The following is a 53,633-nucleotide window of genomic DNA, read 5'->3' on the forward strand; positions in this document are numbered from 1 at the left end:
CGGCGGCAGACTGCTCTGACGCTGTTCGTTGACCTGTTGCTCGCTGCGCAGCGCGGGTTGATCCGGATTGAACATTTCGGAAGTGGATTCAACCGAGCTGAAATCCACATCAGCCGACACTTCGGCCTTGTAGCGACCGGTACCCAGCACCGGCTGCAGAATATTGTGCACACGCTGGGTGAATAGCGTTTCCATACGGCGGGTGTAGTCGAACTGCTTGCCAGCCATGCTCAGCTCAGACAGCTCCTGCTGATCGGAAAGCAGATTGCCCTTCTGGTCGACCACCGTGACTTGACCCTTGTCCAGCTCAGGCACACTGGTCGCCACCAGATTGACGATCGCCATGACCTGACTGGGCTCCAACCCACGTCCCGGGTAAAGCTCGACAAGCACCGAGGCAGACGGCTTACGCTCGTCACGTACGAAAACGGAAGCCTTGGGCATCGCCAGATGCACGCGCGCTGCTTTGACGTTATTGAGGCTGGCCACCGTGCGCGCCAACTCGCCCTCAAGGCCGCGGCGATAACGGGTTGCCTCCATGAACTGGCTGGTACCCAGACCCTGCTCACGGTCGAGAATTTCAAAACCGACGCTGTTATCGGTCGGCGCCACGCCAGCGGCAGCCAGGCGCATACGCGCACGGCTCAGATCGTCGGCCTTGACCAGCAACGCGCCGGAGTTGGGCTCGACGGTGTAGTTGATACCCGCAGCGCTGAGGGTTTCCACCACCTGAGTGGCGTCCATTCCATTGAGGCTGCCATAGAGCGGGCGATAGTCCGGCTGCTGCGACCAGAGCACCACGGCAAAACCGATAGCCACGCTGGCAGCCAGACCGACCAACAGGCCGAGCTGACGCAGCACCGACATCTCGGCGAGATTTTCCAGGAAGCTAAGGCCCAGCAGGGGCTTCTTCGGCTCGCCTGACTCGGCCTTGGCCGGTACGTTTGCTACTACTGCTTCAGCCATGAATCAATCCTCAGACCGGCATCTGCATGATGTCTTGATAAGCCTGGACCAGCTTGTTACGCACCTGGGTCATGGCCTGGAAGGATACGCTGGCTTTCTGCGAGGCGATCATCACATCGGTGAGATCGACCCCGCTCTGCCCCATCTCGAATGCGGTCGCCAGTTTATTGGAAGCCTGCTGGGTCTCGTTGACCTTATTCACCGCCTGGCCGAGCATTTCCGAGAAACTCGGCGCCCCTTGCACTGGCTCGCTCGCAGCAGGCTTCTGACGCGCCATGGCCTCAGCCTGCATGGAACGCATTTCCAGCATCAAGCGATTGAATTCGACACCTTGGCTCATGACTTCCTCCACTGCCCGCTTTTTGACACTAGCGGCGCTATGCAGGGGTATTTGCAACAAGGGTGCCAACAAAGCAGCTTATGGGAATCAGATCGGGAACACGCAGATAGATGGGGTAGCCACCGTCATCCCAGCGAAGGCGGGGACCCAGCAGCAAGAGAAGAATCGCCAACAATCTCTGACCAAAGATCGAGCCATTGCGGATTTCGCTCTTCGATCAGGCGCAGCTTCCAGGCACGATTCCATTTCTTGATCGCCTTCTCCCTGGCTATCGCGCCACTCATACTTTCATGCTGCTCGTACCACACCAGCAACTTCACTCCATAGCGGAGTGTAAAGCCCTCAACGGCTCCCTCTCTATGCTGCCAGACACGCCGCAGCAGATCCGCTGTAACTCCGGTACAGAGCGTGCCATTACGCTGACTGGCCATAATGTAAACGGCGGGTTGTTTCATGCTGCAGTCCTTTGCAGATTGGGGCCTCCATAGGTATGAAGGGCTATTCAGCGATTGATTTGAGCCCGAACGAAAAATCGCTCTCCTACAAGCCAGGACAACCTTAGCACCGCGGCTGGATCCCCGCCTTCGCGGGGATGACCTCGGTTTTTCTATCATCGTCATCCCCGCGAAGGCGGGGACCCAGGCCACCCTGTCAGCGGTATCTCCTCTCCCCCGCACAACTAGGCAAAACTAACTGGCGTACAGATAAGCCTCGACATCCATCCCCGCATCTCGCATCTGCGCCAGCTTGTATCGCAGGGTGCGCGGGCTGATCCCCAGGCGTTCGGCGGCCTCCTTGCGGCGACCGCGCTCGGCACGCAGGGTATCGATGATCACCTGAAACTCGCGACGGCGAAGATCCTCGCCCAGCGCGCCGGCATCGACCGCACCCGGCGACTCAACCGGTTGCGCCATTGGCGGCGCCACGCTCGGCACCACGGCCAGGCGCGGTGCCGTACCCTGCACCGATTGGCCGATGGGCGCATGCAGGCACAGATCCTGCGCCTGAATCACCCCCCCCTGCTGCAGGATCAATGCGCGTTGAATGGCGTTGTCCAGTTCGCGCACATTGCCCGGCCACTGATGCTGTACCAGGCTCTGCGCAGCGGACTCGGACAAACGCACCGGCGCCTGATTCATTTTTTTGACGTGCTTGGCCAGCAGCCGCTCGGCCAGCGGCAGAATGTCGGCAGGCCGCTCACGCAACGGCCGCCAGGCCAAGGGGAAGACCGACAGTCGATAATAGAGGTCCTCGCGGAAGCGTCCTGCGGCAACCTCGCTAGCCAAGTCACGGTTGCTGGTGGCCAGCACGCGAATATCCAGGTTGATTGGCTTGCGCGCCCCGACCCGTTCCACCTCACGCTCCTGCAGCACACGCAGCAACTTGGCCTGCAGCCCCAGCGGCATTTCGGAAATCTCGTCGAGCAGGATGGTGCCACCGTCGGCCAACTCGAACTTGCCGGGCTGAGCGGTGACCGCACCAGTGAATGCGCCCTTCTCATGCCCGAACAACGTGGCCTCGAGCATGTTGTCGGGAATCGCCGCACAGTTGATGGCGATGAAAGGCCCAGAGGCGCGCGGCGACTGCTGATGGATATAACGCGCCAGCACCTCCTTACCGGTCCCCGACTCACCCGTGATCATCACCGTCGAATCACTCTGCGCCACGCGTGACGCCAACTCCAACAGCTGCACGCTGGCCGGCTCGAGCGCTACCGGACCATCGCAATCCCCCGCCGTCAATTTACCGAGAGCGTGCTTGGCCACCAGCTCCAGCAGCGTGCGCGGCTCGAACGGCTTGACCAGATAATCAGCGGCGCCCTGGCGGATGGCATCCACCGCCCGCTCCACCGCGCCGAAGGCCGTCATCAGCAATACCGGCAGTTGCGGATAACGACTACGAATCTGCGCCAGCAGTTGATGACCATCCATACCCGGCATGTTGACGTCGCTGACCACCAGCCCGAACGGCTCTTCGGTCAACGCGACCAACGCCGCCTCGGCGCAATCGACCGCCCGATAATCATGCCCGCCCAGGCACAGGGTATCGGCCAGGGCTTCGCGCAGGGCGCGATCGTCTTCAACCAGCAGGACTTTGGCAGCCATGGGTTACTCCTGATTCGAGTGAGACGCCGCATCAAGCAGCGGCAGAGAAACGATGGCGCAGGTACCACGACCCGCACGCGATTGCAGCAGCAACTGGCCCTGGTGGGCGCGCGCCACAGCCTTGACCACGGCCAGGCCGAGGCCGGTCCCGGTAGTCTTGGTGGTGAAAAACGGCTCCCCCAGGCGCGCCAGGGTTTCCTGATTCATACCGGGCCCATTGTCACTGACGCACAGGCGCAACTGGTTGTCGCGGCGGTACAGATGGACCTTCAGACGCGCATCGCGCCCAGCCGCTTGTATGGCGTTATCGATCAGATTGAGCACAGTGCCGACCAACGTGTCACGGTTGCACAGCAGTTCGCCGTCACGCACATCGCACTGCCAGCGCACGGCCATATCACCCACATGGGCATCGGCAGCAGCACGCAGCGCGTCGAACAAGACAGGCGGCGACAGACGATCCGGCAACGGCAGCTCGCCACGGGCAAAGATCAGCATGTCGCGCACCTGATTTTCCAGCTCGTGCAAACGCTCCTTCAAACGCCCAGCGAAACGCTGCTGTTGTTCGGCCGGCAGCACCTGTTCATTTAGATGGCTTGCGTAGAGCAACGCTGCGGAAAGTGGTGTACGGATCTGATGGGCCAGGGAGGCGACCATGCGCCCCAGCGCCGATAGCCGTTCATGGCGAGAAAGCTGATCCTGCAGGCGACGGGTTTCCGTCAGGTCGGTCAGTAGCACAAGCTGCCCCGGCTCCCCGTGCAGGGAACGCGTGGCAATGGACAGACGGCGGCCGTCGCGCATGGAAATTTCATGACCATCGTCTTCGCGCGGGGCAAAGTTGCGTGCGATCACCTGACGCCAGAGCATGCCCACCAGGGGCTGGCCGAGCAGCGCACGCGCCACGGGGTTGGCCTCGCGCACGACGCCCTGACCGTCGATGACGATCACACCGCCAGGCAACAGATCCAGCAGGCTTTGCAGACGATGGGCCAGGCGCTCCTTCTCCGCCAGTTCCTGCATGCGCTGTGCACTGACCAGCGCCAGTTGCCCCTTCAGCTCATTGACCCGCGCCTCAAGCAGGCTGTAGGACTCGCTGAGCTGATTGGACATCTGATTGAACAGGGCAAAGGCCTGCTCCAGTCCCGCGCGGCTGGCTTGTTCGAGCGGTGCGGAGCCGCTTGGCTCGGCTGACTCGGTAGGACGAAGGTTGGCTTCCATCTGCTTCTCTCGTACGACGTACCGTCAGAAGACGGTCAGATACAAGAGCTTTAGCAATCCCCGTGCCTACTTTTTTGTTCTTATTTTTCAAATACTTGAAAAAACAAAGCCGGAGCTTGCGTCAAAGCTCCGGCTTTCTTTGCGGCGTTACGGATATTCTGAAAAAGTTACTTACCGTCACTCCCGCGAAGGCGGGAGCCCAGGAGTTTCGCAGGTTCTGGATTCCCGCCTGCGCGGGAATGACGAGTTTTCCAGAGTTTCCTTAGCCTGAGGCTAAGGAATCAATCCTCGTCCTGGCCATCCTCTTCGCGGCGGCTCATGCCGTACTTGCGCATCTTCTCGACCAGCGTGGTACGGCGAATCCGCAGGCGCTCAGCAGCGCGCGCCACCACACCACCAGCATCATCCAGCGCCTGCTGGATAAGACCCTGCTCCAGGTTGCCCAGATAATCCTTCAGATCCAGCCCCTCCGGCGGCAGCATGGCTGGCGTATCGAGGCCCGGCAAACCGGCCATGATCGCAGCGCGCTCTTCCATTTCATCACGCAGACTGGCCGCAAGCTGCTCATCCTCGTCATCGACATGACGGAACTTCTTCGGCAACTCGCCCACCCCGATCACCCCGTAGGGATGCATGATCGCCATGCGCTCGACCAGGTTGGCCAACTCACGTACGTTGCCCGCCCAGTCATGACGGCACAGCGACATAATGGCGGCCGAGTTGAAGCGAATGGAGCCGCGCTTCTCGTGCTCCATGCGCGAGATCAGCTCGTTCATCAGCAGCGGGATATCTTCGATACGCTCGCGCAGCGGCGCCATCTCGATGGGGAAGACGTTGAGGCGGTAATACAGATCCTCGCGGAAACTGCCGTCCTCGATCATCTTCTCCAGGTTCTTGTGCGTGGCAGCGATGATGCGCACATCGGCGGTCTGCGTCTTGTTGCTGCCGACCCGCTCGAAGGTCCGTTCCTGCAGCACGCGCAGCAGCTTGACCTGCATCGGCAGCGGCATGTCACCGATCTCGTCGAGAAATAGCGTACCGCCGTTGGCCAGCTCGAAGCGCCCTGCCCGGCTAGTGATGGCGCCGGTGAAGGCGCCCTTCTCGTGACCGAACAGCTCGCTCTCCAGCAACTCGGCCGGAATGGCGCCGCAGTTGACCGGCACGAAGGGTGCCTCGCGACGCTTGGAGTGATAATGCAGATTGCGCGCTACAACTTCCTTGCCAGTTCCGGACTCACCGAGGATCAGCACGCTGGCCTCGGTATCGGCCACCTGCTGCATCATCTGTCGCACCTGCTGAATGGCGCGACTGGTACCCACCAGGCTACGGAACAGATTGGGCTCACGCTGCCGACCACGATCACGGGCCTGGTCGTACATTTCACGGTAGACCTGGGCGCGATGCAGCGAGTCGAGCAACTTGTTATAACTGAGCGGCGTCTCCAGACTGGCCAGCACGCGCCGACGCAAGTCTTCCGGCCACTCGGCAATACTGACATCACCCACCGTCAGCAAGGGCAGAAACTCATCCCACCCGGCAAGCTGCTTGGTCAGTTCAAGCGCGCCGCCCTTGGCCTCGACATCGCCCAGCAAGACACTCAGCACCTCGCGACTGGACTCAAGCCCAGCCACGGCACTGCGCCAGTCCTGGCTTGTACAGGCCAGATGCTCCTCCCCGAGAAAGCTCAGAATGATCGCCAGTTCGTGGCGGCGCGCAGCATTGTCATCGATCAACAGGATTTTGGTTTCACGCCACATCTTGTGCTTGTCTGACCCGAGGAGTTAGGGAAATTGCACGCCAGTTCTTCGGCGCACACCGGCAACTTGCCACTAGTAAAGTCAAAAAATTGGACTCAGTCAAATTTATGGCGTGATTTCCTGTGGCGTTCCCGTACTCGCTGCGGTTGCACCCGCCCTACCGATGCAGCAGGGCAGCTTTTTCTCCCCTCTCCCCAGCCCTCTCCCGCAAGCGGGAGAGGGGGCAGAAACCTGCGCTAGCCATGACAATCAGCCGAACAACTGATAGACCTTGGCCCCCTGGCGAGCCTGGTTGATCTGCACCAGCTCATCGCCAAGGCGTTTGCGCTCGGCCGTGCACAGCGTAACCAGCTCGCGGTAGAGCAGCAGCAGCTCCTGCATGCTGTCGCGCAGGCGCGCCTCATCGCCCCCCTCGTGCATGGCCGCATCGACCGCCTGGCGGCATTGCAGATCCAACTTGCCGATGGCCACCCAGTCCTGCCTGAGCAGGGCATCGCGCAGTGCGCAGCCGGTTTCTTCCAGACGCTGGACAGACGAACTCATGATTTTCTCCCGGATTGTCCGGCACGGCCCTCAAGCAATGCCATCCCAGCCTTCTTTCAATTCACGCAGCAATTGCGCCACCTGACGCAGGATCGCCTCATCGTTTTTCAGGTTGGCCTGGGCCAACTGCCGAATCATGTATTCATAGAGCCCATCGAGGTGCTGCGCCAACTCGCCCCCCTGGCCCTTGTCCAACCCCTCGCGCAGGCCACCGACGATCCCGATCACCTTGCCGATCAGCAGCCCCTTCTCGGCGACCTGGCCACGGGCAAGCGCGCCCTGGGCCTGCGCCAGGCGATCCAGGGCGCCTTCGAACAACATCTGGATCAAGCGATGGGGGCTGGCCTCGGCAAGCTGGGACTGGGTACTGACCTGCTGATACTGCCTGAGCGCGGACGCTGCATACATGACGACTGCTCCTCGATAACCAAGTCACTGCGTGGACTTGACAGGCTATCGGCCGGCAATCGGGAATCTTTAGGCTGGAAGCCGCACAGCGGCGGCTCTCCCTGACACTCATTTTTTGTTGGAATTGTTCAGCGCCTCGAGCGTGCTCAGAAGGCTCGCGCTGCTTGCATTCAACTGCGCCACCAGGATATCCATGTTGTTGTACTTGGTGTACAGCGAGGTGGTCAGCGAATCGATGCGCCGATCCAGCGCCTGCTGCTGCTCGCTCAATTGCGTCATGGTCTTTTGCAGCGACTCGGTGCGACCGGCCAGCAGCCCTCCGGGTGCCGTGTAAGGCTCGGTGACCGATTTCAGGCGCGGAATCAACCCGTCGTCGCCGACGAAGAACGCCTGAACCTCATCGTAGTGGGTCTCCAGCGCGCTGCTCAGCTTGGCATCGTCGATCGACAGCGTACCGTCCTTGTTGGTGGTCACGCCCAGTTGCGCCAGAACGCTCAGCTCACCGCTGCCGGTCGAGGGCTGTACCAGTTCGTTGCGTATCGAACCGAGCAGCGAGCGAACCAGGGCGTCGCCCACCAGCGCGCCGGCATCGGTACTCGTCTCGTCTTCGCTGGTGGTTACCCGGGTCAAGGCATCGGTGACGGTGATCAGGTTGTTGTAGGCACTGACGAAAGCCTCGATGGAGGTTTTCAAGCCCTCGGTATTGGGCGCCACGGTCAGGGTGGTGGTGCCCTCGGCCGTCAGCTTGATGCTCAGGCCGCTCAGCGCCGTGACGGTGTTGGTGGAGCTGCTCAGCTCCAGGCCGTCGATCTTGTAGGAAGCATTGCTGGCCAGGGTGATGGAGCCAGCCCCGGTGCCCGACTGCTGGGTAAGGTCGTGATTGCCGTCCTCATCGACGTTGATGTTCAGCGCCGCCAGATCCCCCGTGCCCTTCACATACAGGTCGGTGCCCTCCCCGGTGACCTCCGAGGACAGTACCAGGCGCGCGCCACTGGCATCGGTGATGATGTTGGCGCTGATGCCCGCAGTGGCGGAAAGCTGGGAGTTGATCGCATCGCGGATTTCCGTCAGCGAAGCCCCCGGCGCGACCTGAACCTCATAGGAGGCGTTGTCGCCGACGTCGATGGTCAGCGTGCCGCCGGAATCGAAGGTCGTGGAAGCACCGCCCTCCAGGCTGGCACTGGCCACTTTCGACGAACTGGCCAGGCTGATCACCTCCACCTCGTAACTGCCGGGAACCGCGCCCGCGCCAGCAGTGGCGCTGGCCACGCCATCGGCGGAGGACTGCACGCCGAGCCCTTCGAAGCTGCTGGAGGAACTCTCCAGGGCGGTCAGCGAGGCTTCGAACGTCTCGACCGCGCTGGTCAGCGTACCCACGGCCGAGAGGCTGGTTTCCGTCTTGGTCGTCAGCCGGTCGATCTGCGCCTGCTTGGGCGCCTTTTCCGCATCGGCGATGGCGGTCACCATGCCGTCGATATCCAGCCCTGTACCCAGACCGGAAATAGTGGTGCCTGACATGTCGACCTCCTCGCAACGAATTATTGACGCCCTGCCACTGCCCAGCAATTAACGAGCCAGTCACTCAACCTGTGTAGCAGCGAATTTATTCGCGAACCCGTTCACCGCAGGCTCACGCCTGTGAAAATCACGCCTCTTCGCGAAACAGCTGGCTGCGCATGTCCTCCAGGCGCGCCGCCAGACTCAAGGCCACCTCGGAGGGAATCTGCCGAACCACTTCGCCGGAACCGCCATCGACGACCTGCACCACCACCCGGCCGGTGCTGTCGTCGACCTGGAAATTGATGTCGCGGCGAATCGACTGCATGGCGCTCTGCATGCTCGCCACCGCCGACTCCAGTTGCTCGCGCGGTACGTTCGCCACGGCCTCGGCCGCCTGGGGATTCTCGCCCGACTGCCGTGGCCGCTCGACGGCCGCCCCGGCTACCTGGCGCGCCGATGGCGTCAGGCTGCCAATTGGCGTAACGCTTGTAATGGTCATGAGAGCACCTCGCAATGGGCAAAGGGGGAAGGCTTGCGCACTCCCCCCTCCACCGCCTCAGAGATTGGCTTATTGCAGCAGGCTCAGCACCGCGGACGGCAACTGGTTGGCCTGTGCCAGGATCGCGGTGGACGCCTGTTGCAGAGTCTGCTGCTTGGCCAGCTCGGCGGTTTCCGCGGCGAAGTCGGCATCCTGTACGCGGCTACGGGCGGAGGAAGCATTCTCGGCGATATTCTGCAGGTTGGAAACCGTGCTGTCGAAACGGTTCTGCACCGCACCGAGTTTGGCCCGCTCGCTGTCGATCTGCTGCATGGCACCGTCCAGAACCTGAATGGCCTGCTGCGCGCCGTCAGCGGTGGTGATGTCCAGGTTGGCTACGCTGGCTTCCTGAACAACTGCTTCATGCTCAACAGCATCGGCGGCGGCGATGCCCAGGGCATTCAGACCGGTGCCGGCAGAGCCGTCAGCAATGGTGAAGTCATTCTGGGAGAAAAGCCCCAGCTGACCTGCGTTGTTGGTGGCAGTCACACCGGTGCTGGCAGTATTGATCGCACTGACGATCGACTCCATGTCGCTGCCCTTGGCCAGCTTCACTTCGGTGCCGTTCAGGGTGATCGAAGTGTCGGCATCCAGCTTGGCGTTGGTGGTGCCAGCCTTCAGACCCAGCTCACCGAGCAGACCGCTGTTGCCGTTAACATCGGCCAGCTTGATCGGCGCACCATTGGAGGACTCCAGAGTGATACGGCCACCAGAAACAGTGCCGGTCACAGCGCCATCGGTAGCGGTGCTGATGGCTGCGAGAATGTCGTCTACATCGTCAGTGGCAGCAACAGTTACGGTTTCACCATTGACGGTAAAGTCGCCAGCCACGCCCAGCACCGAAGCACCAGTCATCGGGCCAGCCGGCACTGCCGGAGTACCAGCGGTACCAGCGTCGTAGCCAGTCAGGGTAACGTCCGCACCGAAGCCCAGAGCCGTGAGACCAGTGATAGCTGCGTTACCAGTGCTGCTGGTGAACTCGATCTGCCCACCATTCTCAACTGCCTGAACGCCATGGGTAGCGGTACCCGCATTGATCTGCCCTACGATGGTAGCCAAGCCAGCATTCGCAGCTACGGTGATGTCGTTGGCGCCATCGATTCGGATTGTGGTACCGGTGTGAGCACCGTCGAAGGTCCCGGTGGTAGCCCCCGTACCATCGGTCGCCCCAGTCCCGGGAGTACCGGCGACACCGCCTACTTCGACGACATTCCCAACCACCTTGGCGCTCATACCGGCCGGATCGCCTGCCGCAACGGTCGCGCTGCTGAAGGAGCCACGCAGAGCAGAGGCGCTCACATCGCTCAGACCGAAGGAAACGGTTTCGTTGGCGTTGGAGCCGATCTGGAAGCTGGTGTTACCCATGGAGCCGTCCAGCAGCTTCTTGCCACCGAAGGTGGTGGTGCTGGCGATACGGGTCAGTTCGCCGGACAGGGCGTTGAATTCCTGCTGCAGGGAGGCGCGGTCTTCATCGCTGTTCGAGCCGTTGGCCGACTGCAGGGCCAGCTCGCGCATACGCTGCAGGATGTTGGTGGACTCCTGCATGGCGCCTTCGGCGGTCTGGGCGATGGAGATGCCGTCGCTGGCGTTCTTCACCGCCACGTTCAGACCATTGATCTGGCTGGTCAGGCGGTTGGAGATCTGCAGGCCGGCGGCATCGTCCTTGGCGCTGTTGATCTTCAGGCCGCTGGACAGGCGCTGCATGGTGGTGGACAGGGCGTCAGAAGCCTTGTTCAGGTTTTTCTGGGTGTTGAGCGATGCAACGTTGGTATTGACGGTAAGAGCCATGACGTGAACCTCGTGGTGTGGGCTTGTACGACTCCCGGCCTTGGCAACCGCCCGGGATGGCCTGGAGAGCTTTCACTGGGTTTATCGTCGGGCCCTGCCAATTCTTTAGCGTTTTTTCAATATTTTTTCCTGATTGGCAACGAGCTTCAGCCGTACTGACCACGCGCCGGCAGGGCACAGGCGCAACCCTGTAGCCCGGATGAAATCCGGGGCGGTTTGGCATGCCGCCCGACCTTTCCCGGATTTCATCCGGGCTACCCGCTTGGCTGAGCATCGTCGCCCTTCAGTCTTTGAGCCGGTCGGCCAGTCGTGCCATCAGGTTCATGCGCTCATGGAAAATAGCTACGATCAAGGCAGGCGCGCCCTCACGCAGCAGACAGAATATGTAGTGATGTTCGTACCGCCCCATCCGTAGAGCCGGAAAAAGCACACTCATGTCTTTGAACGCACCCCGACCATCGGCGAGGCTGGCTATACCCTGTTCCAGCGTAGCGATGTAGCGGCGTGCCTGCGCATCGCCCCATTGCTTGCGCGTGTAGCGGACGATGCCACGCAGGTCGGATTCTGCCGCCGCAGTGAGAACGTAGCCGGTCAAGCCTGGCCCTCGGCCAGTTCTTCATCAAGAATTTCGCTGATGCTCTTGGTAGACAGATTGCCAGCAAGCCCCTCGTGGATGCGGGTACCGAGCAGCGCTTGCAACTCGTTCCATGCCTGATTGGCGTCAAGATCACCTGGAAACAGCCTTTCCAGCGCGTATTGTTTGATGGTCTTGCCCTGCAAGGCAGCCAGCGCTTTCAGGCTTTGGTGCTGTTGGTCTGTCATGTCGATGGTTAGGCGGCTCATGGGATGACCTCCGAAATTACAGGTTCCCACATTTACACGGATGTGCTGATGAAACAAGCATTGGCTCAGTTCAAGCACTGTGCTCGCCGATACACCCTCGGCTCTGGCTCCTGCTTCGCTCTACCTCCTGCATCCATGCAGTCGTCGGCTCTGGCTCCTGCTTCGCTCTACCTCCTGCATCCATGCAGTCGTCGGCTCTGGCTCCTGCTTCGCTCTACCTCCTGCATCCATGCAGTCGTCTCCCATAAATGGGAGAGGGGAGAAAAAGCTTCACCCGATTGCCCTGCGCCAAATCATCTCGGCTTTCTCCACGAGGCCGTTGTATGCCATCGTTAACGCCAGAGAGATGGAGTAATCGCCATGAACATTCGCCCGATCCGTTCAGACAGCGAGTATAGAGAAGCGCTCAAAGAGGTTTCCGCCCTGTTTGACTGCGAACCGGCACCCGGCACCCCGGAAGGCGACGCCTTTGAGGTCATGCTGACCCTGATCGAAGCCTACGAAGCCAAACACTTCCCGGTCGATCTGCCAACCCCGGTTGAAGCGATCAAGTTCCGTATGGAGCAGTCCGTAGCCTAATGCCGGTCAGTTAAGAAAAACGCCGCGATGCCGGTACGGAATCGCGGCGTTTTCTTTACCTGATTGGCAACGAGCTTCAGCCGTACTGACCGCGCGCCGGTAGGGCACTGGCGCAACCCTGTAGCCCGGATGAAATCCGGGGCGGTCTGGCATGCCGCCCGACCTTTCCCGGATTTCATCCGGGCTACCCGCTTGGCTGAGCATCGTTGCTAATCAGGTTTCTTTATGCCTGAACGAATAGAGCCTCCCTGTAGGAGCGAGCGTCGCGAGCGCAGCTTTTTCGCGAGCAGAGCTCGCTCCTACAATCAGGTCGCCACAGCCGCAATACGGAGGCGGGCATGGATCGGCTGATCAACTGGGCTATCGTCCATAGCATCACCAACCGGCACCTCGATGACTTCGACAACTTCGCCAAAAGTATCGCCAGTCTAACCCTGGATCAGTGAAACAATAGTCCGGGGGGATAATGCCGTGCCCCGGATTACGCCTGCGGTTGACCCAAACACCTGCAGGTCGCCCCCGCCCTTCGCTTCCCACGATACGACCGTACGGACATTCACATCTTGTTGAACAGGCTCAACTGCGAAATCCGCACGAACGATGCCTGCGCCGCCTCCATCTTGGTCATTTGCAGCACCAGTTTGGAGATGGCCTCGGCCATGTCGGTGTCGCGGATCGTGGACTGGCTGCTGGCATTGGCGATCTGCAGGCTTTCGTTCTCGGTGCTGAGGGTGTCGATGACGTTCAGCCGCGCACCGATGGACGCCTGGGTGGCCAGCACCTGGTTCATGCCGTTGTCCAGGTTGCTGATGGCCGAGGCCACGGCCTCGGTCAGCGCCAGTTGCGCGGCAGGGTCGCCGGATACCGGGGTCTTCAGCGCGGCACTGAGGTTGCCGATGGTCTCGAACACGCTCTGGGTTTCCGCCGACTTGCCCTGCACCACGAAGGTATCGCCCGCCGCCGGTGCCGCGCTGATCTGCAGCTCCACGCCGGCGAAGCCGATGGTCTCGGGATAGGTACCCGACAATGAGCCGCTGGCAATCGGCGTGCTGCCCGTCAGCACCGGCTGGGCATAGACCTCGTAATCACTGGCGCTGGTAAAGCGAAGCTGCACGCCGCTGCTGGGAAACTGGGTGGTGTAGGCGGTCGGGTCGACCACGCTGCCGGAAGTCAGTTGCGCGGTGGAGGTGTTGCTGGCGCTGCGCGTGGTGACGATCTCGGTGTCCGCCACGCCAAAGGTGAAGCTGTAGCCGGTCAGCAGGCTGTCCAGGTCACCCTGGCCATCGGCCTCCTGCAGGGCCACATCCAGCTCGAAACTGGCGCCGCGAAAGTTGATTGTGGTGCCGTCAATCGCCGTCGGGTCGAACACCCCGCTGTTGGACGATGCCTCGCTGGTCACATCATTGCCGAGGTTATCGAGGATGCGAAACTGGGTGCTGCTGACCAGTTCCAGGGTATAGGGCTCGCCCGCGCGGAAGGTCTTGTCGTACTGGGTACCATTGTCGACCAGCCCTTGGGACAGGTAGACGCGCTGGCCGTCGGTATTGGGGTCGTTGCTCAAGTCCGACTCGGTGCGGCTGGCGTTGATCACGTTCTCGAACACGCTCCAGCCACTGTCGTTGATCGCCATCGTACCCGAGCTGGACACCTGCAGCTCCTGGCTGGTCTGATCGCCCTGGTAGGTCACCGAGCCATCGGGGTTGAGCACAAACGGCTGCACGTCGGTTTTGGAGCCGGCGAAAATATAGTTGCCGCTGGCATCCTTGCTGTTCATCACCTCCAAAAGCTGCCCGGTGATCTGATCCAGCTCACTGGCAACCGAGCTGCGGTCCTCGTCAGAATACGAACCGCTACCGGAGGAGACCGCTAACTCGCGGGCGCGCTGCAGCAGGTTATTCGCCGTATTGAGCAGGGCCTCCTGCTGGGTCAGCGAGTTGGTGGCCGTGGTCATGTTGGCGCTGTACTGTTCGAGCTGGGCCTGCTGCTGTTCCAGTTGCAACAGGCGCGCGGCGCCGACCGGATCGTCCGCGGGGGTCTGGATGCGCACGCCACTGGAGATCTGCTGCTGGGTCTTGACGATCTCGGCGTAACCTTTCTGATAGCCGGAGATGCTGGTCTGAAACATCTGCGAGGTGGAGATGCGCGTGCTCATGGCGTCATGCCTCATACGGGCCGCATCAAGGATGCGGCGTCAAAAACTGTTGATCAGGGTATCGAACGTGGTGCGCGCAACTTGAATGATTTGCGCCGCCGCCGTGTAGTACTGCTCGAACTTGATCAGGTTGGCCGCCTCTTCGTCCAGGTTGACCCCGGACAGCGACGACTGGCTGCTGGTCGCCTGGGCCAGGATGGCTTCCGTGGCGGCGGCGTCGAGCTGGGCTTGACTGGTCTTGGCGCCAATGGTTTCGATCAGCGAACTGTAGGAGGTGGTCAGGCTCATGCCGTTGTTGCCATTGACCGCGACGGTCTTGGCCGTCTGCAGTTCCAGCACCGCCAGGGCGTTGCGGTTGTCACCGGTGCCGTCGCCGTTGAAGGCGATGGTCAGGCTGTCGCCCGCCGCCGGGGAACCGGCCAGGGTCATCTCGAAGGCGTATTCGCTGGGCACGCTGGGCGGGTTGGCGGGAACGCTGACCGTCACGACGTTGCTCTGCCCCGGCACGATGCTGCCGCTGCCGATGCTGTTGCCAGCAACGTCGTACAGGGTGTAGCCCTGGGCGCCGCCGCTGGGCGCGTCGTAGACCAGTTTGATCGGCATGCCGTTTTCCAGGCTGCTCTGCATGTCGGCAACGGCGGCGGCGTCGTAGATGTCGATCAGGGTGATCAGGCTCGGCTGGCTGACGCTGCCGCTGCCGACGTTGCCGGTGGTCAGGGTCGCCGCCAGGGGGGCGGCGAAGGCCAGTTGGTTGGAGTCGGTCATGCTCACTTTGATGTCGCCCGCCGCATGGCGGGTCGGCAGGATGGTGAACCGGTCTCCGGCCGCCACGCTGCCGCTGTCGAGTGCCAGGGTGAAGCCATCGATCACCGGCGGCGGCGAATCGGTCAGGTCGTAGCTGCCCATGTCCTTGCCGTCGGACAGGCGCCTGACGCTGTAGCCGGTAGCGCTGGTGAAGGTCACTTCGTAGTCGCTGGTACTGAGCGCGCTGGTGTCGTCGATGTACACGCGCAGGTTGGCGGAGGTATCGCTGTTGCCGGCTTGCCCCAGGCTTCTCTGCTGCTGCAGGGTCAGCTCATTGATGTCGCTGAACAGCATGGCGCCCAATTGGCCATTGAGGTCGAGCCCCTGGCCGAGCTGGCTGTTGACCTGGTCGGCGAGCACCAGCGCCAGGCGTCCGAGGTCGTTGAGGGTGGTGTCGAGCACTTCTTCGCGGTAGCGCAGCAGGCCACCGATCTGTCCTCCCGTGATCGACGAGGTGACGTCTATCGTGAAATTGCCGTTCTGCGTCAGGTGCAGGGCATAGCGCGACGGGTCGTCGGCGCTCGGCACCGCGCTGAGTTGCGCCGCGCTGCCGCCCACCACCAGCGGCTGGCCATTGCCGATGAACAGGTTGTAGCTGCCATCCTGCTCGACCACGGTGACCCCGATCAGCTCGGAAAGCTCTCGCACCGCCTCGTCGCGCTGGTCCAGCAGGTCGTTGGGCGAGGCGCCGGAAGCGGAGGCATTGACGATGGCCTGGTTGTACTGGGCGACACTGGCCGCCAGGCTGTTGACCTGCTGAACCATGCTCGACAACTGCTGGTTGATGTAGCCGTTCTGTTCCGCCAACTGGCTGTAGATGGAGTTGAAGCGCTCGCCCAGGGTCGATGCCTGGGTCAGCAGCAATTGCCGCGAGGCGGTATCGGTGGGGCTGGCCGCGGCGGTCTGCAGGGCGGCGAAGAAGTTCTCCATCACCGCGGTGATGCCGGTGGTGCTGTCGGCCAGCAGCGAGTTGACCTGGCTGATCTGGGTCAGGTAGGTCTGCGCATCGCTGTCCAGCGCGGTGGCCGTGCGCACCTGGGTGGTCAGGTAGCCGCTGTAGATACGCCGCACGTCGGTGATCGAGGCGCCACTGCCGAGGTAGGTCGCGCCCAGTTGCTGCGAGTTATTGGAAACCTGCATCGCCTGCTGGCGGGTATAGCCGGGAGTATCGGTATTGGTGATGTTGTTGCCGGTCACGGCCAGCGCGGTCTGGCTCACGCGCAGGCCGGAAACCCCGATTGCGAGAAGATCAGCCATGAGTCACCTCAGAGCGTCCGGGTGGAGGCGCCGTCGGCGCGGGCAATGGTCTGGTAGGTCGCGTCGATCTTGCGGGCGATCTGGCTGATCTTGCGGGCGTACTGCGGATCCGTGGCGTAGCCGGCCGACTGCAGCTTGTTGACGAACCGCTCGGAGTTGCCAGTGGCCGCCAGGGCCTCCTGGTAACGTGGGTTGCTCTGCAGGAAATCGACCAGGTCATGGAAGCTCTGGCGATAGGAGTCGTAGGCGCGGAAACTGGCCGCTTCACGTACCGTCTGCCCGTTGCGATATTCACGGGTGATCGCCCGCGCCGACTCCCCCTGCCACTGACCGTGGGTCTTGATGCCGAACAGGTTGTGGCTGCTGCCGCCATCGCCACGCCGCAGGATGGACTTGCCCCAGCCGGTTTCCAGGGCGGCCTGGGCCACCAGATAGCGTGGTTCGACACCGATCCGCTCGGCCGCCTCCTGGGCCAGGGGCAGCATGGTCTGGACGAACTCCTGCGCCGACGAGAAAGCCGAACTGCCTTTGGCCAGCGGTGGCTGAACCCGCGTGCGCTGCGCCAGCGTGTCGGCAACGTCGGTGGTCTTGCCAGCCGCCTGCTTGGCTGGCAACCAATTGCCGCCGCCATCCTCGCCCTCGCTACTGGGCACGATACCGGCCAGCAGACGATCCTCCAAACGTCCCGGAAGCGACAGGCGGCGCTGATTGAGCAAGGCGGCCTGGGATTGCGGCCTGGCATCGGCCGACTGCCCGGCGGCCTCGGATCGCTCCACTGTCGTGCCGAACGGGCTGCTGCGCGCCGGCGCGCCACGTAGCCCGCTCATCTGCCGCACCAGCACGTCGGCCAGGCCGATGCCACCGCCTTCACGCGACAGGTTGATCGACAACTGCTGGTCATGCATGTCCTGGTAGTGGCGCGAGGTCTCGCTGTCGAACGGGCTGTCCTTGGCGATCGCCTGGTTCGCCGAGCGCATCGACTTGAATATCTGGTTGATGAACAGCGCCTCGAACTCCTGGGCGACGCGGCGAATGTTGCCTTCGCTGTCGCGCCCTTGGCCATTTTTCATTCCGGCCAGACGATTGAGATCGGTATAGGCCCCGGAATCGGTGGTGGCGCGGGTATTGCCCGACAAGGTATTCATGCTCACCTCAGATCACGATCAGGTCGGCCTGCAAGGCGCCGGCTTGCTTGAGCGCCTCGAGGATGGCCATCAGGTCGGAAGGCGCGGCGCCCACCTGGTTCACCGCACGGACGATCTCGTCGAGGCTGGTGCCGGGGCCGAACTTGAACATCGGCTTGGCCTCCTGCTCGGCGCCTACGCGCGAGCGCGGCACCACTGCGGTCTGCCCGCCGGAGAACGCTTCGGGCTGGCTGACGATGGGGTCTTCGGTGATGGTCACGGTCAGGCTGCCATGGGTCACCGCAGCCGGCTGCACCTTGACGTTCTGGCCGATAACGATGGTCCCGGTGCGCGAGTTGATGATGACCTTGGCCACGGCCTGGCCGGGATTGACTTCGATGTTTTCCAGAATCGACAGGTAATCGACCCGCTGGTTGGGATCGAGCGGCGCGCTGACGCGGATCGAGCCGCCGTCGATGGCCTGGGCCACGCCCGGGCCGAGCAGGTCGTTGATCTGGTCGACGATGTTCTTCGCCGTGGTGAAGTCCGGACGATTGAGGTTCAGCGTCAGGTAGTTGCCCTGGTCGAAACCGCTCGGCACCGGACGCTCCACCGTGGCGCCACCGGGGATACGCCCGGCGGACGGCACGTTGACGGTGATCCGCGAGCCATCGGCGCCGCCGGCATCAAAGCCGCCCACCACCAGGTTGCCCTGGGCAACGGCGTAGACGTTGCCATCGATACCCTTGAGCGGCGTCATCAGCAGGCTGCCGCCGCGCAAGCTCTTGGCGTTACCGATGGACGAAATGGTGATGTCGATGGTCTGCCCAGGCTTGGAGAATGGCGGCAGCTCAGCATGCACCGATACAGCGGCAATGTTTTTCAGTTGCACGTTGCCGCCGGCCGGCACCTTGATGCCGAACTGCGCCAACATGTTGTTGAAGGTCTGCACGGTAAAAGGCGTCTGCGTAGTTTGGTCGCCGCTGCCGTTGAGGCCGACCACCAGGCCGTAGCCGATCAACTGGTTGCTGCGCACCCCTTGAATGGACGCCAGATCCTTGAGCCGTTCGGCCTGGGCCTGCTGGCTGATCAGCAGGCAGGCGAGCATGATCGCCAGCAGCAGCCAGTCGTTGGCACCACGGCGGCGCTGGCCGCGATAGGCGCAGGCGAACTGCTGACGGCAGGAGGCCGACTGCGAATGCACAGGTGTCCGTTGTAGGAGCGAGCTCTGCTCGCGAACCCGCAATTCGGTAAAAGCTTCGCGAGCAGAGCTCGCTCCCACAGGCGATCTGGCGGGTTGCACCCGCCCTACGGCGACAGAGGTCATCCAGGTTTTCATGTTCATGTCCTCAGAACGGCCACAGCGGGCTGAGGAAGAATCGGCTCAGCCAACCTGGCTGGCTGGCGTCGGCGAAGGAACCGGTTCCCGAGTAGGTCAACCTGGCGTCGGCGACCCGAGTGGATGAAACGGTGTTGTCGCTGGCGATGTCGTCGGCCCTGATCAGCCCGGCAATCCGCACCATTTCATTGCCGGTATTGAGCGTCAGCCACTTCTCGCCACGCACCACCAGCACGCCGTTGGGCAGCACTTCGGCCACGGTCACGGTGACCGAGCCGGTGAGGCTGTTGCTCTGCGCCGCGCTGGCATCGCCGGCGCTGTCCCGCGAACCGTTGAACTGGGTTCCCAGATCCATCCGGTTTCGCGTCAGCGGGTTGGTGGCCGACACCCCTCCACCGAACAACGAGGTCAGCCCGATATTGGCGGAACTGTCCTTGCTGATGTCGGAGCGGGCCGCCTTGCTCGCCTGGGTGCGCTCCTCCAGGGTGATGGTGATGATGTCGCCGACGCGAAAAGCCTTTCGATCGTCATACAGATTGCTCTCGAAACCGGCCTGGTAGATCGCGCCACTGGTCGCGTTGGCCGGCAGCGGCGTACGCGGCAACACGGGTGCATAATAGGGATCGTCCGCCTTGGGCGCAGGCGCCACGCACCCCCCCAGCAGCAGACAAACCGACGTCAACACAATCAGACCTTTCATCGCACACCTCACATCCAACACTCTGCCCGCCCTAGCGATCCCGATCAGACTCAAAGCGTCTGCGTGATGAACTGCAACATGGAATCGGCCGTGGAAATGACCTTCGAGTTCATTTCGTAGGCGCGCTGTGTCGTGATCATGTTGACCATTTCCTCGACGACACTGACGTTGGAGTTTTCCAGGGTATTTTGCAAAACGGTGCCCAGGCCATTGAGGCCCGGCGTTCCCACTTGCGGAGCGCCACTGGAAGCGGTCTCCAGAAACAGGTTGTTGCCAATCGCCTGCAGGCCGGCCGGATTGATGAAATCGGCGGTCTGCAGGTTGCCGATGATCTGCACCGCGGCGCTGTTGGCGGTGGTCACGGACACCGTGCCATCCTCCCCGACGGTGAAGGTCTGGGTTTCGGCGGGCACGACGATGGCCGGCTCCAGGGCGAAGCCGTTCGACGTGACGATCTGGCCGTCGGAATCGAGGTGATACGTGCCGTCGCGCGAATAGCCGATGGTGCCATCGGGCAGCAGAATCTGGAAAAAACCGCGCCCGTTGATCGCCATGTCCAGTGGCTGGTCGGTGGTCTGCAGGCTGCCCGTGGTGAAGTTCTTCTGGGTACCGACGATCCGTACCCCCGTACCCAGTTGCAGGCCGGACGGCAGCTCGCTGTCCTGGGTCGATTGAGCGCCTGGCTGACGGCGGATCTGGTACAGCAGATCCTGGAACTCGGCCCGGTCGCGCTTGAAGCCGGTGGTCGAAACGTTGGCCAGGTTGTTGGATATCACCGACAGATTCATGTCCTGGGCGGACAAACCGGTCTTGCTGACCCAAAGCGCTGGAAGCATGTCTATCTCCTCGCCCTGCGCGGGCGCTACTCGTTAGCTGATCTGCATGACACGGGCCATGGACTCGGAGCCCTCCTTGGCCGTGTTCATCATCTTGACGTGCAGTTCGAATTGTCTGGACAGGGCGAGAATGGCCGTCATCTCTCCGACGGCGCTCACGTTGCTGCTCTCCAGGAAGCCAGAATGCAGGCGTACGTTGGCATCCGCTTCGAGCAACTGGCCGTCTCTCATATGGATGAGGCCGTCGCGCCCCTTGCGCATCTGCGCGGTATCGGGGTTGACCAGCTTGATGCGGTCGACCTCGGCCAGGACATTCGGCGCTTCGCCCAGGGCGCGAATGCTGATCGTGCCGTCCTGACCGATCTCGACTTTCTCCTCGGGCGGCACGGCGATGGGCCCGGCATTGCCCATGACCGGCAACCCATTGCCGGTGCGCAGCATGCCTAGGGCATCGATCGACAGGCTGGCGGTGCGTACATAAGCCTCGGAGCCATCCGGGGCCTGCACGGCAATCCAGCCATCACCCTCTATCGAAACATCCATATCCCGCCCGGTTTCCTGCAGTACGCCGGGCGTGAAATCCGTAGCGGGCCGCTCGGACATGGCGTAGACCCGCGCCGGATAGCTGTCACCGAAAACCGGCATGGCCCGCGCCTGTTCCAGATCGGCGCGAAACCCGCTGGTGGAAATGTTCGCCAGATTATTGGCATGCGCCTTTTGCGCATAGGTGTTCTGGCTCGCGCCCGACATGGCGACATAAAGCAATTTGTCCACTTCGACCTCCGCCGTGAAAACGACTCTCGGACAGATCAAAGCAAGGCACGTGCCAGGCTAATAATTTTAAGTAAGTTATTGTTTTTAAAAAACAAAAAAGCCCTCCATCACGGAAGGCCCTTTTGACGGCGGCAAGAATATGCCGCCCGCCGCCGTCAGCGGATGTTGATGATCGTCTGGGCGATCGCATTCTCCGTTTCGATGGTCTTGGCATTCGCCTGGTAGTTGCGCTGCGCGATGATCAGGTCGACCAGTTGCGCGGTCAGGTCGACGTTCGAATCCTCCAGCGCACCGGAGACGATCGAGCCCAGCGTACCGGAGCCCGGCGTACCTATCACCGGCTCGCCCGAGGCCAGCGACTGCTTCCAGGCCGTTCCGCCCACCGGCGTCAACCCCTGCATGTTGGCGAAGGTGGCCAGCGCCACCTGGCCAATCAAATTGGCCTGGCCATTGGTATAGGTGGCGAACAGTTGCCCGGTCTCGTCCACCGACAGCCCGGACAACTGACCGGTGGTATAGCCATCCTGCGACAGGCTGTTGACCGCGAAGCGGGTATTGGTCTGGGTCATGTTGCGTAGATCCAGAGTCACCCCCGATGTGCTCGCCGCGGCACCGTTGTCGCCCCAGGTGACCGGATCGGTGGTGGCGTCGGTGATGGTCGCCGGCACCCAGTCGGCCAGCGTGATGGTGCCATCGGCATTGACCGTGAAGTCGCTGGAGGCCGATGCCTGCAGCCTGCCGGAGGTGTCGAACGACAGCGACGCCTGATACGGATCGGTGCTGGCGGGATCACCGGGATTGCGCCCGTCGATCAGCACGTGCATGCTCCACTCGTTGCTCGCCTCCTTGACGAAGTACTGGGTCATGGTGTGCTCATTGCCCTGGGAGTCGTACAGGCTCACCGAGGTCGACCAGTTGAAGGAACCGGAGACCGTGGGGTCGAAGGCGATGGTGGGCACCGTCTCGGACGAGTTGAGCGCCACCCCCTGGGTAACGGTCGAGGTGGCATTCGGCGCCTGGTTGCTGGTGTCGACGGTCAGATTGGTCAGCACGCCATTGACCAGGTTGCCATCGGCGTCCACCCCGTAGCCCATCAGGTTGTTGCCCGAGTTGTCGATGACGTTGCCCTGATTGTCCACCTTGAACGCGCCGGAGCGGGTGTAGAGCTGGGTGCCGCCATCGTTGACGATGAAATAGCCACTGCCATTGACGGCCAGATCCAGGCTGTTGTCGGTGTAGCTGATGTTGCCCTGGGTGTGCTGCTGGGCGATATCCGCCGTAATCACCCCACTGCCGACCGCGTTGCTGCCGGTGCCGAACATGCTGCTGGCATAGAGGTCCGCGAACTCCGCACGCGAATACTTGAAGCCCGTCGTCCCGGTGTTGGCGATGTTGTTGCCCGTTACATCCAGGTGGGTGCTGGCCGCCTTCAACCCACTGAGCGCCGTATTGAACGTCATGTCTTATCTCCCGATGCCTGTTGATTACTGGCCGACGCTGATGACTTTGGATAGCGCGACATTTCCGGCACCCGCCAGGTTCAGCGTCATGTCGCCGCCCCCGATGCCGAGCGTCACGCTGTTGACCGTTGCCGGCAGATAGGTTTCCAGCGCGGTGGACGTGCCACCCAGCGACGCGGAGGCCGAGAATTTGTAGGTGCCCGCGGGCAGCAGTTGGCCGCTCTCATCGGTGCCGTCCCAGGTGAAGTCCACCAGGCCAGCGCTGCTTTGATTATCCAGCGGTATGCTTTTGACCAGGCTGCCCGCCTCGTCGTAAACCCTCACCGAGACGTTGTCGGCCGCCGTTGGAACCACCAGCGTGCCGGTCAGCCCCGAAACACCATCCACCTGGGTGCTGCTGGCGGAAACCATCACGCTGCGCCCCACCAGGGAAGAGGCTTGCAAAGCCTGCGACGATTGATAGCTGCCCAGCAGCGAGTCCATCGAAGCGGAGATATTGGTCAGACTTTCCAGGCTGCTGAACTGCGCAAGCTGAGCCACGAACTCGCTGTTGTCCTGCGGATCCAGCGGGTTCTGGTTGTTCAACTGGGTCACCAGCAGCATCAGAAAGTCATCCTTGCCCAGGCTGGAGTAGCTGGATTCGTTGGTGTTGCTGGTCGAGGTGCCGGAGTATGTCGACAGCACGCTGCTGGAAACAGTCTCTGTGGTGCTCATGGCTATGTCCTTACTGACCCAGGGTCAGAACCTTCTGCAGCATGGTCTTGGCGGTATTCATCATTTCCGCATTGGTTTGAAAGGCTCTACTGGCCGAAATCATGTCCGCCATTTCCTCGACCACATTGACGTTCGGATAGAACACGTACCCATCCGCATTCGCTGCCGGATGACTGGGCTCGTAGCGCATGTCGAGATTGCTCTGATCCTCGACGATGCCGAGCACCTGCACCCCACTCCCCGCCTCGTCCTGCTCGGCGAACAGCGAACCACTACCACTGTTCTGCGACTGCTGGAACACGGTGGCGAACACCGGATGACGGGCACGGTAGGTCTGCTCGATACTCGAAGAGACAGACTCCGTGTTGGCGATATTGCTGGCCACGGTATTGAGGCGAGTGCTCTGCGCGCTCATGCCGGTTCCGGCGATGCTGAAAACACTGGCAAGGGACATGGCCTGACTCCTTATTCGCCGCGCAGGGCTGCAGTCAACCCTTTGAATTTGCTGTTGAGAAAGGTAAAGCTGGCCTGGAACTGCACCGCGTTCTCGGCGTAGTTCGACTGCTCGATCTGCAGGTCGACGGTGTTTTGATCCAGCGAGGCATGGAACGGCGTGCGGTAAGGCAGCTCGGCCTCGCCGGTCTTCACGCCCTCGGCTGGGATGTGGCGGCTATCGGTGCGGCTCAGAGAAACGCCGCCACGCTGCATGCGGCTGCTCTGTTCGGCCAGTACGCTGGCGAAATCCAGATCGCGCGCTTTGTAGTTCGGCGTATCGGCGTTGGCGATGTTGTTGGCCAGCACCTCGGCGCGCTGGGCGCGAAAGCCGAGGGCCTGTTCGTGAATACCGAGTGCTCTGCCGAAGTTGATGCTCATGTTCCGAACCTTTGCCGCTTGGGCCATGTGGTCACTGTTGTGAGCTATTCAGCAAAGGCTGTGCCAATTTATTTAATCCAATTAAATCAATACTTTAATAGCATTCAGGCGGAAAAATAACGGCAAAGCGGCAAGGCTTTACCGCCTACGGACAAGCAAGCGGCAAAGACAACCGGACAGATTGCCGCCCCGCCGAACCCTGGGGCGCGCGATGCGCATCGGTTCTTCTGCACCAGGCCAAACCGCTGGTGCGCACGGCGAAACCTATCCGATCGGGCCCATGGTTTTCAGAGTCCAGAAACGCAAACGGGAGGCCAAAGGCCTCCCGTTGCTGATACCAAACATGCCTTGCGCCTATTTGGCCTTGTAGATGATCCCCGGGCTGCACTGCACCATCTGGTACTTGTCCGGCAGGCCATTGAGCGCTTCGGAGGCGCCAAGGAACAGATAGCCACCCGGCTTGAGGGTGGCATGGATGCGCGTGAGGATGTCCTTCTTCACTTCTGCCGAGAAGTAGATCAGCACGTTGCGGCAGAACACGATGTCGAACTTGCCCAGCGCCGCATAACTGTCGAGCAGGTTCAGTGGCCGAAACTCGACGCGGCTCTTGATCGGCGCCTTGACCTGCCAGCGCCCCGGCCCCCTGGAATCGAAATAACGCTGCAGACGCTCCTGCGACAGACCGCGGCCCATGGCCAGGCTGTCGTACTCGCCGGACTTGCAGTTGCTCAGCATCGACGGAGACAGATCGGTGGCGACGATCTGCACACCCGCCTTGAGCTGGCCGAGGTTGGTACGCTCGAACTCGTCGATGGTCATCGACAGCGAATAGGGCTCCTGCCCGGACGAACAGGCCGCCGACCAGATGCGCAGACGCTGGGCCGGGTAGGCCTTGATCAGCTCCGGCAGCACCCGGCTCTTGAGCACCTCGAACGGATAGGTGTCGCGAAACCACAGGGTCTCGTTGGTGGTCATGGCATCCACCACCTGCTCGCGCAGCCCTCCGCGCGGCTGGCTTTGCATGCGCTGCACCAGTTCGCCCAGGGTCTTGATGCCATTCTGCTCCATCAGTTTGTTCAGACGACTGGAGACCAGATACTGCTTGTTGCTACCCAGCAGAATACCGCAGGCCTTTTCCAGGAAAGTCCGGAACTGCTCGAAATCCAAATTACCTGAAGACACTAGTGCCGCCTCACCAACCATAACGTTCACCAAGGTTTGTCCCTCAGCCCCCATCCGCTACCCGAATGCGCTCGACCACCCGCGCCGCCAGATCATCCGGCTTGAACTTGGCGAGGAAATCGTCGGCGCCGACCTTCTTCACCATCGCCTGGTTGAACACCCCGGACAGTGAAGTATGCAGGAGGATGTGCAGCTTCTGCATGCGCGGATCGCTGCGAATCTCCGTGGTCAGCGTATATCCGTCCATCTCGGGCATCTCGATGTCGGAAATCAGCATCAGCAGTTCCTTGTCGGGATTATGCCCCTCGTCGGCCATTTTCTTGAGGTAATTGAGTGCCTCGCGGCCATCGTTCAGCGCCGTCACCTCGACGCCAACGGTCTGCAGGCAGCGCAAAACCTGTTTGCGCGCCACCGAGGAGTCATCGACGATCAGCACATGCTTGGTCAGCGCCTGACTCTGCACCTGATCATCGATGACGCCAGCGGAGATCACTTCCGAGGTCGGCGCGACTTCGGCAAGAATCTTCTCGACATCGATGATCTCGACCAACTGCTGGTCGAGCCGCGTGACTGCTGTCAGGTAGTGATCGCGTCCGGTGCCCTTGGGTGGCGGATGGATCTCCTCCCAGTTCATGTTGACGATACGTTCGACCGAGCGCACCAGAAAACCCTGAACCTTGGTGTTGTACTCGGTGATGATCACGAAGCTGGTCTTCAGATCTTCCAGCGCGGCACGGCCGGTAGCGATGGAAAGATCGAGAATCGGGATGGTGCCCCCGCGAATGTTGGCCACCCCCCGCACCACCGGACTTGATTTGGGCATGATGGTGAGTTTCGGGCATTGCAGCACCTCTTTCACCTTGAATACGTTGATACCGTAAAGCTGTGGGCCTTCCAGGCGAAACAGCAACAACTCCAAGCGGTTCTGTCCCACCAACTGAGTGCGCTGGTTAACCGAATCCATCAACCCGGCCATGCCCGGACTCCTTCTTATCCAGTAACGCCTACCCCGTTGAGCCTAGCAGGCGGCACGGGGCTTGCTTTGCATTGCTTATGAAGCAGAGAACGTCATCATTCCGTCAGCTACTAGCAAAGTGCCTTGCCCCTTTGCCCGTTTTACTCGCTTTGCCGACACTCGGCTACAGCGCTACGGCGGCTGCCACCTTCACCAGCACTGAACAACTTATCGGCGCCACCGAGGCCTTTCTTGAGCAGGCGACCACTGAATATCTACAGCGTAGCGAAATTCAGGGCCGCCATGAGATTCGCGTCAACCGTCTCGACCCACGGTTACGCCTGCCTCTGTGCGATCAGCCGCTGACCACCACGCTGGAAAGCCCGGCGCAGCCGCTGGGCCGTGTCACTACGCGCGTGCGCTGTGACGGCAGCGCTCCGTGGACAGTATTCGTGCCCGCTGAAGTGCGCTTGTATCGCCCCATTGTCGTACTGACTCGCCCGCTCAAGCGCATGAGCGTAGTCAAAGCTACGGATTTGAGCCTGGTTGAACGCGATGTCGGTCAATTGGGTCAGAACTTTCTCACCGACCTGAATCAGGCGATCGGCAAAAAATTGACGCGCCAGCTCGGTAGTGACCAGATTCTTTTGTCTACCCACCTGCAAGTAGCCGAAGTCATTCGTCGAGGCGATCAGGTGGTGATCAGCGCTCGTGGCTCCACGGTCAACGTACGCATGCCCGGCGAAGCCCTGACCGACGGGGCCCCGGGCGAGCAGATCAACGTGCGTAACCTACGCTCGCAGCGAGTGGTTCGCGCTCGTGTAGTCGGGCCAGGGCAGGTAGAAGTATCAATGTAGGCATGTTTTTTGTGGCGCATAGGTCTGGCGATTCCCTACACTGCTTAATGTCGCGATGAAATTAATCCTAAAGTTTTCCTGGCAGCAGCCGAGAAGCATGGCAAGCGTCCACCATATCGTCTGAGGTTCTGCATCATGGTCATCGACTTCAACCGGCTGAACAATGCCAATACGCCCGCCAATGCGGGACGTACCGGCGCGACTCAGGCTGGCAATCGCAATGAGTCGGCACAGCCGAACAAAGCGCCTGTCACCGGCACTGATGAACAGACCAACACCAAGAGCGGTGAATCGGTGCAACTGAGCCGTGAGGCACAGCAGTTGCAAACAATCGGCGAGAAGCTGCGTGATCAGCCCATCGTCAACAAGGAGCGTGTGACCCAGCTGAAACAGGCCATCGCTGATGGCAGCTATCAGGTCGACAGCAAACGCGTCGCCCAGAAACTGCTCAACTTCGAATCCCAGCGCTAGTCTCAGGGCTGCGCTGGGGGTGTTGGACGCCCGACCCCCAAGAGCCCGCCATGAACGACACAGCCTTGCTTGACCTCTTCACCAACGATATCGGCACCGCCGGGCAATTGCTTGAGCTGATCGATAGCGAATTCCAGGCCCTCACCGAACGTGACCTGCCGCGCCTCGACAGCCTGCTCAGTGAAAAACAACCTCTGCTTGCCCTGCTTCAACAGCACGGCAACGAGCGCAGCCGTCTGCTGCAAAACGCCGGTCTGAGTGCAGATCGCGAAGGGCTCACTGCGCTGGCGAGCAAATCCTCCGTAGGTGATCAGTTGCTGGTACGCAGTGAGGAGCTGTCCGCTCTCCTGCAGCGCTGCCAGGAGGCCAATTTGCGCAATGGGCGTTTGATTCGCGCCAACCAGGCCTCGGTCGGCAGCGTCCTTGGTATTCTGCGCGGCGCAGAGACACCCGGCCTCTATGACAGCCGTGGTAGTGCCGCTAGAATCGCGCAGCAAAGACCGCTCAGCCAGGCCTGAGCCATCCCCCAACAAAAAGCACAGGGACATGCAGGCACTCTGCCAGTATGCTAGTGCCGTTATAGCTCATGAACCGGAGAGTTCCGTCCTGTGTCCAGCGCGTTCAACGACGAGAGCGGTCCTCAGCCGCCCAAGGTGCTCAAGACATCCGTCGAGATCATTGCCATCCTGCGTCAACTGCAACAGAACCATGACCCCCTGATCATTCAGTTCAAGGGGCGCGGCCTGCGCTTCCAAAGCTACCTGGTTGAAATCGATAAAGACCGTGCTCGCGTGGCACTGGACGAAATCATCCCCAACGATGGCGAGCGTTTTCTCAAGCAGGGTGAAACCTTCAACATAGAAGCGCTTCGCGACGGGGTACGCGTCGCCTGGACCTGTGATCATGACGTGCAGCTCGGCGAGCTCGAGGGAGCCCCCTGCTACTGGGCGCCGCTACCCAGTGAGGTAATCTATCACCAGCGCCGCAGTGCCTTTCGCGCACAGTTAAAGTTGAGTGATTTGGTCAAGGTGGTTCTTAATGGCGACAAGCTGCGTGAACCGCTACCCGGCCATTTGCTGGATATCTCGGCCGGCGGCTGCAGACTACGTTTTGCCGGCGACCTCACCCAACAGTTGAGTGGAGGCCAGGTACATGAGCGTCTCACAGCTTATCTGCCCTTCGGCAACCTGACCTGCGCAGTGGAAATACGCCATGTGCAATACGAGGACAAGGTCGACATGACCTTCGTCGGCACTCGTTTTCATCGCATGACCGGCCTGGAGCAACGCCAGGTCGAGCGCTTCGTCTACCAACTGCAGCGAGAGGCACGTCGCACCGAGAGCGACGACCCCCTCTGAATTTGGCAGCCCTTACTGGGCTGCCTGTGTTTTCTGCTGTTCCTCTTGCGCCGCAGCCGCTGCAACTGCTGGTTCCTGCATCTGTTCCTGCACGGCTTGCTCGTCGACCCTCGGGTCTAGCGCTGCAACCAGCGGTGAACTGGTGACATTACCGGGCATGGCCATATGCTGCAGTGGCGCATCATCGACCTGATGCTGATGGGTGACGACCTCTGGGCGAATACGCCAGACCAGGATCAGCGCACAGACACTGACAAACACATAGAGCATGTTGGCGCCATAAAAACGCATCAATACACCCGCCAATAATGGACCGATGCAGGCACCAACACCGAATGTCACCAACAGCATGGCCGTCAGTGATACCCGCCGCTCCGGCTCGACATGGTCATTGGCCAGGGCCACGGCCAGTGGGTAGAGGCTGAATTGCATCATGCTGACCAGAAAGCCGACACCGAACAGCAGGCCGAGAAATACCTGTGGCAGTGCCGCCAACGGCAAGGCAGCCAGCAGCAGCAAGACCGAACAGCCACGAATCAGGCGCACGCGGTCATGTCGATCGGAAAGCCAGCCCAGCGGCCACTGCACCAGGAGCCCCGCCAGGATGCAGCTGCCCATGAACAGCCCCACCTGCTCGGTCGATAGCCCCATCCGAGTGGCGTACAAAGGCGCCAGGCCATAAAAAGAACCGATCAACAGGCCAGCCACGGCGATAGCGGTCAGCGACAGCGGCACGCGACTGAGGAAGAAGCGCAGCTCCAGCGGTGCCGGATGCAAGGGCGCCGGGTGTAAACGCCGGGTCAGCGCTACGGGCACCAGGCACAAGGCGAAGCACAGGGCGACCAACATGAGCAATTCCAGACCCAGCGTCGGATGCACCACCAGCGCCAGCTGCCCAAGAATCAGGCCCAGGTAGGAAGCCCCCATATACCCGCTGAACACCAGGCCACGCTGCCTGGCTTCGGCCTGCTCGTTGAGCCAGCTCTCGATCACCATGTACTGACACATCATGCCCAGGCCCACCAACATGCGCAGGAACAGCCAGAATGGCAGCCACTCGATCAGCCCATGGCCCAGCACAGCCGCCGTGACCACGCCGGCACAGGCCACGTAAGCACGGATATGCCCCACCCGACCGATCAGTCGATGCCCCAGCTTGCCGCCGAGCACAAGGCCAAAGTAATTGGCCGCCATCAGCGCACCGACCCAGAGACCATCCACGGTGTCAGCCAGACGCAGGGCCAGGTAGGTACTGAGCAGGCCAGAGCCGAGCAGCATCAGCAAGGTGGCGAAATAGAGCGAGCGGAATGACTTCCAGATCAATCGCATTGACGGGTAAAGCTCCTTGTACGGTAACCGGCATGGCGGCGGGCCTACGCGGCTAGGACGACGCCCCTGGGGCGTGCGGGCGATGCAACTTTCGATGCTCTGGAAAACGAACAGTTCGATTGCCAACTCATCACGATTCAGACGCTCGCTTGCGCCGCACATGGTACAGCGTAGCGTCAATTCTTCCTGTTCTTCGAGCGACCACGGGTCACACCCTGCCAGCCGCAGGTTTGCTGATCCGCCCCGGCAACTACCTGGCAGAGCCGGAAGACGAGCCTTGTAGAGATGCGACATGGGCTTGCGCCCTGTCGTCCAGATGCCCGTCCAGCGCACGAACCCCGATCCGGCTGTGCTAGAGTCGCGCGCTATTTTTTCGGCCTGCTCTCCATGGCACTACCGAAAAACCTCTCGAACCAGGCCCGACGCCACTTGCAACGCGCCCAGCAACCAGAGAACTCGCGATGTCCCAAGCCCTTCACCCTGCCCTGCAGCTACTCAACCGCACCAGCCTGGTGACACAGATCATCATCGGCCTGCTGGCAGGTATCGCCCTGGCCGTAATCGCTCCACAGGCGGCACTGTCCGTCGCGTTCATCGGCAACGTATTCATCTCTGCGCTAAAGGCCGTCGCTCCGGTACTGGTGTTCATTCTGGTGATGTCATCCATCGCCAACCACCAACACGGCCAGCAAACCCACATCCGCCCGATCCTGCTGATGTACCTGCTCGGCACCTTCAGCGCAGCGTTGGTCGCGGTAGTGGCCTGCTTCCTCTTCCCTTCCTCGCTGGTACTGAGTAGCCAGGCCGCCGAGCTGACGCCCCCTGGCGGCATCGGCGAAGTCCTCAAGACGCTGTTGATGAACGTGGTAGACAACCCGGTCAACGCGCTGCTGCGCGGCAATTTCATCGGTATCCTGGCCTGGGCTATCGGCCTCGGTTTCGCCTTCCGCCATGCCAGCGCCGGTAGCAAACAACTGCTGGGCGAACTGTCCAACGGTGTGACTGCCATCGTCAAGCTGGTGATCCGCCTGGCACCGCTGGGCATCTTCGGCCTGGTTGCCGCGACCCTGGCCGAATCCGGTTTCGACGCACTGCTCGGCTACCTGCACCTGCTGGTAGTTCTGGTCGGCTGCATGTTGCTGGTGGCCCTGCTGATCAACCCGGCATTGGTGTACTGGAAGATTCGTCGCAATCCCTACCCGCTGGTGCTGACCTGCCTGCGTGGCAGTGCGATCACCGCTTTCTTCACCCGCAGTTCGGCCGCCAACATCCCGGTCAACCTGCAATTGTGCAAGGACCTGAACCTGCACGAAGAAACCTACTCCGTCTCCATACCGCTCGGCGCCACCATCAACATGGCCGGTGCGGCGATCACCATCACCGTACTCACCCTGGCTGCAGTGCATACCCTGGGCATCCCCGTCGATCTGCCGACCGCCCTGCTGCTCAGTGTACTGGCCGCGATCAGCGCCTGCGGCGCCTCCGGTGTGGCAGGTGGCTCGCTGCTGTTGATTCCGCTGGCCTGCAGCCTGTTCGGCATCCCGAACGAAGTGGCCATGCAGATCGTCGCCATCGGCTTCATCATCGGCATCGTTCAGGACTCGGCGGAAACCGCACTGAACTCCTCCACGGACGTGCTGTTCACGGCGGCGGCGTGCATGGCACAAGAGCGTAAGGACAGCTGAGACCCGGCGCGTTAATAGCAAGGCCCACCTCGCGTGGGCCTTTTTTGTGACTGAAATACCCATACATGCAAATGATAATTTGTATTATTAGCGTTTGATTGCTAGATTGCCCCGGTCGCTTCTGCCGACGCGCTCTATTCGCGAAGCTTCCGGGTTCAATCGCCATGCATCCTGCTACCGACCTCGACGCCCTGCTCAAGTCCGTCTCACTCTGCCTGCCAGGCCTGAACGGCAACGTGGCGCCACTACGCAGCGACCAGTTGCTGTGTGGCGGCCAAGGCAATCAGGAGCGCATCGCCACGCTGCACGACTATTGGCAGCAAGCCCACCCCGAAGCCGGGCGACACTACTGGTCCACCCGTTGCTGGACTCTATTGATCTGGCAACCCATCTACCTCAGCCTGTTGGCCGCTCACCTGGAGCACCGCGTACCCTGCCTGAAACGCATGGGGCAGTCGATCCGACAGGGCTTCGTCGGAGGTTTCAACCTACCGCCCGATTGCCCAATGCGTATCGGTGACAGGAATCTTGTCGAGAACGCCGCCGAGCGCCTGATGAACCTGCTGGAACGTCAGCTCGAAGAATTCAACAGCGTCCTAGCGCGGTATTCCAGAGACGAACGCAATGCACACGCGAAGCGCAAAGCCGCGACCCAGAGGCCACGCAGGCTTGCAAAGAACCTGAAGCGAAGTGTTTGGAAGAGGCAGGTCAGACGCGAGAAACGCGTCCGGTCGCGGCACGATCACTGCGAGCTGGCAACCAGAACGTACCGCATTGCGTACAGGTCGACCGTCAACAGCCGAAGGGAAAGGTGCAGCAACGTGAGAGAGCACTACAGGTGAAGATGGCCCCTGCTGGAATCGAACATAACCACTCAAGGCTATGTAATAACTGGCCTTGAGTGTTTCGATATTACCTTCGTACCCCCAAACGTACCCCTAAACCTGAAATCACCCCCTGTTCTCGGCGCCAGGCCAGTCCTTCAATCCACCAGACTAGCGTCAGGTTGTTTCTGGTTGTCTATGACTGTCTCTCTTTGTACCTTGGGCGACACATACCAGCACCTCAGTGCGCCGAGCAGCCTCCTTCGCCAGGTCACGTGACAGGCCTGCGATGCACACCCTCCCCTGGTGGCCTATATGCGTATGAATGAACTATGGAAAGTAAGAACCCTTGAATCAGGCTTGCTTATCTGGAGAGCAAGCGAAGTTGAGGCTTTTAGAGAGCGTCAAAAATGGGAAATGGAAACTTTCATTTGTAGATCAGGCGCCAAAACAAGATCCAATAAAGACCGCCGCTGGCTGCTTACGAATAGCCCTGCATTTACCGTTTTCAAAATACTCATTCAGGCATGCAAAACATACTTTGAACTACGCCCTAGGCATGGCGAGATCACGTTATATCTGGACAACATTAGTAACTCTGACCAAAGAGCCCCGCGAGAGATAAGTGTAGGCGGCGAAACCATCAAGATTGAGTATAGCGAACGCTCCAAAATGGAGCCGGTAGCACTCGCCCTTGCAAACGCTACAGAGGCGGCTTTTAGGCTAACGCACTGGGAAGGCAAACAGTGTGAAGAGGACCTAAACAATCTTTGCTACAACCTTCTTTTAATGAGCACTTACGCCCAAGAAGATGAAACAACAAGAAAGCGCCAAGCAGCCTCTGACAGCAGAGCAGGGAAAGGCGGCGCAATAGCCGCAAGATACCAAGCACGCAAATATGCGATGGACAACAGAGATAGATTTCGCGGACGCGGATGGAAAGCTAGGCTCATCAGCGAAATACAACAAGAGCTGTTAAAGAATGAAGATCCTAAAAGCTGGGCGGCAGAGGGAGAGAGAGCAAGACGAACGATAAAGGAGTGGATAGAACCACAACTTAGAGAGATGTACAGCAAAAGCCCTTCGCTTGTTGTAGATGAGAAACCTATTCGCACCCCGATGATCGAGCGCAAGATGCCCTGGTACGACTGACCGTAACGTTCCAAACACCGGCGTATCATTGTTACGCCCTGTTCGCGCTTCGCCTTTCACCGCATCGTCTCCGTAGTCGCAAAACGCGCCACCGGAGACAGAGATGCCCTCTCAAAGCAGCACCACAGCACTTAGCCCCGACCTCTGGACGCCCGCCCGGGCCGCCCAGGAGCTGGGCGTATCCGTTCGCACCCTCTCGGCCTGGCGCAGCAGCGGCCGGTACACCCTCCCCTATGTGAAAGTCGGCCGTCTGGTGCGCTATCGCCAGGAGGATGTGCGTGCCTGGCTGCAACGCCACCTGCAGGGGCAGCAGTGATGACAGCTCTGCCAATGCTCCGGGTAAGTGAAGCGACTTGGTGTCGGAACGGGGCGCGCTCCGACAGCACTTCGTTTCGTTCTTTGGAGGGCTTGGGCAGGCTTAAGTCGTCTACTGTACGAGGCACGGACCACATGACTGCCAAAGACCCAAATGTATTCATGCAACGCTGCCCAGACTGCGGGGCGCGGATTATCAAACGAGACGCCAAGAAGAAGCATCTGCTACTGGCAACGACCTACCTCTATTGCAAGAACCCGGTCTGTGGCGCTTCGTTTATTGGTCTCGAGGAAATTACTCACCGTTTAAGTCCATCGAGCCAGCCGAATCCAGATGTCGCACTGCCCTATGCGCAAAGTGCTCTACGGAACATCGTACGCCTCGCCTTGAACATGCCTCTTGAGCCAGAGGCTCCGCGCCTGGAAGGCCAGGATTGCGGCACGGAGGGTGCTGGGTCATGACACGGGCCACGTCTCTCTCAAAAGAGCCTGTAGCTCTGGTGCGTATGCACGAACTACTGCAACTAACCGGCCTGGCGCGCCCGACCGTTTACAAGCTGATCAAGCGCGACCCGACCTTTCCGCAACCGGTCAAGCTCACTGATAGCAGCGCACGCAATGCCCCGGTGGCGTTCGTCCGCAGCGAAATATTGGCCTGGATCCAGAGCCGGATACAGAACCGGGAGCAACACGCATGAGCCGGCCAGCCCTGCCCCCTTTTCACCCGTTGCAGAGCATCCCCGTAGGCAACCGCCTGCTGCGCCGCCGCGAGGTGGAGCTCAAAACCGGAAAAAGTCGCGCTGCAATCTACGCGGCTATCCGCGAGGGCACCTTCCCCGCACCGGTGCAGATTGGTTTGAACAGCGTGGCCTGGCTGGAAGCTGAAGTAGACACCTGGATCGCCGAACGCCTGGCAACCCGTAACCGCTAACCCCCAAACGAAATAGGAATGCCCATGAGCACCAAACAGAGCATCGTCACCCTGAGTACGCCGATCATCCGTGGCGAGCAATCCATCAGCCAGATCGAAGTCCGCCACCCCAAGTCCGGTGAGCTGCGCGGCCTCGCCCTTGCCGATCTGCTGCGCCTAGAAGTGGATAGCCTGCGCAAGCTCCTGCCGCGAATCACGATCCCTACCCTGGTAGATCAGGAAGTGTCGAGCCTGCCACCCAGCGACCTGGTGAAGCTGGGGATGGAGGTAGCAAGTTTTTTGGCGCCGACGGAGATCCTCACGGAATCCCTCGATACGTAGAAGACGTCATGGCGGATATCGCCGTGGTGTTTCATTGGGGGCCATCGGAGATGGATTCGATGCCCTTGCCTGAACTGATGAACTGGCGCGAGCGCGCCCGAAAACGAGCTGGAGCCGACAATGGCGCGTGACCTCAAACTCGAAGTGCAACTGCAGGCCCTGGACAAGGCCAGTGCCCCGTTGAAGCGCATCGGGGACGCCTCCAGTGGCTTGGTCAAAAAGTTGCGCTCCACTCGCGACGAGATTCGCGGCCTGGAAGATACCCAGCGGAAGATGAACAGCTTCCGAAAGGTGTCGGCCGACATGACCGGCACGGCCGATAAGCTCAACGCGGCCCAGCAGCGTGTACGCGACCTCAAGGAGCAAATGCGGCGTGGCGGTGAACAATCCGGCAAATTCAAGCAGGAGTTCACCAAGGCCAATGAAGCGGTGCGAGACCTGACGCAGAAGTTGCAGGATCAGCGTCGCAGCCTGGCGCCACACGGGAAGGCGCTTCGCGATCTGGGCATCGATACCAGCAAACTCACCGAACACGAACGCTCGCTGAAGGACAAGCTGGATGCCACCAACAAATCCCTGGTAGCACAGAAGGATCGGCTCAAGGCCCTCGGCGATCAGCAAGCACGTATCGCCGCCCTCAGGGGCGCCGTCGGCAACGTGAAGAGCGCCGGCGCCAATGCCCTGGACAGGGGGCGAACGCTACTCACCCAAGGTGCCGTCGCCGGCGCCGCTGGTGGCTACCTGTTCAAGACCCAGTTCCTCGACCGGGCGGCGCAATTTGAGACCTACCAGACCATCCTGAAGACCGTGACCGGCAGCGAGGAAAAAGCAGCCAAGGCGATGGCTTGGGTCTCCGACTTCGCCGCACGCACGCCGTACGAACTGGAAGAGGTGCTGGAATCGTTCACCCGCCTTTCCGCTTACGGCATAGATCCCATGAACGGCTCGCTGATGACCATGGGTGACACGGCAGCGGCTATGGGCAAGCCAATCATCCAGGTGGTGGAAGCCATTGCCGATGCCGTGACCGGGGAGAACGAACGCCTCAAAGAACTCGGCATCAGGGGCAGCAAGATCAAGGGCACTAACCTCATCGAGTACGAGTACACCAACTCGGCCGGTGAAACCCTCACCAAGCAGGTGGACGGCAGTAACCGGAAGCTGATCCAGAGCACCCTGCAGGCCATCTGGAACGACAAGTACAAAGGCGCCATGGAGGCTCAGTCGAAGACCTGGAACGGCATGGTCTCGAACCTTAGCGATCAGTGGGCCAGATTCACCAACATGGTTATGGCTGCCGGCCTTTTCGACCGCATGAAAGAACGGCTAGGCAGTGTGCTAAATCAGATCGACCGCATGGCCGCAAACGGCCAGCTCGCCACTTGGGCCGAGAAGGTAGGCAGGGGCATGCTGAAGTTTGGTGATGCCCTGTGGCAGGCCGGCAACGCCCTCGCATCGCTCACCAGTGGCGTAGCCGAGGCTGTCGGTGGCTGGAAGAATCTGGTCTACCTCCTGGCCGCCATCAAGCTGGTTCCGCTGGTGGCGAGCCTGGTAGGCCTCACCACAGCGCTATTTGGCGCAGGTAGCGCTCTGGCAGCAGTGGTGGGAGGCAGCGCAGCGTTCATCAAGGCATCGGCGTTGATCGGTGGAGCCGTTCGTTCGGTAAGCATTGCCCTTTGGGGCCTGGCAACCAACCCAGTAGTGCTGGCCATTGCGGCAGTTGTCGCAGTAGTCGCTGGCGCGGCCTACTTGATCTGGCGCAACTGGGACACCCTGGGGCCAAAATTTGCCGCGCTATGGGAGTGGATTAAGACCGTTTTCGTCAATGGCACGACGCAGATAGTCGGCTTCTTCACCGCGGCATTCAGCCAGATTTACAGCTTCGTCTCCGGGGTGTTTGCCGAGTTCAAAACAGCAGTAGCTGGCGGATTGACGGGAATTGGCCAGTTGATTCTCAACTGGTCACCCATGGGGCTGTTCTACCAGGCATTCGCACCGGCGCTGAGCTACTTCGGCATCGACCTGCCCGCCAAATTCACCGAGTTCGGCAGCATGATCATGCAGGGGCTGATCAACGGCATCAAAAACGCCGCTGGAGCCCTGAAGAACACCGTTGTAGGCGCCGCCGATAGCAGCATCGGCTGGTTCAAAGACAAGCTCGGCATCCACTCCCCAAGCCGTGTATTTACCGAGCTGGGCGGCTACACCATGGAAGGCCTCCGCAATGGCTTGTCGGATGGCCAGCGCGGTGTACTGGCGCAGATGCAGGCCACCACCAAACACCTGACAGCAGCGGGCGCACTGACCATCGGCACAGGGATCGCAGCACCAGTGATGGCCACCGAGACTGCCCAAATGGACACACGCCCACCGATCACGGCGCGGGCAGCACAGAAGGCCACCCCGGCCCCATTCGCACCACAGATATCCATCACTGTGAACCCTGCCCCGGGCATGGACGAACAAGCCATCGGCCGGGCCGTGGGCAAGCACGTCGAGCAGATCTTTCGCCAACAAGCGGCACGCCAGCGTTCCGCCTTATACGACACGGAGTAAGACCATGAGCAAATTGCACCTGACGATCTTCCCAACTCTCGGGCATACCCTGGAGGACATCGAGCCACTGAGCGAGACGCTCAAGCAGAACAGCGAGGCATTCGAGGACATGATCAAGCGGGCTATCGCTATGCCTGGAGCGCCCGTTACCGGCGCCATCGACAACCGTACCGTGGTGCAGATGACCTACGAGGAGACCAACCAGCTCGAGGCGTAACTCGTATGAGGTGCTGGGGGAAGGCACCACTCACAAAGAGGAAAACGCCATGACCATCAAACTGAAAATCGACGGCCGCGAGATGCAGATCAGCCAGGAAGAAGCCCTGCTGTTCATCCGTATCGGCGACGAGCTGAAACAGATCCAGAGCCTGAAGCACCGGGCGCTCTATGGTGCCGCCCCGGGCACACAAACCATGACCGACCGGGTCAACGGGCCTAGCCAGAAATTCAGCAGTCGGCCAGCACCTGCAGATATCCAGGTGCAAGTGCTGGCCGACTTCTGACCTAACCCACCCACTCACCTTGAACACACGCTGCCTGGCCTTGCGCCGGGCGGATAGGAGTTTTGCATGCTGCAGAAAAGACAAAGCCCCGGTCAGCGCGGCAACGCGACCAGGGCCCAGAGAGAAACACCATCCAACAGGACAAAGCATACCACCAGCGGCGGGCATTTCAGCCACTTTGCCGGAGCAGTGGTTGTACGCAGCGGGAAAAACTTTCCTCGGCAGGCCTTGTCAGGCTCACGCCTGCCGGCCTATAGTCGCCGCGTCACGGTCAATCCCGTGACCGACCTTGGCCGGTCGAGCAAATCAAGGCGCACAAGCGCCCACCATCCAATTGCAGGCGCTTTTTTTGTGCCCGCAGTTTCGTGTTATGGCGGCTGTGCGTGGGACACCTTCGGGTGTGCCGGGTGCCTTGATTCCCGGTCGGCCAACCCGCGTACAGCCGTCACCATTACTCGCTTGGCCGCGAGCGGTGATGGCTCCTCAAATCAAGGAGCTACACCCATGATGCACTCGCACGCCCTCAATCCGTCCAAAATCCGCGCCGCCGCTCACCGGGCAATGGCCCTTGCCGCACTGCGTAGCAAATCCTCCCTTACCGTTCGACTCAATCGCTACAACCACCACCGCGCCATCCAGCGCGCCCTTGAGGCTCAAGCCAACGCATGCGACTGGCTGGAGAACTTGGAGGGGGACGCCTGGGCTGATGCCTGCGAAGAAATCGCCACTGCCCTGAAAGCAAAGGAGGTGAACCATGCGTAAGCAACAACACGCGCACGATTCCCTGCGCCAGGAAGAGCAAACCCTTCTGCAGCACTATCGCCAACTCGACGATGGCGAACGCCTGTTCTTCGCCAGGGCGATTGAAACCTTGGCGCAACAGCACCAGCCCCAGGATCAGAAGGAGGTGCGCCATGGCTGACCTCCCTCAAACTCTGGCGCAGTTGGTCAGCGCAGTGATGAACAGCACTGCGGCCAACCCCGTTCCCCGGCAAACCTTGAGTGACGCACTCGATGCACTGGATCAGTTGAACACTGACCCGGCTGCCGCCGAATGCCTGCGCGAGCAGATCGCCCAGGCTAAGAACACCGGCCAGGTGCATATCAACTACATGCCCATCTATCTGCTGCAGGTCTGCCTGCCGGCTGATGCCAAGGGAGGTGCTGGCAATGACTGATTTTTTCCCGTTGACCAGCAACCCCACCAAAAACAATCCGGTACTGCTGATAGCGGCGGATCGCAGCTACCTCGACCTGCAGGAATGTGCCGAACAACGCTTGAGTGCCGTTCGCGGCCTCATGCATAGCCTCTCCTGCATGAAGCTCGAGCATGCCGGCGCCCAGGATTTGAGCAATGTGGCCGAGGCTGCCGCCTTGCTGCTGGACGATGTCCACGACCTGTTCAAGGCAGCAGGAGCAGCGGCCAAACGGGAGGGCTGCAAACATGCATGACGCCCATCTTTACGCCATCTTGCCGGCAGCCGATGGCCAGCCTGCCGCTGTCACCACGCATTCGGTGGTGTACCAAGCTGCCGTCGACGGCGCGGCTGACGTGCTCAACACCTGGTTGGGAAACCCCAACGAGCAGAACCTGCTGGAGCTGATGCACGAAAGGCTTGACCGCACACCTGGCAGCGCGCGCGAGCCCTTTCGCGATGCCTTCATGCTGCGCCTGCAGCAGCGCCTTCGCGCCCACCATAAGGCACCGGCTACGAGCCCTGTAGCCTCCCCCGAGTCGGAGCAGGAGGGCCAGGACGATGACTGAGCCAAGCATCGCCGATCTGATCCGCCAGACCGCCGTGCACGCCCTGCACGCTGCCGAACGTCTGCTGCCTGAGTGGCTGCCGGAAGGCTCGCGCAACGGTCGGGAGTGGGTGGCTCGCAACATCGCCCGCGGGGACCGCCAGGCCGGGTCCTTCGGCGTCTCGCTGGATAACGGGCGTTGGAACGACTTCGCAGACAATGAGGCGCACGGCGGCGACCTGGTGTCGCTACTAGCCTATCTGCGCGGCTGTCGCCAGCTCGAGGCGGCTCAGGAGATCGACCAACGCCTTGGTTTGGGGTTGTTTGAACGCCAGGAGCCTGACCCGCAGCGCGATGCGCAACGCGCCCTGGCCGCTGAGCAGGCGCGCCAGGAGGCCGAACGCCGCTCCAAGGAAGCGCTTGAGCAACTGCAACTCCGCCAGCGCCAGGCGGCTCAGCAAGCCGCCATGCTCTGGGGGATGGCCAAACCAGCCGATCACCTGCACCGCTACCTGCAGGCCAAGCAGGTAAAACCGTACACGCTGCGCCTGTTGAGCCAGGGTCGCCTATTGGTGCCGCTGTGCTCGGATGGGCACTTGGTCAACCTGCAGATCATTCACCCCAGCGGCGACAAACGCTATCTGACCGGGGGGCGCGTACAGGGCTGCTATTCGCCTCTGGGCAGGATCACCGAGGGTGGCCGGCTCTACGTCTGCGAGGGCTGGGCAACGGGTGCCACGCTGCATGCTCACACCGGCGACCCGGTGGTCTGCGCACTGAGCGCCGGCAACCTCAAGGCGGTGGCCATCGCTATGCGCGAGCGCTACGGCGCCGCCCTGGACCTGGTCATCGCTGGCGACGACGACCGCCAGACCCAGGGCAACCCAGGGCGAACTGCCGCGAACCGCGCCGCCAATGCGGCCGAGGCGCGGGTGGTGTTTCCCGAATGGCCGGACGATGCGCCGGCCGAGCTTTCTGACTTCAACGACTTGCACCTGTGGCGCATTCAGCACAGGGAGATTTCCGCATGAGCAGCACCAAGGGCAAGAAGGCCGACCTGAGCTTGGTTGGCGAGCCGACAGCGCCCGCGCCGGACAAGCTGGAGCGCCCACGTTTCGCCGTCTACGACGAAGACACGACGGTCGAGGGCAGGCTCTACCGTGCCGGAACCTGGTACCACGCGGTGAAGAACAGCGGCCCGGATGAAAAGCCGGTGCCTGTCGATCACTGGATCTGTTCGCCGCTGCATGTGGAAGCGGAGACGGTGAACAGCGAGGACGGCAGCATCGGCCGGCTACTGCGCTTCCTATACCGCGGACGCCGGATCGAGTGGGTCATGCCGATGGAGCTGCTGGCCGGCAAGGGTGACGAGGTAATGCGTGCCCTGATGCGCCAGGGGCTGAACATCGAGTACCACCAGCGCCGACATCTGGCGCCGTACCTTTCCAGCCATCACGAACCCGAACGAGTGATTGCCACCACGACGAAACCGGGCTGGCATGAGTCCGGGGTATTCGTCCTGCCCTCTCGCGTCATCGGCAACGGTGACGTGCGCTTTCAGGACTCCGGGCGGGCGGTGAACCTGTTCACCAGCAAGGGCACGCTGGCCTCCTGGCAAAGCGCAGTAGCCACTTACTGCGCGGGCAACCCGGTGCTGATCCTGTCGGTGTGCTGTGCCCTAGCCGGCCCCTTGCTGGCCAAGGTCGGCGTGAATGGTGGCGGCGTACACCTGGTGGGAGACTCCTCGAGCGGCAAGTCTCTGGCGCAACTGATCGCCGCGTCGGTCTGGGGCAACCCGGGCACGTTCGCCGCGTCCTGGGATGTGTCCAAGGGCGGCGTAGAAATCGAGGCAGCATCACGCAATGACACGGTGCTGATTCTCGACGAAATCAAGCGGGCCGACCCCAAGCGCGTGCAAGAAATGGCCTACGCCATCGCCAACGGCATGGGCAAGAGCACCATGACCCGCGAACGGGAAGGACGCGCCAAACTCACCTGGCGCGTTCTGGCCCTCTCCAGTGGCGAGCGGTCGCTGTCGGAACACGCCGCCATGAGCGGCAATGGCGCACACGCCGGCGCAGAGCTGCGCCTGGTGGATGTGAACGCCGGCACTCGCACGTTCCGGGCCTTCGACCACGTGCACGGCATGACCGGCCAGGAATTCCACCGCGTGCTGAGTGACGCGGTTGCCCAGCACTATGGCCACCTCGGCCCGGCGTTCGTCGAGCACCTGCTGCGGCACCCTGAGCACAGCGACTTGCTCGCGGGCTTCCGCGAACTGCGTGAGACCTTCCGCACAGAGAGTTCGCAGGCCGGCCGGGTGGCTGATCGCTTCGCCATCATGGCCTTAGCCGGTGAACAGGCCATTGCCCGCAAGCTGCTGCATTGGCCGGCCGGTACCGCAGCCGATGCATGCCGCCAACTGTTCGGCGAGTGGCTGGCCAGGATGGGCGACGGCAACGCCGAAGATCGCCAGATCTTGCGAGGTATCGCCGACTTCATCGCCCTGCACGCTGACAGCCGCTTCTCTGACGTCCGCGCCGAACATGCCAACGTCACCGTGCGCGATCGAGCCGGTTACTACGAGGTGAACGACGACAAGCGCCTTTACTTGTTCAACTCACCCGGCCTCCTCTCTGCTGCATCCGGATTTGGCAAGGAACGGATCGTGCGCGCCCTGGCTGCTGCTGATGCGCTGGCCAAGATGGACGAGGAAACCAACGGCAGCCGCCGGACGAAAAAGTACCGCCTACCAGGTGAGGGTAGCGCCCGTTTTTACGTGATTGATCCCGACCGTCTGGAAAACGATGTCGAGGGGCGCCCTTGATGATGAGGCCTACCAACATTACCCAGCTGACCATTTTCAGCGGGAACAGCGGGAACGCGGGAACAGCCCAGAAACAGCAAGGCCTGCAGCGTTCCCGTTATAGAAACGAGAGTGGGAACAAGGGAACACAACTCTGCTTGATTAATAGGCTGCCCCCCCTGTCTGTTCCCGCTCAAAAAACGGTGGGAACAAGCTTTCGGCCTGTAAGGCCCGATTTAGAGCGGTTGTGCCCACGATCCCGCGTTCCCACCAATTTCGAATTCAGACATTGGAACAAGGGGGGGATGTGTTGTTTTTGTTGACACAGCTCAATCCATTTGTTCCACGCCAGTAGATTGCTTTTACGCGATGACCGGCCCGCACCGCTGTCGCCTTCGAGCAGAACCACTTGGCCGGTACCGGCCGCATACACCCCACTAGATGGAGATCCAATATGAACGAGCAAATCACTTCACTTCCCAGCGAGATCCAGAAATCCTTGCTGCGGCTCCAGGAACTGAAAGCCGAATACCTGGGCATTCGCGAACGCCTGGTCGGCCTGGCACAGCGCATCGAGAAACACCGGAAGACGGCAGCAGCAGCCAGCGAAGAGTCAGCCAAGGTTGGCGAGCAATGGCGTCAGCAGTTCCGTGAGCAGGATGGCGAGCTGACCAAAGCCATCCGAGATCTCAAGCGGCAGGAGCTGGATGGCCGCGAACTGGCCGAGGAATACACCAACCTGGCGAAAGAGCTACAGCCCGAGTTCGAGCTGTGTCAGATCGAAACGGACAAAGCACGCCGCACCTTCAATACCTGCCGTGAGGGGATCGCGGAACGCTACCTTGACCATTGCCTGACCGAATCCGCTGCCGCGCTCTTAGCGACCCCAGAAGCACAAGTGTTCGTTTCTAATCTGGAGAAAAAGGGCCTGATCAATCCAAAACGGCAACTCCAGAACAGCTCCGCGCGCCTTCATGCAAACGAAATTGATGCCATTAACGCCTCGGAGAAAGCGCGCACGTTGCGACTGGGACGACTGGTGGAAAGCCAGATCAACGAAGCACGCAGCACCTTCGAAGCGCAGGAGGACGGCACGTTTCAGGAACTGAAGCCAATCGGAAAACTACCCGTAGAGGTGCTGCCAAAAGAGCTTGAATCCACCATCGCCATGCAGCGCAAGCTCAAGGACTTGTCGGTACAGCTTGGCCGGCAGCCTCAAGCAAGCGCCTAACCGTTTACCCATCTAAGAAAGCCGCCTTGTGCGGCTTTCTTTTTGCCCTGACCTCGTCCCCTTTCCCACCCTACCGGCTGCCGTCCTTGCTGCTGATGGAGCTGCTGCGGGCGCGCGCAATCTTCCCCCCTCCACGCCTGCCCACTAAACCTACCGCTTTCCCTGCACTGCCTGCACAGATCGCCAAGCATCACCGTTACTGGGCTCCTGGCCGCCTGCTTGAGGTTTCTTTTCCCTGCGAATCCCTGCACCGAGGCCCTGTTCTTAACCGGCGATTTTGCCCTGGTGGGCAGCCTTCGCAGCCCTGAAGCCTTGGATAGGAAAAACGAGCGTCTTAGCCGAGCCTGGGCAAGCTCAGGAAGTCTCGAAAACAGCCAATCAACCTTGCGCCTTTGCACGGCGCCCCATGACCGACACAACGTTGCCGATCTCTTCCCAACGGTGAGCAAAATCATAGGGAGTGACGTACTGCTGCCGGTTGGCATCAAGGTAGTCGGCCCACCACTGGCACATAAGCCGACGCTCCTGCAGATGCTCGGCTTTGTGGATGTAAGCACCCCGTACCGTGTCGCGCTCTTGGTGGCTCATCTGCCGTTCAACGGCATCCTTCGACCATAGCCCGGACTCCACCAAGGCCGAACAGGCCATGGTACGGAAGCCGTGGCCGCACAGATCCACCTTAGTGTCATAGCCCATACGCCGGAGAGCCTTGTTGATGGTGTTCTCGCTCATGGGTTTGTGGTGGTAGTGGTCGCCAGGGAACACCAGATCGAAGCGGCCGGTGAGCTGGCGTACTTGCTCCAGTAGCTCCAGCGTTTGGCGGCTCAGCGGTACCAAGTGCGGGGTGCCCATCTTGGCGCCACGGTGGGAGAACTTGACGCCCTCGATGGCTTCACGCTGGCCGGGTATCTCCCACATCGCCCGGCCGCTATCGATCTCACTCCAGCGGGCAAAGCGCAGCTCACTGGAACGGATGAACACCAATAGGGTGAGCGATACCGCATGCCGAGTCAGCGCCCGGCCAGAGTCGGCCTCGATGCGTTGCAGCAGCTCGGATAGCCGATCCAGTGGCAGCGCTGGCCGATGCGTGCTCTTGCGAGTGGCAGTGGCGCCCACCAGGTCGTTGGCCGGGTTGCTGTCGATCAGCCCGTGCTGCACAGCCATGCGCATGATGCCGGTGATGTACTGGCGTAGCCGTCCGGCCAGCTCCAGAGTGCCGCGCTTCTCCACAGCCTTGAGTGGCTGCATCAGATCCCGGGTTTTCAACTCACCCAGCGGGCGCGCACCAAGCGCCGGCAACACGTGTAACTCGAGGTTGCGCCACACCGTGGCGGCATGCCCTGGCGACCATTTGAGAGCGCATGCCGCGTGCCACTCCAGGGCCATGGCCATGAACGTATTGGCCCGGGCATTGGCCGCGTCTAGCTTGGCAAGCCTGGCGACCTCAATAGGGTCTTGACCGAAGGCCAGTTGCTCCAGGGCCTCGGCCCGGCGATCACGCGCAGCACGCAGTCCAAGAGCTGGGTAGTTGCCGAAGGTCGCCAGCCCCTCGCGCCCGTCCGGACGCCGGTACTTGAAGCGCCAAGTCTTCACACCAGATGCCTTCACCAGCAGGAAAAGCCCCTGTCCGTCGAACAATTTGTAGTCCTTGTCACGGGGCTTGGCGGCATCGCATTTGGTGTCGGTCAGAGGGGTGACAGTACGAGCCATAGGGGTACGCTCAAATATCGAACCAACGTACCCCCAAACATACCCCTAAAAGCTGGATATGTGTATAGATAAAAGGAGACAACCAGAAACAACAAAGCCGGCTAAGATAGCCGGCTTTACTGGTCTCCGTAGACAACTGGAGACAATGAGAGACAAAATCTTGGCGTCCCCTGCTGGAATCGAACCAGCATCTAGCCCTTAGGAGGGGCTTATTCTATCCGTTGAACTAAGGGGACACGGCCGTATTGGCTACGACCGGGCCGCATCTTAGCGGCGGCGCGCGCATTTGTCATGCCGCCACCGCTCACTTCCTAGCGCTGCCAACCTTGGGAGACGACCCTGGTAGCCGTTGCAGTGCGCACCGGCTGCAGGCCGCCGCGCAAGCGCTCCAATGCCATGTGATCAGCAATCGCGGTGGTGGTCTCGCCTTCACGTTCGGCGCGCTGGAAGATTTCCGTCAGGGTCGGGCCGATGCCTTCGATATGCGCTTTGAGCTGCGCGGCGCTGCCACCGGTGCGCTCGTAGCAGACGTCGATGATGCCGCCGGCATTGATCGCGTAATCCGGCGCGTACAGGCATTCGCGGCGGCGCAGCAGCTCGGCGAGGCTGGCGTCGGCCAGTTGGTTGTTGGCAGCACCGGCGATGATTGGCGCGCGCAGGGCTTCCAGCGTTTGCAGGTTGATGATCGCGCCCAGCGCGCACGGTGCGAACACGTCCACGTCGAGCCCATAGATATCGTGCTGACCGACCGCGGTGGCGCCAAGCTGGCTCACCGCGCGCTGCACGTTGGCTTCGAAGATATCCGTCACCCACAACTGCGCACCGGCCTCCCTGAGCAGCTTGGCCAGGCCGAAGCCGACCTGGCCGACACCCTGGATGGCCACGCGCACGCCGGACAGATCCTGCCGCCCCAGGCGATGCGCCACAGCCGACTGGATGCCGATGAACACGCCGTAGGCAGTCGAGGGCGATGGATCGCCGTCACGGCTGCCGCCACCGAAAGCTTCACGCTGCCCGGCGCCTGCGACATGACGGGTGCGCTCGGCCATGATGCGCATCTCGGCCACGCCAGTGCCTGAATCCGCCGCTGTGATATAGCGCCCACCCAGGCTGTCGACGAAATCGCCCATGGCCTGGAACAGCGCCTCGCTCTTGCCGGTATGCGGGTCGCCGATGATCACCGCCTTGCCGCCACCGAGCGGCAAACGCGCCAGTGCCGATTTGTAGGTCATGCCGCGCGACAGGCGCAGTACGTCGCGCAGCGCTTGCTCGTCACTGGCGTAGTTCCACATGCGGCAGCCGCCCAATGCCGGGCCGAGGGTGCTGTCGTGAATGGCGATGATGCCTTTCAGGCCGCTGGCCTTATCGTGGCCGTAGACCACCTGCTCGTGCTGATCGAAGTCGACGTGATTGAAGACGGACATCGGGTTACCTCGGATGTAAAAAGCCGCCCCTCTCCCGCACGGGAGAGGGTGGCAAAGGGGATGGGAAAGGTCAGGCCGCCGGTTCGAAAAGCTGCACCGCAGCAATCTCGCTGACGCTGAGGCGTGCCTTGAGCTGGCTCGCCTGTTCGCGCGCCTTGGCCAGCGCCGCTTCCTTGACGTGGCCGTAACCGCGGACCTGCTCGGGAATCTCGGCCAGCGCCACCGCCGTGCGGTAGTTGCCGGCATTGAGCTCGCCCAGCAGGTAGGCCACGCTGGCCTCGTACTCCTCGATCAGCTCGCGCTCCAGGCGACGCTCGGCACTATGGCCGAACGGATCGAGCACGCTGCCACGCAGGAACTTGAAGCGCGCCAGTACGCCGAACGCCTTGAGCATCCAGGGGCCGAAGCTGCGCTTGCGTGGCTGGCCGGTGACCGCATCGGGCTTGCTCAACCAGCTCAGCGCCAGGTGGAACTGCAACTGGTAGTCGCCTTCGAACTGCGCTTCGAGCTGCTTGCGGAACGTGGCATCGCTGTACAGCCGCGCCACTTCGTACTCGTCCTTGTAGGCCAGGAGCTTGAAGTAATAGCGTGCTACGGCCTTGCTCAGGCGCTGCTGCGCATCGGTATCGGCCTTGCGCACGCGCTCGACCAGCTCACGGTAGCGCTCGGCATAGGCCGCATTCTGGTAGGCGGTCAGGCGCTGCACACGGTCAGCGACGATCTCCTCCAGCGTGCTGCAATGCGGCGCTTCGACGACCTTGGGTGCAGCGACTTTCTCCACCGCGGCCAGGTCATGGGCCGCGCGACGGCCCCAGAGGAAGGCCTGCTGATTGAGTTCGATAGCCACTCCATTGAGTTCGATGGCCTTGTTCAGCGCTTCGGCCGATACCGGCACCAATCCTTTTTGGTATGCGTAGCCGAGCATAAACAGGTTGGTGGCGATGCTGTCACCGAGCAGGCGAGTTGCCAGGCGGGTGGCGTCGACGAAGCGGGTCTTGCCCTCGCCCACCGCCTCGCTGATCGCCTCGCGCATGGCGGCGCCGGGGACCTGAGCATCCGGGTTGCGGGTGAATTCGGCGGTGGCCGCTTCATGGCTGTTGATCACCGCATGGGCGATCTTGTCGTTGAGCTTGGCCAGCGCCTCTTCACTGGACGACACCACCAGGTCGCAGCCCAGCAGCAGGTCGGTTTCACCGGCAGCGATACGCACGGCGTAGATATCACTCTGCCGCGCGGCGATGCGAATGTGGGTAATCACCGGGCCGAACTTCTGCGCCAGGCCAGCCTGGTCGAGCACGGTGCAGCCCTTGCCTTCGGTATGCGCAGCCATGCCCAGCAGCGCGCCGACGGTGGTCACGCCGCTGCCGCCAACGCCTGGCAGGAGGATGTTCCAGGGCCGACTCAGGGCTGGCTGTTTCGGCTCCGGCAAGGCGATGAACAGCGCGCCCAGGCCAACAGCCTCAGGCTTGCGCAGGCTGCCACCGTGGACGGTGACGAAGCTCGGGCAGAAGCCCTCCAGGCAACTGAAGTCCTTGTTGCAGGCGTTCTGGTCGATCTCGCGCTTGCGTCCCAGCTCGGTTTCCAGCGGCAGCACCGACAGGCAGTTGGACTTGACGCTGCAATCACCACAGCCCTCACACACCGCTGGGTTGATGAACGCACGCTTGGCCGGATCGACCATCTTGCCGCGCTTGCGCCGACGACGCTTCTCGGTGGCGCAGGTCTGGTCGTAGAGGATCACCGAGCAGCCTTTGACCTCACGCAGCTCACGCTGCACGGCGTCCAGCTCACGCCGGTGATGGAAAGTGACGCCAGGGGCGAAGGTGGCGCGGGTCGGGTATTTGTTCGGCTCGTCACTGACCAGGGCAATGCGTTTGACGCCCTCGGCATGCACCTGTTGGCTGAGCTGGTCGATGCGCAGTTCGCCGTCGATGGGCTGGCCACCGGTCATGGCTACCGCGTCGTTGTAGAGAATCTTGTAGGTGATATTGACCCCGGCGGCCACGGCCGCGCGCAGGGCCAGATGTCCGGAGTGGAAGTAGGTGCCATCACCCAGGTTCTGGAACACATGCGGCGTATCGGTGAATGGCGCCTGGCCGATCCAGGTGGCGCCCTCGCCGCCCATCTGGGTGAAGGTGTCGGTGCTGCGATCCATCCACTGGGTCATGTAGTGGCAACCGATACCACCGAGAGCGCGGCTGCCTTCGGGCACCTTGGTCGAGCTGTTGTGCGGGCAGCCGGAGCAGAAATGCGGGGTGCGCGCAGTCTTGTGCTTGGGCGCAGCCAGTGCCTTCTCCTTGGCATCGAGAAAGGCCAGGCGCTCCTCGATGGTCGGGCTGCTGTAGATCGGCGCGAGGCGCTTGGCGATCACCCGAGCGATCATTGCCGGAGTCAGCTCGGCCAGGTTCGGCAGCAAGGACACGCCCTGCTCGTCGAACTCGCCGACAACGCGCGGGCGCTTGCCCACGGGCCAGTTGTAGAGCTGGCCGGTCAACTGGTCTTCGATGATGCTGCGCTTTTCTTCCACCACTAGGATTTCGTCCAGGCCTTCGGCGAAGCCATGCACCGACACCGGCTCCAGCGGCCAGCTCATGCCGACCTTGAGCACGCGCAAGCCGACCTTGGCGCACAGCGCTTCGTCCAGGCCGAGGTCATCCAGAGCCTGGCGCACATCGAGATAGGACTTGCCGGTGGTGATGATGCCCAGACGTGGGTTAGGCGAATCGAGCTTGACCTGGTTGAGGTTGTTGGCCAGGGCAAAGGCGCGCGCGGCGTAGATCTTGTAGACGTTGAGGCGTTTTTCCTGGGCCAGGGGCGGATCGGGCCAGCGGATGTGCACGCCGTCTTCCGGCAGTTGGAAATCCTCGGGGATCTTTGTCTGGATACGCAGTGGATCGACGTCCACAACGGCCGAGGAATCGACGTTCTCGGCAATGGTCTTCAGCGCCACCCAGCAGCCGCTGTAGCGAGACAGCTCCCAGCCGATGATGCCGTAGTCCAGCACTTCCTGGACGTTGGCAGGGTTGAGCACCGGTATCGACGCGGCGATAAACGCATGCTCGCTCTGGTGGGCGATGGTCGAGGACTTGCAGCCATGATCGTCGCCGGCCAACACCAGCACGCCGCCATGCTTGGAAACGCCGGCCGAGTTGCCGTGCTTGAACACGTCACCACTGCGGTCTACGCCCGGCCCCTTGCCGTACCACATGGCGAACACGCCATCGTAGCGTGCGCCAGGAAACAGGTTGGCCTGCTGGCTGCCCCACACCGCGGTCGCGCCCAGCTCTTCGTTGACGCCAGGCTGGAAGTGGATGTGGTTTTCCTTCAGGTACTCGCGCGCATCCCACAGGCTCTTGTCCAGACCGCCCAGGGGCGAGCCGCGATAGCCGGAGATGAAGCAGGCGGTATTGAGTCCGAAGGCGGCGTCACGCTGCTTCTGCAGCATGGGCAGGCGGGTGAGCGCCTGAGTGCCGGTCAGGTAGAGGTGACCAGTAGCGAGGCGGTATTTGTCATCCAGGCGGATTTCGGCCAGTGACATGGAGCGCTCCTTTTATTGTTATGGCGAGCACAGGGAGCGCGACGGTAGACACGCACCGTTGAGTCCTGCCGCAGGATCACTGCGACGGATTTGCCTAAATCATGACTGGAGGGTTCCGCTTTTTTCTTTCTATTTTCGAGTAGCGAAGGCGATACTCCGCATGATCCTTCCAACAATCACAATAAATTGGAAACAATCATGCAGGACAAGCTCAGCCCTATCGACCGCCGGATTCTTCGCCTGCTGCAACACAATGCCGACCTCTCGGCCGCCGAGGTAGCCGAGAAAGTCGAGCTATCGCAATCGCCCTGCTGGCGGCGCATCAACCGCATGCAGGAAGAGGGATTGATCGAGCGCAAGGTCGCCCTGCTCAACCATAAGCGCCTGGGCTTCGGCATCACGGTGTTCGTCGACATCAAGCTGTCGGCCCACGGCCGCGGCAATCTGGATGAGTTCGAGCAAGCGGTGGTCGGCTACCCGCAGGTACTGGAGTGCTACAGCATGGCCGGCGGCTCGGACTACCTGCTCAAGGTGGTGGCCAAGGACATCGCCGATTACGAGCGCTTCCTGCGTGACCACCTGCTGCAGCGCCCGCACGTGCACGAGGCGCACTCGCATATCGCCATGAGCGAGGTCAAACGCACCACCGAGCTGCCGCTGGATTAACGCCCTGGCCTGCGCGCCCGCCAAGCGGCCAGCAGCGACGGACCAAGCGCGGTGAGTGCCGAGCCAAGAACCACCACCACAGCGCCAGCGTAGGCGATCCAGTTGACCTCCTCAGGCAACACGTGGTCCGGCCACCAGCTCGAGGCCATCGCCACGGAAACGAAGGTCACCAGCGGTGTCAGCGCCAGGGTCGCGCTGACCCGCGAAGCCTCCCAATGCGCCAGAGCCTCGGCGAAGGCGCCATAGGCCACCAGGGTATTCAGGCAGCAAGCCAGCAGCAGCCAACCTTGCAGCGGGCTCAGTTGCAGTGCTTGTAGCGGCTGCGCCCAGGGCGTCAGCAACAGCGCGCAGGCCAGGTAGATGACCATCATCACCTGCACCGAACTCCACAGGGTCAGCAGTTGCTTCTGCGCCAGGCCGTAGAAGGTCCAGACGAAGGCCGCGGCCAGCACGGTCAGCACGCCGGTGGTATAGGTGGTCAGCGAGGTCAGAAGCTCACCCAGGCGCTGATTGAAGAATAGGCCGAAGCCCAGCAGCATCACCATCAGGCCAATGGCCTGGCCTAGGCTGAAACGCTCGCGAAAGACGAACAGGCTGCTGATCAGCAGCAGGATCGGCGCGACCTGGATCACCAGTTGCGTGGTGCCGGGGCTGAGCAGGTTGAGCCCCACCAGATACAATACGTAGTTGGCCGTCAGCCCGCCGATGGCCAGCGCCAGCAGCCAACCGCCCTTGCGCCCGAGCGGACGAAAACGCGGCAACCGACGGCTCGCAGCGAGGTAGGCAAACAGCAGGGAGCCGGCCACGGCCAGGCGGTACCAGGTGACCGTTACCGGGTCCATGACCTGGAGAACTTCTTTGAGTTTGATTGGCAGGATGCCCCAAAGCACCGAAGTGATCAGGGCCAGCAGCAGGCCGTACATCCAACGGCCGGAAGAAATGTGCATGGCAACCTCTGGCAGGCAGCCAACAGAGCATGTCGACCGCAGCAGAGCATTCTAGGAGAGGCCACCACACCGACACAGCAACAGTTCAGCACAGTTGCCGAGCGAAACTGTACTGATCGGCAACCCAGAAACGCCAGCCGACCGGCGCCAACAATCCATAAAATCCGCTAAAAGCCTCTAACAAGCCGCCAAAATCTACCATCTGTCGTTTTGCCAAGCAGGTCGCATTGGCCACAGTAGACTCAGATTATCCAGCACCTGCAGATGGAGTCCCCGCCATGTTCGGCCAACGCACCGTCGACCCCCAACCGGGCACGCATTACCGCAGCTCACGCGTCAGTGCCGTCAACGGCCAATATTTCTTCGCCACTCGCGAAGGCACGCTGGAGGGCCCCTATCTCCGGCGTTTTTCAAGATAGTTGTCGCGTCGACCGTGTTTTCAGGCCGCCTTTTTCTGCGGCTGTTGTTCCTGCTCCCGCTCGGGGTTGAGTGTCACCGCTCCGACCGGCGT

Annotated in this window: 56 protein-coding genes, 1 tRNA gene and 2 pseudogenes (1 of these 59 running past the window's edge); 27 read left to right on the forward strand and 32 right to left on the reverse strand. The window is 61.4% G+C overall.

The annotated features are described in order from the left end of the window. From fliF to ACNFCJ_RS11280, 13 genes are all read right to left on the reverse strand, one after another. Window positions 1-966 carry the 5' portion of a flagellar basal-body MS-ring/collar protein FliF gene (fliF, locus tag ACNFCJ_RS11220; RefSeq protein ID WP_416771386.1) on the reverse strand. Its footprint begins 819 nt before the window's first position, so the window shows 966 of its 1,785 coding nt (coding positions 1-966); its start codon is at window positions 964-966; its stop codon lies beyond the left edge, outside the window. A gap of 10 nt (window positions 967-976) precedes the next feature. After that, a complete protein-coding gene (gene fliE, locus ACNFCJ_RS11225; RefSeq protein ID WP_013714978.1) occupies window positions 977-1,306 on the reverse strand; it encodes a flagellar hook-basal body complex protein FliE in 330 nt (109 codons plus the stop codon). A 125-nt stretch (window positions 1,307-1,431) separates the two neighbouring features. Beyond that, on the reverse strand, window positions 1,432-1,761 hold the full coding sequence (locus tag ACNFCJ_RS11230) for a GIY-YIG nuclease family protein (RefSeq protein WP_416771387.1): 330 nt from the start codon (window positions 1,759-1,761) through the stop codon (window positions 1,432-1,434). 234 nt (window positions 1,762-1,995) lie between these two features. Then, window positions 1,996-3,411, reverse strand: coding sequence for a sigma-54-dependent response regulator transcription factor FleR (gene fleR / locus ACNFCJ_RS11235; protein WP_416771389.1), 1,416 nt, complete (start codon window positions 3,409-3,411; stop codon window positions 1,996-1,998). Between the two features lie 3 nt (window positions 3,412-3,414). Next, window positions 3,415-4,629, reverse strand: coding sequence for a sensor histidine kinase (locus tag ACNFCJ_RS11240; protein ID WP_416771390.1), 1,215 nt, complete (start codon window positions 4,627-4,629; stop codon window positions 3,415-3,417). A 281-nt stretch (window positions 4,630-4,910) separates the two neighbouring features. After that, on the reverse strand, window positions 4,911-6,386 hold the full coding sequence (locus ACNFCJ_RS11245; RefSeq protein WP_279916249.1) for a sigma-54 dependent transcriptional regulator: 1,476 nt from the start codon (window positions 6,384-6,386) through the stop codon (window positions 4,911-4,913). A 249-nt stretch (window positions 6,387-6,635) separates the two neighbouring features. After that, a complete protein-coding gene (gene fliT, locus ACNFCJ_RS11250) occupies window positions 6,636-6,929 on the reverse strand; it encodes a flagellar protein FliT (protein WP_003460719.1) in 294 nt (97 codons plus the stop codon). 30 nt (window positions 6,930-6,959) lie between these two features. Further along, window positions 6,960-7,337, reverse strand: a complete 378-nt coding sequence (fliS, locus tag ACNFCJ_RS11255; protein ID WP_003460718.1) for a flagellar export chaperone FliS — start codon at window positions 7,335-7,337, stop codon at window positions 6,960-6,962. Window positions 7,338-7,445: 108 nt separating this feature from the next. Then, the gene (gene fliD, locus ACNFCJ_RS11260) at window positions 7,446-8,855 is read right to left on the reverse strand and encodes a flagellar filament capping protein FliD (RefSeq protein ID WP_416771391.1); all 1,410 of its coding nucleotides are present in this window, start codon (window positions 8,853-8,855) and stop codon (window positions 7,446-7,448) included. Between the two features lie 127 nt (window positions 8,856-8,982). Continuing rightward, window positions 8,983-9,336: a flagellar protein FlaG gene (locus ACNFCJ_RS11265; protein WP_125868443.1), complete on the reverse strand. Its 354-nt coding sequence runs from the start codon at window positions 9,334-9,336 to the stop codon at window positions 8,983-8,985. A 69-nt stretch (window positions 9,337-9,405) separates the two neighbouring features. Next, entirely contained in the window at window positions 9,406-11,163 is a 1,758-nt protein-coding gene (locus ACNFCJ_RS11270) for a flagellin (RefSeq protein ID WP_416771393.1), read from the reverse strand. 283 nt (window positions 11,164-11,446) lie between these two features. Beyond that, window positions 11,447-11,758, reverse strand: coding sequence for a type II toxin-antitoxin system RelE/ParE family toxin (locus ACNFCJ_RS11275; protein WP_003460712.1), 312 nt, complete (start codon window positions 11,756-11,758; stop codon window positions 11,447-11,449). Beyond that, on the reverse strand, window positions 11,755-12,006 hold the full coding sequence (locus ACNFCJ_RS11280) for an antitoxin (RefSeq protein ID WP_003460711.1): 252 nt from the start codon (window positions 12,004-12,006) through the stop codon (window positions 11,755-11,757). Before ACNFCJ_RS11280 ends, ACNFCJ_RS11275 begins: the two co-directional genes overlap by 4 nt. Window positions 12,007-12,366: 360 nt before the next feature. Here ACNFCJ_RS11280 and ACNFCJ_RS11285 point away from each other — a divergent pair. Then, window positions 12,367-12,576, forward strand: a pseudogene (locus ACNFCJ_RS11285) (helix-turn-helix domain-containing protein); the annotation flags it as partial. Window positions 12,577-13,141: 565 nt separating this feature from the next. Here ACNFCJ_RS11285 and ACNFCJ_RS11290 read toward each other — a convergent pair. The 13 genes from ACNFCJ_RS11290 to ACNFCJ_RS11350 all read right to left on the reverse strand — a co-directional run bounded on the left by ACNFCJ_RS11290 (window position 13,142) and on the right by ACNFCJ_RS11350 (window position 26,776). Then, window positions 13,142-14,737, reverse strand: a complete 1,596-nt coding sequence (locus ACNFCJ_RS11290; protein ID WP_003460709.1) for a flagellar hook-associated protein 3 — start codon at window positions 14,735-14,737, stop codon at window positions 13,142-13,144. 39 nt (window positions 14,738-14,776) lie between these two features. Continuing rightward, window positions 14,777-16,798: a flagellar hook-associated protein FlgK gene (gene flgK, locus ACNFCJ_RS11295; RefSeq protein WP_416771394.1), complete on the reverse strand. Its 2,022-nt coding sequence runs from the start codon at window positions 16,796-16,798 to the stop codon at window positions 14,777-14,779. An 8-nt stretch (window positions 16,799-16,806) separates the two neighbouring features. Next, the gene (gene flgJ / locus ACNFCJ_RS11300; RefSeq protein ID WP_100549216.1) at window positions 16,807-17,943 is read right to left on the reverse strand and encodes a flagellar assembly peptidoglycan hydrolase FlgJ; all 1,137 of its coding nucleotides are present in this window, start codon (window positions 17,941-17,943) and stop codon (window positions 16,807-16,809) included. 7 nt (window positions 17,944-17,950) lie between these two features. Then, window positions 17,951-19,030, reverse strand: coding sequence for a flagellar basal body P-ring protein FlgI (locus ACNFCJ_RS11305; RefSeq protein WP_416771423.1), 1,080 nt, complete (start codon window positions 19,028-19,030; stop codon window positions 17,951-17,953). A gap of 241 nt (window positions 19,031-19,271) precedes the next feature. After that, on the reverse strand, window positions 19,272-19,961 hold the full coding sequence (flgH, locus tag ACNFCJ_RS11310; protein ID WP_147810732.1) for a flagellar basal body L-ring protein FlgH: 690 nt from the start codon (window positions 19,959-19,961) through the stop codon (window positions 19,272-19,274). A 50-nt stretch (window positions 19,962-20,011) separates the two neighbouring features. Then, window positions 20,012-20,797 carry a flagellar basal-body rod protein FlgG gene (gene flgG / locus ACNFCJ_RS11315; protein ID WP_003460701.1) on the reverse strand — a complete coding sequence of 262 codons (786 nt, stop codon included), beginning with the start codon at window positions 20,795-20,797 and terminating at the stop codon, window positions 20,012-20,014. A 33-nt stretch (window positions 20,798-20,830) separates the two neighbouring features. Beyond that, the gene (locus ACNFCJ_RS11320; RefSeq protein ID WP_003460700.1) at window positions 20,831-21,571 is read right to left on the reverse strand and encodes a flagellar basal body rod protein FlgF; all 741 of its coding nucleotides are present in this window, start codon (window positions 21,569-21,571) and stop codon (window positions 20,831-20,833) included. A gap of 155 nt (window positions 21,572-21,726) precedes the next feature. Further along, window positions 21,727-23,031, reverse strand: coding sequence for a flagellar hook protein FlgE (gene flgE / locus ACNFCJ_RS11325; RefSeq protein ID WP_092376330.1), 1,305 nt, complete (start codon window positions 23,029-23,031; stop codon window positions 21,727-21,729). A 24-nt stretch (window positions 23,032-23,055) separates the two neighbouring features. After that, window positions 23,056-23,745, reverse strand: coding sequence for a flagellar hook assembly protein FlgD (locus tag ACNFCJ_RS11330; RefSeq protein WP_092376333.1), 690 nt, complete (start codon window positions 23,743-23,745; stop codon window positions 23,056-23,058). Window positions 23,746-23,755: 10 nt separating this feature from the next. After that, window positions 23,756-24,199, reverse strand: coding sequence for a flagellar basal body rod protein FlgC (gene flgC, locus ACNFCJ_RS11335; RefSeq protein ID WP_416771398.1), 444 nt, complete (start codon window positions 24,197-24,199; stop codon window positions 23,756-23,758). 11 nt (window positions 24,200-24,210) lie between these two features. Continuing rightward, window positions 24,211-24,618: a flagellar basal body rod protein FlgB gene (gene flgB / locus ACNFCJ_RS11340; protein WP_055986489.1), complete on the reverse strand. Its 408-nt coding sequence runs from the start codon at window positions 24,616-24,618 to the stop codon at window positions 24,211-24,213. A gap of 354 nt (window positions 24,619-24,972) precedes the next feature. Next, window positions 24,973-25,800: a protein-glutamate O-methyltransferase CheR gene (gene cheR / locus ACNFCJ_RS11345; RefSeq protein ID WP_092380390.1), complete on the reverse strand. Its 828-nt coding sequence runs from the start codon at window positions 25,798-25,800 to the stop codon at window positions 24,973-24,975. 43 nt (window positions 25,801-25,843) lie between these two features. Beyond that, window positions 25,844-26,776, reverse strand: a complete 933-nt coding sequence (locus ACNFCJ_RS11350; RefSeq protein ID WP_278619742.1) for a chemotaxis protein CheV — start codon at window positions 26,774-26,776, stop codon at window positions 25,844-25,846. Window positions 26,777-26,853: 77 nt separating this feature from the next. On the opposite strand from ACNFCJ_RS11350, the gene flgA reads away from it, so the two are divergent. The 4 genes from flgA to ACNFCJ_RS11370 all read left to right on the forward strand — a co-directional run bounded on the left by flgA (window position 26,854) and on the right by ACNFCJ_RS11370 (window position 29,441). Next, window positions 26,854-27,612 carry a flagellar basal body P-ring formation chaperone FlgA gene (gene flgA / locus ACNFCJ_RS11355; protein ID WP_416771424.1) on the forward strand — a complete coding sequence of 253 codons (759 nt, stop codon included), beginning with the start codon at window positions 26,854-26,856 and terminating at the stop codon, window positions 27,610-27,612. A 135-nt stretch (window positions 27,613-27,747) separates the two neighbouring features. Further along, the gene (flgM, locus tag ACNFCJ_RS11360) at window positions 27,748-28,083 is read left to right on the forward strand and encodes a flagellar biosynthesis anti-sigma factor FlgM (protein ID WP_416771400.1); all 336 of its coding nucleotides are present in this window, start codon (window positions 27,748-27,750) and stop codon (window positions 28,081-28,083) included. A 50-nt stretch (window positions 28,084-28,133) separates the two neighbouring features. Continuing rightward, window positions 28,134-28,601 carry a flagella synthesis protein FlgN gene (locus ACNFCJ_RS11365; protein ID WP_416771402.1) on the forward strand — a complete coding sequence of 156 codons (468 nt, stop codon included), beginning with the start codon at window positions 28,134-28,136 and terminating at the stop codon, window positions 28,599-28,601. A gap of 90 nt (window positions 28,602-28,691) precedes the next feature. Then, entirely contained in the window at window positions 28,692-29,441 is a 750-nt protein-coding gene (locus ACNFCJ_RS11370; RefSeq protein WP_416771404.1) for a flagellar brake protein, read from the forward strand. Window positions 29,442-29,453: 12 nt separating this feature from the next. Here ACNFCJ_RS11370 and ACNFCJ_RS11375 read toward each other — a convergent pair whose 3' ends face one another. Next, window positions 29,454-30,770, reverse strand: a complete 1,317-nt coding sequence (locus ACNFCJ_RS11375) for an MFS transporter (protein WP_179576897.1) — start codon at window positions 30,768-30,770, stop codon at window positions 29,454-29,456. Between the two features lie 461 nt (window positions 30,771-31,231). Here ACNFCJ_RS11375 and sstT point away from each other — a divergent pair, with 461 nt between their 5' ends. The 20 genes from sstT (at window position 31,232) to ACNFCJ_RS11475 (ending at window position 44,837) form a co-directional block, all read left to right on the forward strand. Then, window positions 31,232-32,455 (forward strand): serine/threonine transporter SstT, encoded by a 1,224-nt coding sequence (sstT, locus tag ACNFCJ_RS11380; protein WP_143507696.1) that lies wholly within the window; start codon window positions 31,232-31,234, stop codon window positions 32,453-32,455. Between the two features lie 164 nt (window positions 32,456-32,619). Further along, window positions 32,620-33,297, forward strand: a complete 678-nt coding sequence (locus tag ACNFCJ_RS11385; protein ID WP_416771405.1) for a hypothetical protein — start codon at window positions 32,620-32,622, stop codon at window positions 33,295-33,297. Window positions 33,298-33,594: 297 nt separating this feature from the next. After that, the gene (locus ACNFCJ_RS11390) at window positions 33,595-34,431 is read left to right on the forward strand and encodes a hypothetical protein (RefSeq protein ID WP_416771406.1); all 837 of its coding nucleotides are present in this window, start codon (window positions 33,595-33,597) and stop codon (window positions 34,429-34,431) included. A gap of 103 nt (window positions 34,432-34,534) precedes the next feature. Continuing rightward, the gene (locus tag ACNFCJ_RS11395; protein ID WP_416771408.1) at window positions 34,535-34,747 is read left to right on the forward strand and encodes a helix-turn-helix domain-containing protein; all 213 of its coding nucleotides are present in this window, start codon (window positions 34,535-34,537) and stop codon (window positions 34,745-34,747) included. A 134-nt stretch (window positions 34,748-34,881) separates the two neighbouring features. Next, on the forward strand, window positions 34,882-35,208 hold the full coding sequence (locus ACNFCJ_RS11400) for an ogr/Delta-like zinc finger family protein (RefSeq protein WP_416771410.1): 327 nt from the start codon (window positions 34,882-34,884) through the stop codon (window positions 35,206-35,208). Window positions 35,209-35,252: 44 nt separating this feature from the next. Next, window positions 35,253-35,444: a helix-turn-helix transcriptional regulator gene (locus ACNFCJ_RS11405; protein WP_256579444.1), complete on the forward strand. Its 192-nt coding sequence runs from the start codon at window positions 35,253-35,255 to the stop codon at window positions 35,442-35,444. Next, a complete protein-coding gene (locus ACNFCJ_RS11410; RefSeq protein WP_416771411.1) occupies window positions 35,441-35,677 on the forward strand; it encodes a helix-turn-helix transcriptional regulator in 237 nt (78 codons plus the stop codon). The genes ACNFCJ_RS11405 and ACNFCJ_RS11410 overlap by 4 nt, the downstream gene beginning before the upstream one ends. A 24-nt stretch (window positions 35,678-35,701) precedes the next feature. Beyond that, entirely contained in the window at window positions 35,702-35,998 is a 297-nt protein-coding gene (locus ACNFCJ_RS11415; protein ID WP_416771412.1) for a phage tail assembly protein, read from the forward strand. An 8-nt stretch (window positions 35,999-36,006) separates the two neighbouring features. Continuing rightward, window positions 36,007-36,129 carry a GpE family phage tail protein gene (locus ACNFCJ_RS11420; RefSeq protein WP_280065875.1) on the forward strand — a complete coding sequence of 41 codons (123 nt, stop codon included), beginning with the start codon at window positions 36,007-36,009 and terminating at the stop codon, window positions 36,127-36,129. Beyond that, window positions 36,119-38,554, forward strand: coding sequence for a tape measure protein (locus ACNFCJ_RS11425; protein ID WP_416771413.1), 2,436 nt, complete (start codon window positions 36,119-36,121; stop codon window positions 38,552-38,554). Before ACNFCJ_RS11420 ends, ACNFCJ_RS11425 begins: the two co-directional genes overlap by 11 nt. A gap of 4 nt (window positions 38,555-38,558) precedes the next feature. Then, entirely contained in the window at window positions 38,559-38,771 is a 213-nt protein-coding gene (locus tag ACNFCJ_RS11430; protein ID WP_106734248.1) for a hypothetical protein, read from the forward strand. A 49-nt stretch (window positions 38,772-38,820) separates the two neighbouring features. Further along, the gene (locus ACNFCJ_RS11435) at window positions 38,821-39,057 is read left to right on the forward strand and encodes a hypothetical protein (protein ID WP_106734247.1); all 237 of its coding nucleotides are present in this window, start codon (window positions 38,821-38,823) and stop codon (window positions 39,055-39,057) included. 504 nt (window positions 39,058-39,561) lie between these two features. Continuing rightward, window positions 39,562-39,819: a hypothetical protein gene (locus ACNFCJ_RS11440; protein ID WP_256579443.1), complete on the forward strand. Its 258-nt coding sequence runs from the start codon at window positions 39,562-39,564 to the stop codon at window positions 39,817-39,819. Then, window positions 39,812-39,979, forward strand: a complete 168-nt coding sequence (locus tag ACNFCJ_RS11445; protein WP_280065881.1) for a hypothetical protein — start codon at window positions 39,812-39,814, stop codon at window positions 39,977-39,979. The genes ACNFCJ_RS11440 and ACNFCJ_RS11445 overlap by 8 nt, the downstream gene beginning before the upstream one ends. Next, the gene (locus tag ACNFCJ_RS11450; protein WP_280065882.1) at window positions 39,972-40,235 is read left to right on the forward strand and encodes a hypothetical protein; all 264 of its coding nucleotides are present in this window, start codon (window positions 39,972-39,974) and stop codon (window positions 40,233-40,235) included. The genes ACNFCJ_RS11445 and ACNFCJ_RS11450 overlap by 8 nt, the downstream gene beginning before the upstream one ends. Next, window positions 40,228-40,509, forward strand: coding sequence for a hypothetical protein (locus tag ACNFCJ_RS11455; RefSeq protein ID WP_416771415.1), 282 nt, complete (start codon window positions 40,228-40,230; stop codon window positions 40,507-40,509). Before ACNFCJ_RS11450 ends, ACNFCJ_RS11455 begins: the two co-directional genes overlap by 8 nt. Beyond that, window positions 40,502-40,822 carry a hypothetical protein gene (locus tag ACNFCJ_RS11460; protein ID WP_280065884.1) on the forward strand — a complete coding sequence of 107 codons (321 nt, stop codon included), beginning with the start codon at window positions 40,502-40,504 and terminating at the stop codon, window positions 40,820-40,822. The genes ACNFCJ_RS11455 and ACNFCJ_RS11460 overlap by 8 nt, the downstream gene beginning before the upstream one ends. After that, window positions 40,815-41,831: a toprim domain-containing protein gene (locus tag ACNFCJ_RS11465; RefSeq protein ID WP_280065885.1), complete on the forward strand. Its 1,017-nt coding sequence runs from the start codon at window positions 40,815-40,817 to the stop codon at window positions 41,829-41,831. The genes ACNFCJ_RS11460 and ACNFCJ_RS11465 overlap by 8 nt, the downstream gene beginning before the upstream one ends. Then, window positions 41,828-43,627, forward strand: coding sequence for a DUF927 domain-containing protein (locus ACNFCJ_RS11470; RefSeq protein ID WP_280065886.1), 1,800 nt, complete (start codon window positions 41,828-41,830; stop codon window positions 43,625-43,627). Before ACNFCJ_RS11465 ends, ACNFCJ_RS11470 begins: the two co-directional genes overlap by 4 nt. A 433-nt stretch (window positions 43,628-44,060) precedes the next feature. Next, the gene (locus ACNFCJ_RS11475) at window positions 44,061-44,837 is read left to right on the forward strand and encodes a hypothetical protein (RefSeq protein ID WP_416771417.1); all 777 of its coding nucleotides are present in this window, start codon (window positions 44,061-44,063) and stop codon (window positions 44,835-44,837) included. A 378-nt stretch (window positions 44,838-45,215) separates the two neighbouring features. Here the strand turns inward: ACNFCJ_RS11475 and ACNFCJ_RS11480 are convergent, their stop codons facing one another. The 4 genes from ACNFCJ_RS11480 to ACNFCJ_RS11495 form a co-directional block, all read right to left on the reverse strand. Continuing rightward, on the reverse strand, window positions 45,216-46,547 hold the full coding sequence (locus ACNFCJ_RS11480; RefSeq protein WP_416771418.1) for a tyrosine-type recombinase/integrase: 1,332 nt from the start codon (window positions 46,545-46,547) through the stop codon (window positions 45,216-45,218). A gap of 161 nt (window positions 46,548-46,708) precedes the next feature. Continuing rightward, window positions 46,709-46,783: transfer RNA gene (locus ACNFCJ_RS11485), tRNA-Arg, on the reverse strand. 75 nt (window positions 46,784-46,858) lie between these two features. After that, window positions 46,859-47,971, reverse strand: coding sequence for a Leu/Phe/Val dehydrogenase (locus ACNFCJ_RS11490; RefSeq protein WP_416771419.1), 1,113 nt, complete (start codon window positions 47,969-47,971; stop codon window positions 46,859-46,861). A 70-nt stretch (window positions 47,972-48,041) separates the two neighbouring features. Then, on the reverse strand, window positions 48,042-51,509 hold the full coding sequence (locus tag ACNFCJ_RS11495) for an indolepyruvate ferredoxin oxidoreductase family protein (RefSeq protein ID WP_416771420.1): 3,468 nt from the start codon (window positions 51,507-51,509) through the stop codon (window positions 48,042-48,044). Window positions 51,510-51,707: 198 nt separating this feature from the next. On the opposite strand from ACNFCJ_RS11495, the gene ACNFCJ_RS11500 reads away from it, so the two are divergent. Next, window positions 51,708-52,175, forward strand: a complete 468-nt coding sequence (locus ACNFCJ_RS11500) for an Lrp/AsnC family transcriptional regulator (RefSeq protein ID WP_013714912.1) — start codon at window positions 51,708-51,710, stop codon at window positions 52,173-52,175. Here ACNFCJ_RS11500 and ACNFCJ_RS11505 read toward each other — a convergent pair. Continuing rightward, complete coding sequence (locus ACNFCJ_RS11505) at window positions 52,172-53,122, reverse strand: DMT family transporter (protein WP_416771422.1); 951 nt, start codon at window positions 53,120-53,122, stop codon at window positions 52,172-52,174. The genes ACNFCJ_RS11500 and ACNFCJ_RS11505 overlap by 4 nt on opposite strands. A gap of 278 nt (window positions 53,123-53,400) precedes the next feature. Here ACNFCJ_RS11505 and ACNFCJ_RS11510 point away from each other — a divergent pair. Continuing rightward, window positions 53,401-53,532, forward strand: a pseudogene (locus ACNFCJ_RS11510) (DUF6316 family protein); the annotation flags it as partial. Window positions 53,533-53,633 lie beyond the last annotated feature (101 nt).

It is taken from the genome of Pseudomonas sp. NY15364 (assembly GCF_048068235.1).
Lineage (GTDB): Bacteria > Pseudomonadota > Gammaproteobacteria > Pseudomonadales > Pseudomonadaceae > Aquipseudomonas > Aquipseudomonas mendocina_D.

Coding starts and splice junctions, on each gene's coding strand:
- fliE (WP_013714978.1), bottom strand. CDS start 1,306: ATGAGCCAAGGTGTCGAATTCAATCGCTTGATGCTGGAAATGCGTTCC.
- ACNFCJ_RS11230 (WP_416771387.1), bottom strand. CDS start 1,761: ATGAAACAACCCGCCGTTTACATTATGGCCAGTCAGCGTAATGGCACG.
- fleR (WP_416771389.1), bottom strand. CDS start 3,411: ATGGCTGCCAAAGTCCTGCTGGTTGAAGACGATCGCGCCCTGCGCGAA.
- ACNFCJ_RS11240 (WP_416771390.1), bottom strand. CDS start 4,629: ATGGAAGCCAACCTTCGTCCTACCGAGTCAGCCGAGCCAAGCGGCTCC.
- ACNFCJ_RS11245 (WP_279916249.1), bottom strand. CDS start 6,386: ATGTGGCGTGAAACCAAAATCCTGTTGATCGATGACAATGCTGCGCGC.
- fliT (WP_003460719.1), bottom strand. CDS start 6,929: ATGAGTTCGTCTGTCCAGCGTCTGGAAGAAACCGGCTGCGCACTGCGC.
- fliS (WP_003460718.1), bottom strand. CDS start 7,337: ATGTATGCAGCGTCCGCGCTCAGGCAGTATCAGCAGGTCAGTACCCAG.
- fliD (WP_416771391.1), bottom strand. CDS start 8,855: ATGTCAGGCACCACTATTTCCGGTCTGGGTACAGGGCTGGATATCGAC.
- ACNFCJ_RS11265 (WP_125868443.1), bottom strand. CDS start 9,336: ATGACCATTACAAGCGTTACGCCAATTGGCAGCCTGACGCCATCGGCG.
- ACNFCJ_RS11270 (WP_416771393.1), bottom strand. CDS start 11,163: ATGGCTCTTACCGTCAATACCAACGTTGCATCGCTCAACACCCAGAAA.
- ACNFCJ_RS11280 (WP_003460711.1), bottom strand. CDS start 12,006: ATGAGCCGCCTAACCATCGACATGACAGACCAACAGCACCAAAGCCTG.
- ACNFCJ_RS11290 (WP_003460709.1), bottom strand. CDS start 14,737: ATGAGCACGCGCATCTCCACCTCGCAGATGTTTCAGACCAGCATCTCC.
- flgK (WP_416771394.1), bottom strand. CDS start 16,798: ATGGCTGATCTTCTCGCAATCGGGGTTTCCGGCCTGCGCGTGAGCCAG.
- flgJ (WP_100549216.1), bottom strand. CDS start 17,943: ATGAATACCTTGTCGGGCAATACCCGCGCCACCACCGATTCCGGGGCC.
- ACNFCJ_RS11305 (WP_416771423.1), bottom strand. CDS start 19,030: ATGCTCGCCTGCCTGCTGATCAGCCAGCAGGCCCAGGCCGAACGGCTC.
- flgH (WP_147810732.1), bottom strand. CDS start 19,961: ATGAAAGGTCTGATTGTGTTGACGTCGGTTTGTCTGCTGCTGGGGGGG.
- flgG (WP_003460701.1), bottom strand. CDS start 20,797: ATGCTTCCAGCGCTTTGGGTCAGCAAGACCGGTTTGTCCGCCCAGGAC.
- flgE (WP_092376330.1), bottom strand. CDS start 23,031: ATGACGTTCAATACGGCGCTCAGTGGGTTGAAGGCGGCCAGCACCCAC.
- ACNFCJ_RS11330 (WP_092376333.1), bottom strand. CDS start 23,745: ATGAGCACCACAGAGACTGTTTCCAGCAGCGTGCTGTCGACATACTCC.
- flgC (WP_416771398.1), bottom strand. CDS start 24,199: ATGTCCCTTGCCAGTGTTTTCAGCATCGCCGGAACCGGCATGAGCGCG.
- flgB (WP_055986489.1), bottom strand. CDS start 24,618: ATGAGCATCAACTTCGGCAGAGCACTCGGTATTCACGAACAGGCCCTC.
- ACNFCJ_RS11350 (WP_278619742.1), bottom strand. CDS start 26,776: ATGGCCGGGTTGATGGATTCGGTTAACCAGCGCACTCAGTTGGTGGGA.
- flgA (WP_416771424.1), top strand. CDS start 26,854: ATGAAGCAGAGAACGTCATCATTCCGTCAGCTACTAGCAAAGTGCCTT.
- flgM (WP_416771400.1), top strand. CDS start 27,748: ATGGTCATCGACTTCAACCGGCTGAACAATGCCAATACGCCCGCCAAT.
- ACNFCJ_RS11365 (WP_416771402.1), top strand. CDS start 28,134: ATGAACGACACAGCCTTGCTTGACCTCTTCACCAACGATATCGGCACC.
- ACNFCJ_RS11375 (WP_179576897.1), bottom strand. CDS start 30,770: ATGCGATTGATCTGGAAGTCATTCCGCTCGCTCTATTTCGCCACCTTG.
- sstT (WP_143507696.1), top strand. CDS start 31,232: ATGTCCCAAGCCCTTCACCCTGCCCTGCAGCTACTCAACCGCACCAGC.
- ACNFCJ_RS11385 (WP_416771405.1), top strand. CDS start 32,620: ATGCATCCTGCTACCGACCTCGACGCCCTGCTCAAGTCCGTCTCACTC.
- ACNFCJ_RS11390 (WP_416771406.1), top strand. CDS start 33,595: ATGCGTATGAATGAACTATGGAAAGTAAGAACCCTTGAATCAGGCTTG.
- ACNFCJ_RS11395 (WP_416771408.1), top strand. CDS start 34,535: ATGCCCTCTCAAAGCAGCACCACAGCACTTAGCCCCGACCTCTGGACG.
- ACNFCJ_RS11400 (WP_416771410.1), top strand. CDS start 34,882: ATGACTGCCAAAGACCCAAATGTATTCATGCAACGCTGCCCAGACTGC.
- ACNFCJ_RS11405 (WP_256579444.1), top strand. CDS start 35,253: ATGCACGAACTACTGCAACTAACCGGCCTGGCGCGCCCGACCGTTTAC.
- ACNFCJ_RS11410 (WP_416771411.1), top strand. CDS start 35,441: ATGAGCCGGCCAGCCCTGCCCCCTTTTCACCCGTTGCAGAGCATCCCC.
- ACNFCJ_RS11415 (WP_416771412.1), top strand. CDS start 35,702: ATGAGCACCAAACAGAGCATCGTCACCCTGAGTACGCCGATCATCCGT.
- ACNFCJ_RS11420 (WP_280065875.1), top strand. CDS start 36,007: ATGGCGGATATCGCCGTGGTGTTTCATTGGGGGCCATCGGAGATGGAT.
- ACNFCJ_RS11425 (WP_416771413.1), top strand. CDS start 36,119: ATGGCGCGTGACCTCAAACTCGAAGTGCAACTGCAGGCCCTGGACAAG.
- ACNFCJ_RS11430 (WP_106734248.1), top strand. CDS start 38,559: ATGAGCAAATTGCACCTGACGATCTTCCCAACTCTCGGGCATACCCTG.
- ACNFCJ_RS11435 (WP_106734247.1), top strand. CDS start 38,821: ATGACCATCAAACTGAAAATCGACGGCCGCGAGATGCAGATCAGCCAG.
- ACNFCJ_RS11440 (WP_256579443.1), top strand. CDS start 39,562: ATGATGCACTCGCACGCCCTCAATCCGTCCAAAATCCGCGCCGCCGCT.
- ACNFCJ_RS11445 (WP_280065881.1), top strand. CDS start 39,812: ATGCGTAAGCAACAACACGCGCACGATTCCCTGCGCCAGGAAGAGCAA.
- ACNFCJ_RS11450 (WP_280065882.1), top strand. CDS start 39,972: ATGGCTGACCTCCCTCAAACTCTGGCGCAGTTGGTCAGCGCAGTGATG.
- ACNFCJ_RS11455 (WP_416771415.1), top strand. CDS start 40,228: ATGACTGATTTTTTCCCGTTGACCAGCAACCCCACCAAAAACAATCCG.
- ACNFCJ_RS11460 (WP_280065884.1), top strand. CDS start 40,502: ATGCATGACGCCCATCTTTACGCCATCTTGCCGGCAGCCGATGGCCAG.
- ACNFCJ_RS11465 (WP_280065885.1), top strand. CDS start 40,815: ATGACTGAGCCAAGCATCGCCGATCTGATCCGCCAGACCGCCGTGCAC.
- ACNFCJ_RS11470 (WP_280065886.1), top strand. CDS start 41,828: ATGAGCAGCACCAAGGGCAAGAAGGCCGACCTGAGCTTGGTTGGCGAG.
- ACNFCJ_RS11475 (WP_416771417.1), top strand. CDS start 44,061: ATGAACGAGCAAATCACTTCACTTCCCAGCGAGATCCAGAAATCCTTG.
- ACNFCJ_RS11480 (WP_416771418.1), bottom strand. CDS start 46,547: ATGGCTCGTACTGTCACCCCTCTGACCGACACCAAATGCGATGCCGCC.
- ACNFCJ_RS11490 (WP_416771419.1), bottom strand. CDS start 47,971: ATGTCCGTCTTCAATCACGTCGACTTCGATCAGCACGAGCAGGTGGTC.
- ACNFCJ_RS11495 (WP_416771420.1), bottom strand. CDS start 51,509: ATGTCACTGGCCGAAATCCGCCTGGATGACAAATACCGCCTCGCTACT.
- ACNFCJ_RS11500 (WP_013714912.1), top strand. CDS start 51,708: ATGCAGGACAAGCTCAGCCCTATCGACCGCCGGATTCTTCGCCTGCTG.
- ACNFCJ_RS11505 (WP_416771422.1), bottom strand. CDS start 53,122: ATGCACATTTCTTCCGGCCGTTGGATGTACGGCCTGCTGCTGGCCCTG.